Here is a 41,714-nt window from a genome sequence, read left to right on the forward strand (position 1 = left end):
AGATACGGCACGTAATTCCATAGAAAATAAAATTATTGGTGGTGTTCGTTTAAGTGGCAAATTGACTAAAGACCTGAGAGTAGGTGTTTTGAATATTCAGACGGCCAAAGATGAAGAAAATAAAATTCCCTCCAGCAACAATACCATGATAGCCCTTCAGCAAAGGGTTTTTTCGAGATCAAATATTGGGATGTTCTATATCAATAGGCAATCATTTGAAAAGAATGACTTTGTTGATCGGGAAGATGAATACAACAGGGTGGTTGGTCTTGATTATAATTTGGCATCTAAAGATAATAAGTGGACAGGTAAAATGTATACCCACAAGTCGTTTCAGCCCGATGATAATGTAGGTAATTTGTCTGCCGGAGCAATTCTTTCATATCAGTCTAGAAGATATAACTTCGACGTTAAAGGAATTTCGATAGATGAAGATTTTTCATCTGATTTGGGCTTTATCAGAAGAACAGGAATTTTCAAAGGCATTGTAGGTGCTGAGCGTGTCTTTTGGCCAAAAAAAGGTATTATTCAAAATCACGGATTTCGATTTTTTCCTATTCTTTTATGGGATCCTAGCCTGAATTTTAAAAATACAGATTATGACCTTATGAGTTCTTGGAAAGCAACTTTTAAAGATCAATCACAGTTCGAGATAGAACTAACGAATAGTTTTACCTTTCTATTTGACAGCTTTGACCCTACCAACACGGATGGTGCATTAGAACTACCTGGCGATCAAGGCTATCATTATAATAGTGTAAAATTTGGTTATCAATCAGATATGCGAAAACGTTTTGCTGTTAAAGGAGGCTCTGAGGTTGGTCAGTTTTACAACGGAAAACGTTTTTCTGTAGAAAATATGATGACCCTGCGCTTTCAGCCAAAAGTCTTTCTTTCACTAGTTTTAAATTATGATCAAATTACATTACCAGACCCTTACGCCAGTGCTGACATTTGGTTGATAAGTCCAAAAATTGATCTCACTTTTAGTAAGTCTATTTTTTGGTCCACATTAATTCAGTATAGTAATCGAAAAGACAATTTAGGGTTCAATTCAAGATTACAATGGCGTTTTGCTCCGCTCTCAGATTTGTACATTGTTTATAATGATAATTACTTTGTGAATAGTTTTCAGCCTAAAACCCGATCTATCAATTTGAAATTAACTTATTGGTTAAACCTTTAATAATAAGGCTTTAACAAGGCTGAGTTCAACCGATAAGTGTGTTGCACTTATTAATGAACTTAGATTTCACTTAAATTCTATTCTAAAAATATCTTTTCACACAAGGAAAATATCGTTTAAGTAAACTTACCATTTTACCCATCAATTGGGACTAGAGGATATTACAACCGAGTTAATCCTATAGCAACTGCCTTGGCCTTCGTCATTCATAACTTAAGTATTTAAATTAAGTTTTATTTTCTCGAGTTTAGCCTGAATATTCGCGATATTGCTGTTGATACCCCTGGGATGGAAGCGAGGCGTTGAAATAATATTGAAATAGAAGATGAAGAAATTACTTTTTATAACTGTATTGATCTATTCGGCGCTAATTGGTTTTTCCCAGCAAAAGCAGCCGGGACGGCCCAATGTTATCATTATATTCATGGATGATATGGGTTACGGTGACCTGGAAAACTACGGTGGGCTTGGTTATCACACACCTAACCTAAATAAACTGGCGTCTGAAGGGCTCCGGTTTACTAATTTCTACACCCCGCAAGCCGTATGTACAGCCTCGAGGGCTGCCTTGCTTACCGGAACGTACCCCAACCGGCTAAACATATTTGGCGCACTTCAACCCAACCGGGGTTTGGGACTGCATCCGGACGAAGAAACCATTGCCGAACTCCTGAAATCAGCAGGGTACAAAACCGGGATGGTCGGCAAATGGCATTTAGGCAACGAAAAGAAATTTTTACCCACCAGGCAGGGCTTTGACAGCTATTACGGTTTACCCTATTCAAATGATATGTGGCGTGTGGATTTTGATGGGAAACCAGTTGGCCCCGATCGTCCTAATTTTAAAAATCAGCCTCCATTACCCTTATTACAGGATAAAATCAATCAGCAAAATGCAGATACTGTGATGATCTTGAAAACCCTGGAAGATCAGGATAAGTTAAGCACCCTATATACAGAACAGGCGGTTAATTTTCTTCTTGAAAATAGCAAAGATCCATTTTTATTATACCTGGCACATTCAATGCCGCATATTCCGCTTGGTGTTTCATCCAAATTTAAAGGCAGAAGCGAACAGGGCTTATATGGGGATGTAATGATGGAAATTGACTGGTCGGTAGGCGAGGTAATGAAAACACTGAAAAAACTGAAGTTGGAAGAGAATACACTCGTTATTTTTACGAGCGATAACGGCCCGTGGTTAAATTTCGGAGATCACGCTGGATCAACCGGTGGCTTAAGAGAAGGAAAGGGTACCAGTTGGGAGGGAGGAACCCGTGTACCATGTATTATGCGCTGGCCAAAGTTGATTGCAGCCGGAACCATAACCAATAAATTATCCAGTACAATTGATCTGTTGCCAACATTGGTAAATATTACAAATGCTAAGCTGCCAAAAAATAAAATAGACGGGGTAAATATTATATCCATTTTAAAGGGCGAAGATAAAAATCCACGTAACGAGTTATACTATTACTATAACCGGAATGATCTTGAAGCGGTTAGAATTGGCTGGTGGAAATTGGTGTTTCCGCATAGCTATCCGTCATACGAAGTAGTGACGCCGGGTCGGGGAGGATTCCCGGGACCGCGTAAAGACATCAAGACAGATTCGCTTGCCCTTTATGATCTAAGAAGAGACCCTGGCGAGCGGTATAACGTGATTGCTACCAATCCGGAAAAAGTCAGGGAACTGGAACAACTGGCAGAAAAGGCCCGCAGAGATCTGGGGGATGATCTGACCGGCTTTAAAGGAGACAACCGGCGCCCCGTCGGAAAGATAGAAGAGTAGCGCTGGTATGCCACACTATACCAAATAATCACTTGAATGAACTATCAATTCACTACATTTCATTTCACCATCATTTGCCTCCTTGCAGCCCGGGAGGTTGGAAGGGGGAGACTATCAACTAGTCAAGTATTACCCCATAATCCGTAGCCTTCGCCATCCTAAAATAATACTCGTAAAGTGTTTTGGAAATATTAGCCATAACATCCTGCGACGCGGTGCCGGCTTTGTAGTTTTCCATTACAGCAATTGCGTAAGGTCGCTTTGCAAGATACACCACTGCCCACTCTGTTGAAACTCCGCCCATACCCCCTGGTTTAAAAGCTATCTTAACACTTGAAGGAATACCCTTTGCTATCTTGCTATTTTCTACGGGGTTTTTCTGAAGCGTTATGAGTATTTCATCTGAAATATCTTTGCTGATAAATTTGCCATCGTGTAAGAGTTTCATAATTTTCACAGCTTCGGCTGGAGTGGAAATATTCTCTTCATTTCTCAGAGATGCCGGCTGATCGATCATCTTACGCTGCACGCGAGTGTTCTTCAAACCGAGGTCTTGCATGGTTTTATTAATATTTTGCATGCCTACAAGGTCGATAAGTGTATTAGTTGCCGAATTATCACTCAAACCAATCATCAGCATACAGTAATTTCGAATGCTCAGGGAAACCGGGTCTGCCATAACATTTAATATACCGGATCCTGCAACCGTATTTGCTGAAAGCAGAGGTCTGACATCGGTGAGTGCGAACTTCTTCTCATGAGCCTGTTTATATACCTCCATCAGAATAGGAATCTTGATTGCACTTGCCTGTGCGAAAACGACATCCTGATTTATCGAAAAACTTTCGCCGGTAGTCAGGTCGATTGCCATAAGTCCTGTCAAATAAGAAGAGGTCTCTACTATATTCTGGAGCTGGCGTTCGGTTTTCTGTTTTAGAATTTCTTTTGCAGTCTGGGCGAGGAGGAGTTGAGTGGAAAGAAGGAGGCAGAGAATGAGGGGAAGTTTTTTCATTAGAAAGGTCCTTGAAATTTTAAGTTCTTAAATATATAAATAAAGGTGAAAGACCCCTCAGTCCCGCGAAAAGCGGGACAGCTCCCTTGAAGAAAGGGGAGCAGAAAGGTGCCGAAGCGTTTGGACCGCCCAGTCTAACAACCAACCTGCCTACCGGCAGGCAGGCAACGAACAACTAACAATCCTCTATCTGAAATCCAAATTTTCAGTAATCCTTTTTCCTTTGTGTTTAAACGTATCAATATATTTCCGAATCCGCTCTTTCGCCGTGGCGAGATCCAAATTATTCAGATTGATATTCAGAAGGTCGACAAACCAGGGTATCTTAAATTCATTAAATACATAGATGTCTGCTATTTCTTTTGAAATGGGTAAAGTTGTGGTTTTTGAAGCATCATACAAATCTTTATTGCCGGCCTTCAGCAATTTTTGATATTCTTCATCCATCAAACGTACAAGCAGTTCCTGTGTAAGTGCATCTCCGGCCCTCACTCCGGTCTCAACATCATCCTCCGTGAATTTCGCGCCCTTGCTGAGCCATTCCCAGACGATGCTAAGTCTTATCTCACCAGTGGCCATATCTTCCATCAGATAAAGGATATCATCATTTCCAAAGTAATCTGCTGCCTTAAGCGCTGCTGCCTGCATTCCCTGCCCAAATGCATTACCATATTGAAGCGCCACACTCAGCAGGTTTCGGGCACCTCTTATTGTTATCGGAGCAGGTTCGATCAAAATTAAGCCATCTGCGTCCTGCTGTGTATAGGTTAATGCCGGGAATTTCCTGCCTAACTGGTTCGACTGGCCGATTTTCTCCCAAACAGGCCTTACGATATTTACCATTTTCCAGTGTGCTACCCATTTACCACTGGCACCTTCGCGTTGTTCGCGCTCCGCCCCCGCTATAGCTTTTTGCATACTTGAAGAAACACCCTCGGCCGAACCCACCGGGATATTGGGCTCCATCCCACCCTGCCATAATGCGTAATTACCGTTTAGGTCAGGAGTATTTACAGCGCGTCTAACCCGGTCCTCGTAATTACGCATATAGCCATATGTCATAGTTATCGACTCGATATTGGGGTTAATGAAAGTTTTATTCCATGCCATCGCATCAGAAACACTGTTAATATAATCCCATCGTCCGGTATTGTATCCTAAGAAATGTTTTCCAAGTACTGCACGGATCTCCATTAACATATGGGTCGCTTCAAGCTGCTCAACTAAAAGGTAGACTTTTATAGCTCCCTCTCCTAAGCCAAGATGACTTTCGAGAGCGTTTAACATTTCATTCCATAAGGCTGCCTCTTCTGCCGTTTGGATTTTTGGAAGATACAAGACTATGGATGATCCAGCCTTTTGTAATTCGTCAAAATTATTAACCACGTACAGGGTAAGGTCGGCAATTGAAGCTGCCAGTGCCACTCCTTCAGAATCCCTGATGTGCCGGTCGTCGAGATGTAATCCGCGGCAGCGAAATATTTTTGTGGTAAAGTCAAGCTGTTTTTTCCAGTCTTTTACCATCGGGTATCCCAGGAATCCTTCTGACCAACGGTTCATCTCCAGAGCGACCTGCTCAGCTACTTTAAGAAAAACAGGATCCTTACGTGTAGCAAGCTTTAAGTTCCGCTGATTATCAAGTGACATGCTGTCGATCTGGCCGAGTGCATCTTCACCGTCAAACATCCACCCGTCAGCCCCTGATAAGAGTGCGTAGGCCACATTGCGGATACTGCTCTCCAGTTCTACGGTAGGTTTGGCTGCCGGCCCTGTTCCCTGAATCCATTGACGCTGCAAATCTGCAGGAATTACAGAGCCTATGAACTTGCCTTCGCGGGCGTCCTGGACTTTAATTTTTGTGCGTGGAATAAAACTCTCCGGGTCGTAAAAAGCAATCCGTGTTTTGCTTTTTTGACGTTCAGATCTTCTTTTGATCCTCTTGTCCATCAACTCCTTTACGTCTTTGTTAAAATGGGCCATCGCCGATAAGGCATCAAGTACTTCAGGGGTGTAAACATCACTGTACTCCTTCCGCAAATTATCGCGGATAATTATATCCTGGTCGTTCATCAATCATATTGGTTTACTGCGTAAGCTTATTATTCTTTTATAAGGAATACTGTCATGCTTAAAGGGCCATGTGCGCCTAAAACCAGGGCTTGCTCGATATCTGCTGTTTTAGACGGTCCGCCGATGAAGCCGCCGAAACCGTAGTCTTCTGAAGCAATTTTCGCATAGGCATCATGCATGGTCGAAACCAGACTGCTTTCAGTTACTACTACCGCCAAATGCTGGCAGATGTAAGGAATAATCCGCTGACCCATCACATCCTCTGTAAGCCATACTGCACCGTTTTCCGCCACTGCAAATCTTGCTTTAATAATTGCCAGTTCTACGTCATCGTAGCTGTGAGGTTCGGCATCCAAAGAAATTAGTTCCGCAATGTCACTCAATTCCTGCAATGTGGTCACCATGCGTTTACTTATATCGAAGTGTACGGGAATAATTTCCTTAATGGCATCCAAAAGGGTAAGCGTAAAGACTTGTCCTCCAATTCCGGTAAATGTATCGGTATATTTTAAAGCTATATCCACTTCGGATACTTTAAACATGGATATATCCGGAAGTGGTGATAAAGAGGGCTGGTTTTGCTTCACAGCCGCAAGAATACTCTCTCTGCTACTCATTATTCTTTGTTTTTTCTAAGACGTTTTTCTTATACCATTCTCCAAATGTCTGCTTTGGGCTCCCGGGCATGTCGCGTTGTTTATACCAGGGATTAAACTTGTTATTGATGGCAAATGGTGCATGATTTAAGATCCAGCGACCGGTTATGCCGGCTGTCCGGTACATATCTGGGGAGGCAAAAGTCAGCGACATCGCCTTCATGCTGAAAGTCTTGCGATTGGCTACATAACCTTCTTTAACGATAACCTGTCGCCATTTATAGAGCTGGTCATGAATGGGAATTTTTACAGGGCACACGTTAGAGCAGGAACCGCAAAGCGTCGAAGCAAAGGGCAGATCAGCATGCTGCTGCATATCAAGATTGGGTGCCAGGATTGCTCCTATGGGACCAGAAATTGTATTATGGTAGCTCAAACCTCCACTTTTTCGGTAGACAGGACAAGTGTTCATACAGCCTCCGCATTTAATGCATTTAAGTGAATCTCTGAAGTCCGGGCGGGCAAGTAATTTGCTCCGTCCTTTGTCTACCAAAATGAGATGCATTTCCTGTCCGGGGCGCGGTTTCTTAAAGTGGCTGGAATAAATTGTAATGGGCTGGCCAATAGCGCTTCGTGCCAGGAGCCTCAGAAATACGCCCAAATGCTTCCTTTCAGGGATTAGCTTTTCTAGCCCCATTGAAGCAATCTGAACCTCAGAAAGGTGCGCTCCCATATCTGCATTGCCTTCATTTGTACAAACCACGTATTCACCAGTTTCGGCGACTGCAAAATTAACGCCGGTCAGCGCTGCACGCCTGGTAAGAAAAACGTTTCTCAAATGCTTACGGGCGACTCTGGTTAATAAGGTGGGATCTGAAAGACCCTTTTCCGTTCCAAGATGCTCGTGGAACAGTTCCCCTATTTCTTCTTTCTTTTTATGAATGCAGGGCAGAACAATATGGCTGGGTGGCTCATTGTCAATCTGCTGTATATATTCGCCAAGATCCGAATTGATTACCTCTATTCCCCTTTCATGCAAGTATTCATTCAGCCCGCACTCTTCGGTCAGCATGGATTTGCTTTTAACCATTTGAGTTATCTGCTTTGCCTTCAAAATGGAGTACACAATTTGGTTATGTTCATCGGCATCTGAAGCCCAGTATACTCTAACACCATTTTTGATCAGATTTTCTTCAAACTCTAGCAAATAATTATGAAGATTGGAGATCACATTACCTTTTATCGCAGATGCAGCTTCCCGCAATTCTTCCCATTGAGGAGTTAAATTCGCAGAACGGTCGCGCTTCTGGCGGATCCACCACAGGGCGCCGTCATGCCAGTCAACACGTTCTTCATCTTTATTAAATTGTTCCGCCAGTGCCGCGTGATCTGTAGTGCTCTTCATATTTCAACTTTAGAACTATTTAATATTTCAGCAATATGGATGATCTTCACCTTGCTGTTATTTCTCTGTAGTATTCCCTCCATATGCATTAAGCAGGAAAGATCGGGCGAAGTAATATACTCAGCTCCATTCCTGGTATGGTCGGTGATTCTATCTTTTCCCATTTTGACCGAAACAGCTTCCTCAGCAATACAAAATAGCCCTCCGAAGCCGCAGCATTCATCCGTTCTATCTAGAGAGATCATTTCTATTCCTTGCACCATATTTAGTAAATGCTGTGGTTTGGAGAAGTGAGGCGCGACCAGCTCACTCATTTGCGCAAGATGAAGACCGCGCAAACCATGACAACTTTGATGCATTCCAACCTTGTGGGGGAAATGGGCATCTAATTTTTCAATCTTAAGAACGTCAGTTAAAAATTCTACTAACTCAAAGATCCTGACGCGGATCTCGCGTGCTGCATCCTCATTTTCATGCGAATGCAGGTGATCTTTAATATGCAACACGCAGCTTGCTGAAGGTGCAACGACATAGTCATATCCGGTAAAATTCTCAATAAACAGATCGTTACATGATTGTGTTAGATGTTCAAATCCGGAGTTTGCCATGGGTTGCCCGCAGCATGTTTGCTTTGCCGGGTAAAATACTTCAACTCCAAGCTTTTGCAACAATTCCAGCGTGGCTATGGCAGCAGAAGGGTATAATTGGTTAACATAACAAGGAATAAAAAGTGCAACTCTCATAATCGGTGTCTATAAAGCGGCTAATAACACGCATTTAAATTTAGCAAAATAGTCTATTTTTGATTAAAAAAAAATACCCCCTCAAAGGTTGTTACTTACTTAGCAGGGTAACTTCAACAAATTAGAATCTCTTATTCAGTCTTTTAATTAATTTAGCAACAGTGCTGTTACCCTCTGAAGGTGTCGCCCTGAATTCAAAAAAAATGGTGATAATTGTTAATTAATCTTTATGCGATGAAGAAGATAATCCAATTATTACTTTTTTTCCAAAAAATATACTCCATCCCGCTAACTCACAAGGGTCGAAGGCGCCTGGAACCCATGCAACAACGATAAAGAACGTGGCCATTGGGTGAAACGTAACAGACCAGTAATTCGTAATTTATAATTCATAATTGTCCTCATGAGAGACATCACAAGCAAACAAATCACACTCCGTACGGCAAGGGCAATTGGAATAATTTTTTGTTCGCCGGCATCGATACAGTTGATCAATTCTGGTTCCTTACCTAAGGGCAATTTGTTTGATGTAGCCCGTGCGGCAGGTTTCCTTGGTGCAAAGCTTACACCTCAGCTCCTTCCACATTGCCATCCGGTAACTATTGATGCAATGGATTTCAAATTTGAGTTTCTTAGCAAAGATCTTCATTCAGATTTATTTGATTCAGCCGTATTAGATCGTTCAGGAATTGTTATCCGCGGTGAAGCTAAATCTATCGGCCGTACCGGAATAGAAATGGAGACCCTTACCGCGGTGTCTGTAGCTGCTCTTGAGATTTATGATATGCTAAAGCCAGTCGACACTGAACTGGAAATAGGCCATATTACACTTTTGGAAAAGAAAGGCGGCAAAAGCGACCGTAACAGGTTTATAGAAACAACACCAACATGTGCTGTATTGGTTTGCTCGGATTCTACAGCAAATGGTATTCGTGAAGATAAAAGCGGGAAGCTAGTATCTGGCATGCTGGAAAACGTTAAAGCAAAAGTATTATACTATAAAGTTCTTCCGGATGATAAGGACGCCATACAAGCCCAAATTAAGGAATGGGTAAAAGACGATGTCCAGTTCATTTTCACAACAGGCGGAACCGGTCTTGGTCCGCGAGATAACACTAACAATGCAGTTCGTGAAATCTTAGAACGCGACGCCGATGGAATAGCAGAAGCCATGCGCAGCTTCGGACAAATGCGTACCCCGCTTGCCATGATGAGCCGTTCTATTGCAGGGACTATTTCAAATACACTCATTGTAACCCTCCCCGGAAGTACGAACGGTGCACGTGAATCGCTCGAAGCTATAATTCCAGGAGTTTTCCATGCAAGGAAAATGATGGAGGGAGAAGGGCATTCATAAGCGAAAATCACGTTTCTTATCGGTGAAAAAAACCTCTCCCATATTCACCTAGGATTTCCTGTCTTTCACCGAAAACTATCTGCCATCTGCCTAATAGCTGTTTGGGGGAGCCCTCCTGCGATATACTTTTGATCAACCAAACAAGCAGAAAACAAAACTATACGAACATTAAACTTAAAATTTAAGCATTATGAAAACTCTAAAAACAATCACCGCAGCGTTACTAATCGCTATCTCATTTTCAGCATTTGCCGCTGATGGTACTGCTAAAGAAAAGCTAGAAATGAACTACGCTTTAAAAGTTTACATTGAGGCAGTAACAGATGGAAAAATCGCTCCGCTGCCGGAAGTATTGGATAAAAATGTAAAATTTACTTATACGAGAGGCGAAAACATATTTAGCCACGGCCGTACAGAAGTCTTAAACGTATTGAGCTCAACTGAAAACGTAAAACAAAACTGTATTACAGAATTCCGTATTGTAGAGTCAACTCCCTCAGCGAGTATGGTCAAAGTAATTATGAAATATCACGGCTTTGTGAAAGTGAGCTATTTAAACCTTGCCAACACTACAAAGGGCTGGAAAATTACTAATGTGTCTACTTCCTTTATATAATTAAGACCTTTTTAAAGGATCAAAAACCGGTCTCCTTGGGACTGGCTTTTTTTGTGTTTGCTGCAATTCTCAGCAGACAATTTTAGGTTAATAGTTTGTTGAAAATCTAAGCCTTGGCCTTATACTGTCCCGCCCTTTGATACCTGCCTGCCGGCAGGTAGGTAGTTTTTGCCCAAAAAGGCAAAAAAGCTGCCACTTCGATCGGGTTTAGATCGGGAACTTTTGTGCTGCTATTAAAGATCCTAACCGGTATTTGTGGCGGTACCGTTATGACTTCAATTTAATCCAATCAGGATCTACATGTTAGGAAGTGAATGGAAACCTTATCCCGACGCTTGATTATATAAATGATATCCGTGATAAATACCATTCAGTATGTTTATATAGAAAACTTACTTTCGGAAATCAAATAAACTCTTATACGCTTGCTGCGATCCTGCTTGTGCTTCTGTATACAAAGTTATTATAGATGTGCCTTCTGGCAAAACGACCGGGAGTTTCTGCATTAATAAGTTTTACATAAACAGCTTTAGGAACATCGAAATATTCATAAACATTCCCGTCTGCAAAACTTACTTTGAGTACCTGTTGATGGTACTCATAATCAACAATCATTGAAGTTGCTGTGGTTATGGTATATTCTGCAAAGGACTGATTGCGAGTTTCGGGCGCAATACTAACCAGGAAATGGTAGGCTTCTATTATGGTTTTACTTTTCTCTTCGGCTTCCCGCCTTGCTTCGGGAGATTCGGTGAATTTATCAGGATGCCACGTTTTCATCAGCGTTCTGTAGACTGATTTCAAGGTTTGCAAATCTGCATTTTTATCTACCTCAAGTAGTTTCCGGTAGTCAACTATTTTTTTCATGATGATATGCTTTAATGAAAGCATTACACCTTCAAAATAATTTTGCAAAGTTAGAAATAATTTGAGAGAAATCCAATCATCTGGCTGATATGGTGACGTTTGTTGGTGCGAGACCACTGGGTAATAGATCCGTGTACCAGAATCCGAATTTTCCGTCTAAAGCTGTGTTGTCTGATGTGCAGCTCTCATCTGCGTTCTTTGGAGCCTTTAATTCCTTAAAGACCTTCTCCCCGATATCAAAAACTACAGGATGATTGAATATGGGACCTTCGAACACAAAAGTATGAAATTCTCCATTCTCACCGCACACGTCTATATCATCCGGAAATTCAGAAATTAGCTCTTTGGTGATCTCCTTTCCCGTTAATTCATTAAGGTGGTGTTGAGTACAAACTATTATAGTACGAAAACCCAAATCTAGAAATTCATAAATAAGCTCTGTCGTATCCCTTTTCCATAAGGGGAAAATGGCCTTTAATCCTACCTCTGCTAACCGATCTTCCCGATACCTTCTTAAATCCTCCAGAAAAATGTCTCCAAATATCGAATGCGTAATGCCTTCATTTTCAAATTTCTGGAGATGCTCCCGCATGGCATCATCATAATCTTTCATCTCCGGCATTTCCGGCAGCCTAATTTGATATAAGGGTATTCCTATTGATGCCGCCTGACGAATTAAAAGCTCTTCACGAACTCCGTGCATGGAAATCCTGTTCGCACTATTGTTTATAGTAGTAACCAGGTATCTTATATCCAATGCCGGATTTTTCAGGCAATGATATAGTGCGAGTGCACTGTCCTTGCCCCCACTCCAGTTGAAAATACAAGGTAATTTGGGCTCGGTTGTAGTCATATATCAAAAGCGTCATCAGCCTGCAATATTGGATCAGCAAGTCGTTTAGAAGCCACTTCGCAATAGGCTATTCTTAAAATATCAATTAGCATCTCTTTCGTAATATTGCCCAGATCAATCAGATTTCATAGGCCTGCGTGTATTTGTCTTAAAAAACAAATGTAAGAATTCACAAAATGAGTTTAGGTAAGTCAGAATACAGTTATTGATAAGTAAAATACTGAATTTCCTTTCAGGTCATAAAAAAGTTGCAGGTAGAATGGCATAATTAATTGGATTTCACCTTGCCGGAAACAATCTAAACCGCCTATTCGATCGTGATTTGTTAAAAGATAAGCCCGCGGGTAAATATAAATTTTATCACCGGCAGTTTACCATTAAGTAATAAGGCTAACAAGCAAAATCCCTAAAAGTCAAACATATCATCTAAAAACGACTTCTTCTTTTTATGGGGATGAGCACGGTTATGATCGTCGTCTTGCTTATTGTATTCATACTTTTTGACATCAGCTTCGTAATTCTCACGTTTAGAATAATGTTCAGCAGATCTCTCAGTTATCTTTTCTAATTCCCCCCGGTCAAGCCAGATACCCCGGCAGTCAGGGCAATAATCTATTTCTATTCCTTTTTTATCGGCAATCAGCAATGTTGTTTGGCAGTTTGGACACTTCATATATAGAACTTATTATTTGGCTTAAAGCTAAACATTATGTTAGAAATTTTTAAGATTTTCCGGTATTGGATGTACTAAGGCCATAGTAGAAATGGGTTGCCAGTTCGAATACGCCCTATGTTCATTAAAGAAACCAGCCTTTCACAAAGCCGGTTTCCTTTAATCGAAGTATTCGTAATTTGTTATTACGGTTAACTTATCGCTTTAAATACATCCTCATCTGTAAACGGCTGACTTCTTAATCGTTTACCTGTCGCCTTGAAGATAGCGTTTGCTACTGCTCCGCCGGTTGGAGGAAGGGCGGGCTCGCCCAGTCCCGTTGGATCTATTCCATTGTCAACGAAATAGGTTTCAATTTCCGGAATCTCTTTCATTCTAATCAGACGGTAGGTATTATAATTTTTTTGTTCTGCGGCACCGTCTTTAAAGCTGAGTTTGCTGTACATAGCGTGCCCAAGTCCGTCCACGACCCCACCCATTACCTGCTGGCGGGCGCCACCATAATTAACTACCTGACCACAGTCTGCAACTGCATATATCTTCTTAACTACCGGAATTCCACCTTGCATCACAACGTCGGCAACCTGCGCCACATAAGAAGCATGCGAGAAATAGACGCTGAAACCCTGTGAAACATTTTTGTTCTTACCCCAGGCCGACTTTTCAGCGGCAAGTTTGATTACGCCAATCATCCGATTAATATCGTAGCGCATTTCGCCAACAGGTTTCGCTTTCGCTTTTTCAAGAAGCTCAAGTCTAAAAGCCACAGGATCTTTACCTGCCGCTTGGGCCACTTCATCAAGGAAAGACTGTTCTGCGTAAGCAAGGAAGTTAGTGATAGGGGCACGCCATGCTCCGGTTGTAATTGGCGATTTATGCTCTACGGAATCTATTAATACGTTATCAACAGCACCAGAAGGGAAGTTATGCTCCCTGGTTGAGTTTCCTGCATTGATTCCGACACCTCTTAATTTATAACCGATCATATTACCGGCAGCATCTAATGCAGCTTCAAAACGATAACGAACAGCTGGGCGATAAACGCCTCCAGTCATATCGTCTTCTTTAGTCCATATCAATTTAATAGGTGCTTTCATTATGCTCGACAACTCCGCAGCTTCGACTACGTAATCGTTTTGCAGCCGTCTGCCGAAGCCGCCTCCAAGACGGGTAAGTTGAAGGGTAATTTTTTCTTCAGGAACTTTAAGAAGCTGCGAAACCTGGGTACGGGCCCTGGCAGGAGTCTGAGTCGGTCCAACCAATTCGATGCCATCTGGTTTAACATCAGCGAAGAAGTTCATAGGTTCCATCGGGCTGTGAGAAAGGAAAGGACATTGGTAATCTCCCTTTACAACTTTTGCAGCATTTTTGAAGGCAGTGTCGACATCTCCATCCTTACGGCGAACAGTGGCAGCACCAGAATCCATCAGGGATAAAAATAATTTATTATGATCATCTGTATTTTCAATCGCACCTTCCTTTTCGTATTCTATCTTGAGAAGTTTTCTGGCTTTTAAAACCTGCCATGTCGACTTACCAACTACAGCTACATAATTTTTAAAGCTCACAACATCAACAATTCCTGGCATTGCCCTGGCGGCCGCCGAGTCTACCGACTTTACTTTCATTCCGAAAGATTCAGGCCTTTGTATCATTGCGAAAAGCATACCATCACGATAGAAATCAAGACCAAAAAGAGGTTTCCCGGTAACAATATCTTTGTTCGCAACGTTTCTAACACGGGTTCCAATAAGCTTAAAATCTTTTCTGTCTTTTAATTTTACGTCCGTAGGTACAGCGATTTTAGACGCAGCCTCAGCAAGATCACCATATCCCAACTTTTTACCTGAACTACCATGACTTACAAAACCTACTGAAGCAGTACATTCTGCTGTAGGTACTCCCCATTTCTGCGCTGCAGCCTGAATAAGCATTGCTTTCGCTGTTGCTCCGGCCGTCCGTAATAGTTTCCAGGAGTGCGGAACTGCTCCACTACCGCCGGTAAGCTGACGATCAAATTTATTGTCCAGATTAGCTTGTAAAACTTTCACTTTGGTCCAGTCGGCTTCAAGTTCTTCAGCTACAATCATTGGAAAAGAGGTTAGAATATTTTGGCCAAGTTCCGGATTAGGGGACATAATTGTCACAATGCCATCAGAAGCTATAGACAAGTAGCTATTAAATCCAATATTTCCAGCTGCGATTGCTGAATCCGAAACGATAACGGGGGCAGCATCAACATTCAACCAGTTAAATCCCAGCACCAGTCCACCACTAGTGATAGCGGTCATTTTTAAAAAATCACGCCTGCTGTTTTTAGTTATATTTTCCATATGCTCAAGCTTTAGTACTTGCTAGTTTGACAGCCTCCCGGATGCGGTGGTAGGCTCCACAGCGACAAATATTGGTATGCATAGTATTAGCAATTTCTTCGTCCGTGGGCTTCGGATTTTTCTTAAGCAAAGCTGCAGCTGACATTATTTGACCCGCCTGACAATACCCACATTGAGCAACGTCAATTTCATCCCACGCTAATTGTAAAGGGTGATCTCCTTTTTCAGACAACCCTTCAATAGTAAGGACCGGGGAATTCCCTACTGCGGATACCGGAAACACGCATGAAGGGACAGCGGAGCCATTAATATGTACCATACATGCACCACATTGCGCGATGCCACAGCCGTATTTTGTACCAACCAATCTAAAATTATCGCGAAGTACCCATAAGAGTGGAGTATCTGGTTCAACATCAGCCTGGAGTGTTTTGCCATTGATTTTAAGTTTGTAAGTGGCCATAAGTTTGCTTTTGATCGAACTAAAATAATTAAATTTTTTAATATCTATTTGTAACATAAATAGTTCAAAATCGTTGAACTTCTCAAATAATTTCGTTTGCGATGCTCTATATTGCTTTCAATTACCTCTAAAACCAAAACGGTTCTATCAATTTATAAATATATTTACTATATATTTATAGAACAAAAAATATTCTGGACACCTATGAATCAACCGGAAGCTGCATTTCTTCTAAAAGTGGAATTGAGTAACAAATTAATATGCCTGTAAAAGCTTTCACCGGTACGTTTGGGAGACCCGAGCTTATTCATTTACTCAAGCGGACGCTATTTGGTGTTAAGAAATTAGACCTCACTATTTATTCCGGGAAAGCACTAAATGAAGTAGTCAATAGCTTGCTGGGAAATGAGATGGCAGTAACTCCTCCGGTTAATAACTACAACGATGCCACCATCACCGACCCAAATGTGCCGAACGGCCTACCATGGGTAAACGCTCCATATGGCGACGGAACTATAAATTCAAGACGTACAGGTTCATTTACATCCTGGTGGACAGGGATGATGCTTGAACAAGCGCCCACTCTGCGTGAAAAAATGGTTCTTTTCTGGCATAATCACTTTGCAACGGAGACAGCAACTGTTGGGGATGCCAGATATTCTTACAAAACCAACGCTTTGTTCAGGACTTATTGTTACGGCAACTTCAGACAATTAGTTAAATTAATCAGCCTGGACCCGGGGATGCTCAGATATCTGAATGGATATCTAAACACAAAAACGGCTCCCGATGAAAACTATGCGAGGGAACTACAGGAACTTTTTACCCTTGGAAAGGGACCAGGGTCCGGATATACAGAACCAGACGTGAAGGCTGCTGCGAAAGTATTGACCGGATATAGGGTTGACGCCAATGCTATTACATCAACTTTTGATGCCACAAGGCACGATACTACTGATAAGCAATTTTCGTCTTTCTACAACAACACCATTATCAAAGGCCAGACCGGGGTCAACGGCTCAAAAGAGCTGGACGACATGCTTAATATGATATTCCTTCAAAATGAAGTAAGCTTATATATCTGCCGCCGGTTATACAGGTTTTTTATTTATTACGACATAACCCCAGCCATCGAAGGTTCGTTTATCGCACCTCTTGCCGAACTTTTCAGGCAAAGCAACTATGAGATCAAACCGGTTCTGCAAGCGATGTTTAGCAGTGAACATTTCTTTTTGACACAGAATAGGGGATGCATGATCAAGAGTCCACTAGACTTCACGGTGGGTTTATGCCGGGAATTCGAAATCACCTTCCCAATTAAAGGAGATTATATCAATCAATATTATATGTGGGCTTATTTGAAAAATCAGATCGCGACTTTCCAACAGGATGTGGGAGATCCCCCTGATGTTTCTGGCTGGCCCGCTTATTATCAGGAACCTCAATTTTACGAACTATGGATTAATTCAGATACCATATTAAAAAGAAATGTTTTTTCAGATCGTTTCATTTCAACTGGTTACACACGAAATAATCAAAAAATAGTAATCGACCCGATAGCATACACATCAAAATTTGCCAACCCTGCAGATCCCAACGCGTTGATAAATGAGGCCCTGGAGCAATTGTACAGGATTGATGTATCGCCTGCTACTAAGACTTTTTTAAAGAGTATCCTTTTAAGTAATCAGGCAATGGATTATTATTGGACAATTGCCTGGACTGAGCATAAAAATGATCCGGGTAATGTATCTAAGAAAAATATAGTTAACACACGTTTGGTAGGCATGTTCAAGTACATGATGAACCTTGCAGAATATCAGCTATCATGAAGAGGAGAGATTTTCTGGCAAAGGCTATTCCGGCGGGGGTTGTATTACCCTCGCTAATTAACGGAATGACATTCAAAGCATTCGGAGCATCACCATTAATCTCAGCTCTAACTGCTGCCGGAGAAGAGTCAGACCATGTCCTTGTCCTTATTCAGATGAACGGAGGAAATGACGGGCTAAACACAGTTATCCCTCTTGATCAGTATTCTAATCTTTTTAAAGCCAGGTCGAATATTATTTTACCGGAAAAGAAAATCATAAAGCTTGGTAATTATAATACCGGACTTCATCCTTCAATGCAGGGGCTTGGCACTTTGTATAAAGAGGGCAAATTAAATGTTATCCAGTCGGTAGGATATCCTCAACCGAGTTTTAGCCATTTCAGGGCAACAGATATCTGGCTCACGGCTTCAGATTCAAACCAGATGATCAATTCAGGCTGGACAGGCCGGTACCTGGATCAGGAGTTTAAAGGTTACCCAATTGGTTACCCAACAACTGCAATGCCAGACCCACTTGCCATACAGATCGGATCATTCATTTCGCCTGCTTTTCAGGGGCCTTCTGTCGGAATGGGAATGGCAATCTCCGACCCCGTTAACTTTTACAACCTGATAAACGGCATTCAGGATCCTGCTCCTAATACCAATGCGGGGAAAGAGCTAACATACGTTCGGCAGGTTTCTCAGCAGACACAGCAGTATGCAACTGTTATTAAGGCGGCGGCGGCCAAAGTTAAGGTTCAGGGAACTTATCCCACAGGAAACTCACTTGCGGATCAGTTGAAAATTGTATCACGCCTGATTGCCGGAGGATTGAAAACCCGAATTTACATGGTTAACATAGGTGGCTTTGATACCCACGCGGGGCAGGTTAATACTGGCGCAACAGAAACCGGTGCACACGCCAATTTATTATTAAAAGTAAGCGATGCGATCAAAGCCTTTATGGACGACCTGAAGCTCCAAAATGCCTCTAAAAGAGTGATCGGGATGACTTTCTCTGAGTTTGGCAGAAGAATACAGTCAAATTCAAGCGGTGGAACTGATCATGGTGCAGCAGCGCCGCTGTTTTTATTTGGTGATTATGTAGAGAATGGTGTGCTCGGGAAGAATCCAATAATACCGGGCAGTGTGAATGCCAACGACAACCTTCCAATGCAATACGATTTCCGTTCCATTTACGGGTCGATTCTTGAAAAGTGGTTTTGCGTTCCTACAGCTACGCTCGATACTGTCATGTTGAAAAATTTTCAAAGCCTTCCTATCCTCAGCAGCAGAGTTGGATGTAGTGCCAGCTCAATAGCCAATCTCAATGCTGAGAACGAAAGAATGTTAATATCAAATTATCCTAATCCATTTCAGTCTTACACAAATATTATCTACAAGTCCAAAGGAGGCCATGTTTCAATTCAAATTTTTGATATTCAGGGCCGTCTGATGGGAACTGTATTGGACAAGGTCACTCAAACAGGTGAGTTCTCCGTCATGTTCGATAATCCGGGATATGTCCCGGGCTTGTACTACGCCAGATTGCAAAACCAGGATTTGCAGCAAGTTCGTACCATGATAGTTGCCGGATAGACTAGATAACCAATTCTACAATTCCGGTTCATACTAATTACACTAATTATATCAGATGACAATTTAGTCCTATGGAAATTAGCAGCTACAAAAAATTTAACAGAAAGATGTTTGTTATAGCCTATCTATTGCTGACATCTATTTTAAGCTCCCAGGCACAGGAAATTGATCTTCTTCTAAAGGGCGGTCACGTGATCGACCCGAAAAATAACATCAATTTAAAAATGGATGTAGCTCCCGTTGCCGGGAAAATCTTCAAGGTAGCATCGGATATCCCGACTAGTTCGGCTAAAAGAACGGTTAATGTCATGGGATTATACGTTACCCCAGGCTTAATCGACATTCATGGCCATGTTTTTCATGGGACAGAACCAGACAACTACCTGAGCAATGGACTGGAAGCACTGCCGTCGGATAGCTTTACGTTTCGTTCTGGTGTTACAACAATAGTTGATGCAGGAGGTGCAGGCCGGAAGAATTTCGATATTTTCAATAAAAATGTGATTGATGTATCACAAACCCGTGTTTTGTCATTTATTAATATATGAAGGCATGCACGACATCGTAGCTTATGAGCAGAATACGGCAGATATAGATGCTAAACTTACTGCAAGTGTTGCAAATAAGCACAAAAGCTTTATTGTAGGCGTGAAAATTGCGCATTATATAGGGCACGACTGGGTGCCGGCAGATAAAGCAGTCGAAGCGGGTAACCTGGCTGACATCCCGGTTATGGTTGATTTTGGAAAGGCTAATCCTCCCCTTCCGATACAAGAACTTTTCATGAAACATCTCAGGCCCGGTGATATTTTTACCCATGTTTATCGATATGACCGTGAAGTTGGACCCGACGGCAGAATGTTGGAACACAAACAGGCAATTGTCGATATTAAAACCAACTTTGCCTGACGTGATTAATGCATCTACCTGGAAACCAGCGAATGTGATCAAAAGAACGGAGCTAGGAAATCTGAGTGAAGGGACGGAAGCTGATATAGCAGTATTCAACCTGAGAACCGGAGATTTTGAGTTTTCGGACTCAAATGGAATCGCCATCAGAGGGAAGCAAAAGCTCGAAGTCGAACTTACCATCAGGAAAGGGAGAATTGTTTGGGACTTAAATGCGATAAGCTCAGCCCCTATGCCCGGACAATAAGCCTAATTTCATAATACATTCCATATCCAAAGAAAATAATAAGCCCTAAATTCACGGATGATTACCTGGATGAAATTTCATACCATGAAAAAGGTTATAGATAAATGAAGATGCCGAAAGTTAACAGAAGAAAATTCATCAAACTATCAGCGGGCGCTGCAGCCGCTTCAGCTATTTGGTCATCGTGGTTGCAGGACGCCCTAGCAGTTGAAGCACATAATGCATCGCAATCTATCCGCGATGTGGAACACATCGTTATTCTGATGCAGGAAAACCGATCTTTTGATCATTATTTCGGTACTATGCGTGGTGTAAGAGGCTTCGGAGACCGCTTTCCAATCCCATTAGAAGGTGGCAAGCGTGCATTCTTTCAATCAGACGGTGAAAGGATTATCCCACCCTACCACGCGAATAAAAATACTTCTAATGCAGCCTTGATAGCTGGAACACCTCATGACTTCCAGGATATGCAGGCGGCATGGAATCAGGGTAAATATGGATTCTGGCCGATGTTTAAAACGCCAAATTCGATGGCTTACTACACCCGGGAGGAAATTCCTTTTCAATATGCTCTTGCAGAATCCTTTACAATCAGCGATGCTTACCATTGTTCAGTTGCAACTGGTACAGACCCAAACCGCATAGTATTTTGGTCGGGGTCTAATTTCGATCCTGAAAAAAGGGCACGGGGAATTAATTGCACAGATCAGGACTCTGAGCCGGTAAATGTAAGATGCTGGATCCGTGGAAAAATGCCCGATCCCGGTTACTCATATCGCGGCAATGCATTCCAGTGGCCCACAATTCCTGATGTCCTCGAAAAGGCCGGAATAAGCTGGCGAATATACCAGGATCCTAATAATAACTGGACTGGCGCAATGCATGGATGTCTGGCTTTCGAGAGTTTCAGAAGTGCAAAGCCGGGGTCCCCCATTTATGAGAACGGCATGCGGCACTGGTCAATAAAAGATTTGGAGGATCAGGTCAGGAATAATACGCTTCCTCAAGTAAGCTGGGTACTTCCTTCCCAGTTGAATTCTGAACATCCGGGGGCACCTTCAAGTCCTTACAGGGGCGCAGATTTTACTCATGAAGTGTTATCGGCAATTACTGCCAATCCCGAAGTATGGAGTAAAACTGCTTTCTTTCTAACTTTCGATGAGAATGACGGGCTTTTTGATCATATTCCGGCGCCGGCTGTACCATCCTATAACTTAGATAATACTCTGGCAGGAAAATCGACAATCGATCTGGCTGGTATGTATTTCGATAACGATAAGGGGACTTCTGCATTTCCGAATCCCTTCACCGCTGACTCGCCAAACCCTACTGAACGGGCAAAGACTCGAATCTACCAGGATAAAAGAGACACAATTTCAGGTCATATAAGACCCTGGGGAATGGGCCCGCGTGTACCGATGTACATCATTTCTCCCTGGAGTAAAGGAGGCTGGGTAGATTCACAGGTAGCCGACCATACTTCCGTAGGCCAGTTTATAGAAAAACGTTTCGGGATAATTATACCAGCCATTAGTCCGTGGCACAGGGCTGTGAGCAGCGATTTAACATCTGCGTTTGATTTTATCCGGCCAAATGATCCGATTTTCCCCAAGATGCCTTCTACGGTAGACCATGCATCGCTTGATGCAGTTTCAAAATTATTGCCAAATGCAGAGGCGCCAAGTGTTGCTACGCCGCTTTACCAGGAGAAAGGTACACGTTTTTCAAGAGCACTTCCTTATAGGCTGCAAGCCAGCCTGACTAAATTAAAAGAGGAAAATAAGGTTCGTTTGTTATTTGAAAATAAAGGTTCTGTGGGTGCCGTTTACCATGTTTATGATCTTGCCCATCTCGAGCGGATTCCGAGGCGTTACACGGTAGAAGCGGATAAATCTGTTTCTGATGAATGGAACTTATCTGAAAATAATGGTACATATGATCTGGAAATATACGGACCTAACGGGTATTTCCAGAAGTTTACTGGTAGTATATTGGTATCTGAACCTGACATTTTTTTAAGTTACAATTACAGAAAAGGTACTATTTTAGCTAGAATAGATAACCGTGGTAATACTCCTATAGGGATTAGTCTTACTTCAAATGCGTATGGTCATACAGTGCCATCTGCATTTGAACTTGAACCAGGGAAAAACAAAAAAATGGAGTGGACGTTAAAAAGCAGCGGCAATTGGTACGATTTCTCTGTAAAATCAGGAAGTTCCTATATGAACCGATTTGCGGGAAGAATTGAAACTGGTCAGCATAGTATAAGTGATCCCGCTATGGCTAGTGAGATATAAGCCATAAATAATCCAGACTCTTCAATAAAAAGATTATGATCACAATTATTCGTACAAATTCAGCAAACCAGGATTTCCGGGAACTGATAACTTACCTCGACGAAGACTTGGCAATAAGAGACGGTTCAGAACATGCATTTTATGCGCAGTTCAATAAAGTTGACATGATAAATCATGTTGTTATTGCCTACGACGATAATAGGCCGGTGGGTTGTGGTTCGATCAAAAAACTTACATCAGATAGCATGGAAGTTAAACGTATGTACACTGCTCCTGCAAGCAGGGGAAAGGGAATTGCCAGCACAGTACTTCGTGAACTTGAACGATGGTCAGCAGAATTATCTTATAAGAAATGTATTTTAGAAACTGGCAATAAGCAGCCCGAGGCGATAGCATTGTACTTTAAAAGCGGGTACAAAGTCGTGCAGAATTATGGCCAGTATGCAGGTGTGGAAAACAGCATTTGTTTTGAAAAGGAACTGGGAGGAATTTGTGAATAGGAACCCACTAAATAATAAATTCATGTAGACTTGTAACATTAATTCTACTTACTTTAAGGTTTTTTGACTGCTTAAGTCCATAAATTAGTTAACTCGATCAGCCGGAAGAGAAAATCCCAACTAAACTAATCTCCATATAACTAAATAAACTAAAATTAAATGAAACGTAGAGACGTTATTAAAGGTCTAACGCTACTGCCTTTAGCAGGCGGAGTAGTTGGAAGCGCGAGGTCTGCAAATGCTGCTGAAGGTGCTGGCCTGCTTGGAATGCTGGGTGGGGAATCTTCTGTCGAGCTCAAAGCTGGTGCTCAGGTCTATCAATCAATCGGGGTAGAGCCAGTAATCAACTGCCGTGGTACATTTACTATTATCGGAGCTTCGACAATTATTCCTGAAGCAAAAGAGGCTATGCAGTTTGCAAGCAATTACTACGTTCAGCTAGATGAACTCGCAATGGGCGTAGGCCAAAGGCTTGCTGAGCTTAGTGGTGCAGAGTGGGGTGTTGTTTCATCTGGTTGCGCGGGTGGTATGAAGTTGGTGACCATCGCTGCAGTAACTGGCGGTAATCCTGAAAAACTTGTTCGTATTCCTGATCTTACCGGTATTGACAAAAACGAGGTGATTATTCCGAGAGGCTCACGAAACACATATGATCATGCCGTACGGAATGTAGGTGTCAAAATCATTACAGTAAATACCCAGAAAGAACTGGAAGACGCAATAAACCCCCGTACAGCCATGGTTTATATGATGTCGGGCGACAAGGATGAAACAGGTCCATTATCTGTAAAAGCTGTTTCAATGGCAGCAAAGGCCAAAGGCGTACCGGTGCTTGTAGATGCTGCGGCAGAGGCGTTAACTCTTAATCCCAACGTTCACCTTGCCAATGGTGCAACAGTTGTAGCATACAGCGGAGGTAAAGCAATCCGCGGGCCTCAAAGCGCGGGTTTACTACTAGGTGATAAAAAAATACTAATGGCTGCCTGGCAGGCAAGTGCACCACATCACGGTCCTGCCCGAGACAATAAAGTAGGTAAAGAAGAACAGATCGGTATGTTAGCGGCCGTAGAAGCCTGGACAAAACGTGACCATCCTAAAGAAGAACTTTTGTGGACAAGTTACCTTGAAAACATAGCAAAACGCGTTTCTGCAATTCCAGGAATTACGGCTGACATTCGACAACCGCTGGGCCTTGATAACAGAACACCTAACCTTACTATTTCATGGGATCCTAATAAGTTCAATGCTACAGGTCCGGATATTTCCACTTATTTATCTACCACCAAGCCACGCATTGCAATGAGTGCAGGCAATGGTGCTGGCGGCGGCGGTGCAACCACTGCCACTTCAACAGCAAGCCCGACAACCTATATATCATTAGCTGCCTGGATGATGCAACCAGGTGATGATAAAATTGTTGGAGACCGTATTTTTGCTGCTTTAAATATGAAACGCCCGCCACTTACAGATACAATGGCGGCACCATCAGCGGATCTGAAAGGGCGTTGGGATGTGACCGTTGATTACTTCAATGAAAAAAGTGCGCATAAATTTATTATTGAAGCTCAGGATGGTAATTTTATGAAGGGATCGCATCAGGGAACTTTCACTACCAATGAATTAGTGGGTACTATCGAAGGGAACGAGATTAAATTCCAAAGCGCTTCGAGGATGATGGCCGATAATGTTCCATTCACTTTCTCTGGAACGGTTAATGGCAATGACATGAGTGGTAAAATTCACCATGGTGAATACCTAACTTCAACATTTACTGCCAAGAAATTCATCTATCCAACAACAAAGCAAAAGATTACCGTACCGGTCGGTCCTCCGCTTTCAAGTTAAAAGACAATTTATAAGTTCATAAAAGCACGGAGTAGATTTAAACTTCGTGCTTTTATGTTATTATTTAGTTGTTAGTAGTTAGCTTTTCAAGCTTCGTATTTTTTGTTGTAGTAATCGCCTCCAAAATTTAAATCCGATAATAAGCGAGGGTAATATCATTCGTTCTGGTAGGTGCCTTCCGCCAATGGCTTTGGAGAGGTGACTTTTATATTTTTCAGCTTCCTGTACAAATCGTCTGAGTTAAATGGTTTACTGATGTAATCATTCATACCAGCCTCCCGGATTTTCGAAAAGAGGTCATTTGACACAGAAGCTGTTAATGCTATAATTGGAATTGCTGACTTCGAAATATCCGACAAATTTCTTATATGTTTTGTAGTCGCGTAACCATCTAACAAGGGCATGTGAATATCCATAAGAATTACATCGAAAACCCCCGCTTCCAGTTTTGCCAAGGCTTCATAACCATTAGAAGCAAATTCTGGCTGATTATCCCAGTTAAAGAATATCTTTTTGATAAGAAGGCTATTAATAGGATTGTCTTCAACTTACAGTAGGTAAGGGGTCTGAATTCTCCTTCAATATTGTATTCGACACCTCAGCTAAAATCAACGACATTCTCGACTAGTGAAGTCGAATATAACCTTAAGACACTAAGAGTTCTGGTATATTAGATCTCTAAATATAAGAAATTAAACCAGCGATTAATAATTTATCTCTAGTATCCCGGGTATAAGGATGGCGTATGGTGAGAAGAAATTAACTGGATATTGAGATCGGATTGCAAATGTAATTTTCGAACGTGACACATTGGCACAGTACCAATTTCTATCTTATTATAAACTTATATAAATAATATATAATGAGATTATTATGAATTTTATATAATTATTCTATTTAACTAATATTAGTTAGTGAAACTACTTTTTTGTTCACTAACTGCAACAAATTCTCAACCTTTCCATTGTGTTTCAACGCCCTGAGATCGGATGAACTCCTGAAATTTCGCTAGCAATTCCTTTCCCTCCCTTATTTGATATGGAACCAGACCGTTTTTAAGCCCGTAGGCGACTAGTAATCCCACAGTCTCACCAATGCTCCACTCAACCGGATGAAGTCTGTAACAGCCGTTTGTAATGTGCGTTGTCCCTATATTCTTGCAGGCTGGCAAAAGGTTCTCCATGCGATTTGGTAATAATGCGCCCAAAGGGATTTGAAAAGGCAATGAAGCAAAGTCAATATAATTTTGATTGCGGCTGCTGGGATGCAAATCAATATGATAGTATCCAACTCCTACGCTGTCATAAAAAGTCGCGGCTTTCTTTCCAGCTTCAGCGCCTGCAACCTGAACACGGTTGGCCTGGCCCACATGTTCTTCCAATACAGTGAACAGAGCTTTTATACGTCTCGACTCGCGTATATAGGGGTATTTCGCAAGGCCATCTTCCGTTCCCATGATGTCGTTTCTGAGTCTTAAGCCCGGCCAGCCCTGCTTTCCATCTGGCCTCGGCGCTTCTGTTTGAAGCCAGTAAAAAAGCGAAAGGCTTAATTGTTTTGCGCGATTAACATGTTGGTCAAATTCCTTTTGCGTAACCCCGACAAGGTTGCCGAGGGTATAATCGTTTTGCGGCCAGTTAACGGTTGAAATATCGCCAACATATGCTCCGGGTGCGAAATTATTTTTTGCCAGAATGCGTCTGTAGTTCCAAAGGTTGAGGTATGGGTTGGTTGAGCTGCCATCGGGATTAAACCCGAGCGGTTTTTTCTCAAGAGTTTTAGGATTCGAATAGCTAAGATCGAGCAATTTTCCCGGCCAGGCAGGGGTCATTTCAGGAACAAGATTTTTCCAGAAATCATATTCATAAGGCTTGTCGCGAACATTATTTGTTCCCGGAAAGTAATCCATGGCAAAACACATGGTGAAGGCCTGATGATTATCGGGATCTGCTTTTTCTGGCGCATGCAGCTCGCGGGTTTCCTTACGTGACTCAGTTCCGGTAACAAATTCTGTCCCTGTTAGGGGAAGCAAGTCACCCATTTCAGTTGCATCAACGAAGTAAGGAGCTGTAAGCACTGTCTCTTTACCCGATTGTAAGCTGAAAACTTTCAGAGCACTCACCTTGTTACCGGAATAGTCGGCCGTCCTAACCTTGTGCTCTGTCATCAGGATCAGTCTGCCCGAACTGATAAAAGGAGCTAGCATTTCATTCAAAACTGCAAGCGAAACTCTGGGCTCATGACAAAGTTCAGAAACAGCCGCGTTGCCGGGGTTAAGGTTTGCCTTGGATTTTGCTTGAGGTGTGACTGGGTAATATGCTTTATAATAGTTTCTTACAGCACTTCTATACTTACGGTATGACGCCGGGGCACCGTGCGTCTCAATCCAAATATGTTCGTCTGGAGGAACACCCTGCGAAGTAAGTTGCCCCCCTATCCAATCTGTTTCCTCGGTCATAATAACTGAGAGCCCGTTACGGAGAGCAGAAAGGGCTGCGGCACATCCTCCTACTCCGCCGCCGGCAATTACAACGTCTGCCTTCAACTCAGAACTCAAGCTAAACTGACTGGCGGATGAAATCTGGCCTGTAGCTGGAATCCCAAAAGCTGCCATGCCGGTAGCTCCTATTGTTGTTAAGGCAATGAAATTTCTTCTTCTCATGTCAATTTCAATTTAGGTTTGTAGCCGTTAATCCCGAAGAACATAATATAAACGTAACAAACTAATGGTAGCATAAAAGCAATGGCCCAGGAGTAATGATCTTTCAGATAGCCTTGAGAGAAAGAAACAATTGCACCCCCTGCTATTGCTGTTGACAATATACCTGAAGCTTTTGTAGTGTATTTACCTAAGCCCTCTACCGAAAGAGAAAAAATGATTGCAAACATTACAGAATTGAAGAGTCCAACACCTATCATCGACCATACCGCTGTTGTACCGGCTGTACTAATAGAAATTGCCACGAGCAGAACTGCTCCTGCCGCGCACACTGTCAACACCAGTGATGGTTTTATCCGCTGCAGAATGTAAGATCCAAAAAGCCTGCCTACCAACATACTGCCCCAATAATATGTGACATATGTGTTGGCCGTGTCGATTGGCAAGGTTAAAGTATCTGAAATATAATTCGTAAGAAAGGTACCTATCGAGACTTCCGCTCCGACATAGGCGAAAATGGCCCATGCGCCGAAGTTCAGATTGCGGAACGAAAACATGCTATGTCTTTCAGCTTCTGTTGACTGGAAGGTATTAGCCGTAGTACTAACTTTCGGCAATTTGAGATTGAAAACCACTAATGCAATTACAATCAACATTGCAGCGATGCCCAGATAAGGATATTTAACTGCATCGCTTGAAGTACCAGACTCTTCAAGTTTCGAAAGAATAAAATATGCACCAAAATAAGGGGCCGATGTAGTGCCGATCGAGCCAACTGCTTGAATCAGAGTAAGGCGTGATGATGCCGTGCGAGCGGGCCCCAATGCTGTAATGTAAGGGTTTGAAGCTACCTGCAATACCACAATGCCAATGGCCAGCACAAAAAGCGCACAAAGGAATAAATAGTACAGATGCATATCAGCTGCAGGATAAAATAACAGCGCCCCAATAGCTGCGATAGCAAAACCTAGCACCATACCATTCTTATAACCAATCTTCTCGACAATTATTCCGGCAGGAAAACTCATCAGTCCATAGGTTAGAAAAAAATAAAACTGAACTAATGAAGAGTCCGCATAGCTTAAAGTAAAACCCTCTTTAAAAAAGGGCACCAAGGTGTCATTCAGGCAGGTAATGAAGCCGTTCATGAAATATAATACGCCCAATGAAATAAGTGCTGGCAGGTAATTCGGGGTACCGTGTTCGTGGTTCTTCGTGACAGTGGTACTTGAAATTGGGATGACGGCCATTTATTCTTGGTTCTTGGTTCTTGGTTCTTGATTCTTTTCTGCAATTCGTTCTAACGTCTTCCAGCACTGGTAAAGTCCCCGCGGCACATGAAAACATCCTTTCCATTTCCCACCTTTTAGTGGCAATAGTACCTCCCCGCGGCGGTTTAAATAGCCAAACCATTCCCCATGCTCCGGATCAGGAAAATGCTCCCAGGTGTACTTATGCACTTTTTCAAACCAATCCCAGCAGCGTTGATCATGAGTGTGGTAATATCCTTTCAATAGACTAATCAGTGTTTCCATATGAACCCACCATAGTTTTTGGTCCCATTCCAATTGCTGGGGGGGCTTACCTTTCACGTCCATGAAATACAATATCCCTCCAAATTCCTTGTCCCAGCCATACTCAAGTATATTAATTGTGATATCTACAGCTCTGCGGATCAAGCCTGGATCACTTCTGCGTTCGGCGATATCCATAACAAACCACATAGACTCCAATCCGTGGCCGGGATTCACGAGTCGTCCATCGAAGGTATCTGAGAACGAACCATCCAGTCTTACATTTTCAAGTATTATACCGAGATCTTTCTGATAGAATACCTCCATCACCTGATTTAATCCATGATCAATCGTTGATTCTGTAAGATCGTTATCCAATAAATCTCCGAGTTCCAGTACCAGGTTGCATAAGATCATAGGCAGCGAAAAGCCCTGAAGTTCCCTGGTGCCCGGATAAGATTTGAGCCATTTACCTTTAGGGTTGTCCCGCTTGCTTAAAATGTTATTAAAAGTCCTTACTGCAAGATCGCCATATTCCTGATTGCCGGTCGCCTTAAAAAGCTGTGCAAAGGCCATTGCTGCAAAGCAATCCGAGAAAATATTATAAGGTTGAATAAGAGGCTCACCTTGCCGGGTCATTGAAAAATAGAAGTTCCCTTCAGCATCACTTCCATGCTTTTTCATGAATTCTGCACCTTGAACCGCAAAATCAAGCCATTCCTGTTTTTGCTCAACCTTGTTATAAAGCATGCTGAAGCACCATATCTCCCGAAACTGCAGCCAGACGAACTTATCCGTATCGAATACCTTCCCTTCCCTGTCGAGACAAGTCAGGAAGCCCCCGTTTTCCGGGTCAGCTGAGTTTTTTAGCCAAAAAGGTATTACATCGTTAAGGAGGTTATCGCGGTATTGATTGGCTAGTAGAGTATAATTCATATCAATCTAAAAGTGAAAAGGCATCAGGTAGTTCGCAATTTATTAATTTTACTGATTCAATTTACACACCCTTTCCATCATTACTTCAGGTCGGGACAAGGATGTAAACCCGAACTTTTTATAAAATTCATGGGCGTCTTTGGTTCCCAATCCCCATTTATTGATTTCCTCGAATTCATGGTGGGAAAGTACACCGGTAATAAGCTGTTTTCCTAAGCCCTTTCCCTGATGTTCGTCGAAAATAAAAACATCCATAAGCCAGGCGAATACAGCTAAATCTGTAACAACTCTGGCGAAACCGACTTGCTCGCCTGATTCACTATACATCCCAAAACAAAATGAATTCGCAATGGACTTTCTAATTGTTTGTTCTGAACGGTCCTTTGCCCAGTATGAACGATTCAATAAATAATCAACTACCCGCCTAATATCTAGTTTCCCTTTATCGGATGAAATATAAAATTTGACCATTTCGCGGTTTCAAATTTAACTAACTGATTACAGGCTAACTAAGTAATTCGATATGTGGTTACACGGACAGTAAAAAAGCCCATGGAAATGTGCGTTTCCGCAAGTGCAGGTTGAATTATGGTCTGCGACATAGTGCTTTTTTAAAAGTGTACACTAAAGATGATTAATGCTCATCAAAAAAACAAATGACTCAGAAAAAAGAATGTTCAACATCACTGCTGGAATTGATTCAGTAGAGGATCCCAACTGTCCGTCGGCTCCTTATTATGGACAAGGCATTCACTGGATCGCAGGCTGAAGCAGAAAAGCTAAAACGGATACCCGATGGCGAGGTTGAAAATCAAATTATCCTTTCTCCACTGTTTGTCAGCGACGTTGATATCATTTAACACGAGGCGATTGCCTTCAGGAAGCCAGGGCTTGCGAATTGGGAAGGCAAGATCCGTGCGTAAGACGAGGAAAGTTAGATCAAATCTCAACCCTAAACCGGCGTCTACGGCCAGTTCTTTAAGAAAATCTTTACTGAATTTAGTTCCCGGCCGCGCGAGCCGGCCAGTTTCCTCGCGCTGTAGCCAAATATTGCCAGCATCCATAAATATAGCACCTTTAACGATACCAGCAATTTTAGGCCTGTATTCAGTGTTAAACTCAAGTTTAATATCACCCGACTGATCAGCAGAAATCTCGCCCCGGTCTATATTTGGATCACGATATGTACCAGGACCAAGTGTGCGGGCTCTGAAGCCTCTTAAGCTGTTTGTTCCTCCAATAAAAAACTGCTTAATATATGGCAATGATGTAGAATTACCGTAGGAATGACCGAACCCAGCAATTACACGAGTTGCCAGTTGTGATCCAGGCCCTATTTTAAGATAATGGCGAAAATCATTATCTAAACGAAAATATTGCGACAATGGCGTATTAACAAGTTTGCTCAATCCAGGGATACTTCCTGATATATCTATATTGCCGTTATAGTAAAAAGTATGTGTTTTATTTGTCTCAGCACTATTCGTAAAGTTGAAATTATAGTTAGGACCAATTATAAATTGCTTTTCGATAGCGTGTCTCAATGTTTGATTTAAGTTAGCAACAGAATCATAAGATCGGGAAACATTTGTCGGCTGTACATAATTTACCGCAAGCACATTTAACTGATGTTCTTTACTGACACTTTCTTTCCAGGCATAACCAAACGAACTTCGGAAAGAACTGAGGGTGTAATTCTGCGGTCGGTTTAGAAATTCATAACCTAATTGAAGTCTTGTGCGCGGTAAAAATGCGCTGTTTGATTTCAGCTTAAAGGGACTTATAAATCTAGGTATAGAGAGATTTGCTTCGGCACCATACCTGAATATATTGTTGAAGCTTTTGCTAGCTGCTGAAACTTGCACGTCAGTTGATACATATGCTGAAACTGTGAATAACTCCGCCCCCCTGAAGGCATTCCTATTCTTCCAGCTTAAAGTAAATTCTGAGCCATTAAAGTTGGCAGAATTAGAGCGTGCTGTAACTTCACTACGGATTGATTTCTTCTGATAGGGTGTTAACTGATAATAGACATCCAGGCTGGGATACATCAGACTGTCGATCTCTACAAACCTGTTTTTAACAAATCGGAATGTTCCAAGATTCACGAGGCGATTTAACGAAAGATTATGATCTCTACGATTGTAAACGTCGCCTTTTCTAAAAAACATCGCTCTTTCAAATACAGAAGGCTTGAACATCTTTTCAGGATCGATAACATGGAAATCGCCATAAACCACTGCACTATCCTTGCTCAAACTGGTACTATCATTTATCTTATAGTTAGGATAAATAAAAATCTCGTTTATGGAATATATTTTTCGGGCCTTAGCAGACGTAGTCTTTTTGACATTTACGTACATATCCACCTTTTGTATATTATTGGTACTATCCACCTGAACGAGAATATCGTCGGGACCGAAATAGTAAAAGCCCTGTTCTTTTAGTGTCGCGTCAATTCTGACACGTTCAGCTTTTATTGCATCGAGACTGTATGCGTCCCCTGCCTTCAGGAAAGTTTTAGCTTCGGTACCTGAAACTGCTTTTCCCAGTTCAGAACTATCGGTTGTGAATTTCACGCTGTTAATCATGTATTGCGGGCCGGCATTAGCATGATAAATAAGTCTTACTTTCTTATCGCCCTTAAAAGCCGTGTCAGCTGTATCAGTTGCCCGAAAGTAGCCCCTGTTTTCAAGCCGGTTAGCTATAAGATCACGGTTAAAATCAACGTTCACGGTACTGAACAAAACCGGTGCTTCACCAAACTTCCTGCTTAACCAGCTACCAAGTCCCTTGTTTCTTTCATTTCGCAGATTATACATCATCAACTTAAAGGGAATTCCCAAAAAGGAACTATTGGGCTGGGGTCTGGTTAGAGCTTTCAAATCTGCTTCAAGGTCTTTTTTAGATTTATTTTTAATATCATTATCGTTTATCTCAACATCGGCACCCAGGTAAAGCTTATCGTTCGCTGGAACATATTTCGTCGTACTGCATGCCGATACAATCAATGTGCTAACAATTAATAAACTATATACTAAGACTCTAGTCATTTTTTTTCTCTCTTTTCAGCACGCTCTTCACGGCGGCGTCTTTTGCTATCATCTGTACGTCCCTGAAAGATTTCTTTGAACTTATTATAGTCCATGGTGAGCACAAAACCGACCCCGGTCTCAATTATCTGACCCTGGATAGCAACCTGATATTCATTTTTTTGATATGCCCTTATAAGGTATCGGCCATCCCTGGATAACTGATATTCAACTGAAACATCGCCTGCAAGGTTGCTTGTGCGTGCTCCCGGCTGCTGAGGCCCCTCTAGTTCGAAATTGCTTCCAATGTTTACACGGAGTCGGTCATTTAAAAGCCTTTTCGAAAGGCCGACATTCAGATCGGTACGGTTAGCACGCTGTCCGGTAGTGTAATCGTCCGTGGCTTCCAGATCAAAATTCAATTCTACACCAGCAATCAAATCTCCCGCCAGGTTATTCAACTGCTGCGACAATAGCTTGCTTACACTTTGCCTGGCCAGAGATTCTGCACCTCCACCACCACCGGCGCTTGAAAAAGGATTTTCTCCTACAAAGCGGTTAAGTAAAAGTAAAGCGAAGACTTGCTTATTAAGTTCTGATGGCTCTGTTCGAAGCTGTGCCAACCGTGTATTAACGGTTCCTGTTACCTCCGTCGAAACGTTATAATTTCTTTCCGGCAAAACGATATCGAAGGTGATAACCGGCTTTAGAAGCTCCCCTGTCATCGTGAGATTTACTTCAAATGGCAGCTTTTGCTTATAGGTGTTTTTTTGAGCCTGCGGGGCATCACCCAAAACATTTTCGACCAGATCGAGTGGGGATGTATCAGCAATATAGGTCGCCGTAACGCTAATATCGGCTGCCATTATATCCCCAGTCCATGTTATGGTGCTTCCTCTTTCGATTTCAAATCTGCGCTTTAGAAAATTGAAAGACAACTCATATTCCCCTTCATCCAGATTATAAACTCCGGTTAGAGTAATCTTCCCGCTCGGATCAATACCGGCATTTAAATCAGCGTCTCCTCTTAGACGAAGAAAGTCGCCATTTGCCTCATCGATTACAATATTAAATTCAGCAGCCTTATCGACTTCAAGATTTACGGAAACATCCATTCCCAATAGCGAAGATTGATTGAGAGAGTCAAGCTTTGAACTTAAAATCGTTGCAAGCTCTGGATTGTCCATATCTATGAATTCTACTATCCCCTGTCGCTCTTCAATGGCTGGATCTGATTGAGGAAGAACAAGTGTGAAATTCGTTTTATCATTCACTCTAAGCGTCCCATCGACTGAGGGGGCAGTCATTGACCCTCCAATAGTCAAATCACTATCAATGAACATTTTGCCGTAATAAAGTTCATTGTCATCTTTAGTGGAGTTGATAACCTGAAAATTATCCGCATCTACGTTTAGGTCGAAGCGGTAATCTGTAAAAGTGGTCGTATAAATTTTTCCGGTAACAGTAGCTGTATTTTGAGCAGAATCAATTAACGTAAAGTTGTTGAATAGTATTCCTTCATTATTAAAAGTTACTTCATTGTCTTTAACCTGATAATAAGAATTTAGCATGGTGATATTGAAGGCTGCCTTGTTAAAGTTTACCCCTCCGGCGATTTTGGGATTTGCAGCTGTTCCAGTGACATCAAGACGTCCATTAATACTTCCGCTGGCACTGTCTATCGCCCCAAATGTGAATCCCTGTATACTCTTCAGATTAAGGTTTACAATATTGAGATCCATATCGAAACTACTATTGGCAATGTTATAATCACCAAGAAGATTAAGTTCATTTCCCTCGCCGTTTATACTAATGTTTGCATTGAAAATATCACCCCGCTCATTATTCACCTTCATTGCAATCATGCCAAGTGTATCGCCCCGGAAGTTAAAATCAGCGATTTTCATATCAGCTGTAAACACGGGTGTGGTTTGAAAGTTACGCACAACTGCGTTTCCATTAATGGTCCCTCCTACCAGCAAGGAATCTTTTTTGACCATAGCTGTAAGAGTTTCTATTTTGAAATTGCTGAATTCAATATTTAGCGGGTTATTCAATCCAGGTGGAGAACTGTTAATGCTAAGTCGCTGATTGTTATTTGAGAGAGCAAAATTAGTTGCTTGTACACCATTGGTGCCGAAACGAATTTCATTACCCCCAGAAACAGTCCAGGGCTCGTAGTTTAACATCAAACCATCCTGTTTTAAATTAAAAACAAAATCAGGATTGGCAGACCGAAAGTCGCCTGCAATTCGATAATGGGTTCGCTGCTGGCCGTCTTTAACCTGCAGGTCGGTACTCAGAACATTATTCTGGGCTTTACCTGTAAGGCTGGTATTGAGCAAGCGAAGCTGAGGTGTACTAATATTTCCAATATTGATGGAATAATTCAGGGCCTCGTCACCAGTATTAATTCTTAACGCCAGGTTACTAATGTCGTTCGTACTATAAAATATTCTCGGTGCCAGGGCATTAATCACAAGTTCCCCTGATGCGCTGTTAAAGCGGCCATCAATAGTGACGGTCGATAATTCTTTTAATTCCGGGACAAAACTAGCTATCATTGGTCCATTCATCAGCCTGGCGCTAAATACCATTGATTGCGGGGTATACGCTGGTGATTTACCGATATTTCCAATTGAAAAATACTTACTTATCACATCTTGAATCGCATATCCTACCTGCGTTAGTTTATATTTCCCCGAAATTTTTGCACTTAAAACTTCCGAACTCAGCTTTAGAGTGCTGCTGTCGGCATTTGCCGTTGAGACCACACTCACCGAGTCAATCTGATATCTTTTCCCGCCATTTGAAACGATGCCATTGGCAAGGGTAATCCTTCCATTTAAATAGTCCGGGTCAGCTGTAGACAGATCTGCGTCCAGAGAACCGTGAAAACGCACATCATCTTTAAGGAAATTAAGTGGCTTTAGATTAGCACTGTCAAGTTCCAATGAGAGTTTTACTGAAGGATATTTTCCTGAGAGATTAGCCGTGACATCAGCGTCGAACACCAGATTCGGATCGTTCATCTGCGCAGAGGTGGTTATATTACCATTACGGGCGTTACCTTTCAAATTTAGATTACTATAACCGTAGCCATTATAATGCGCTCTTATCACCCTTGCCGCGAAAAAAGCATTCATAGTTTTTGGATCAACGCCCGTACCAGCAACATTACCGGCCATGGTTACCCGCCCAATAACTGAATCCTGCATTATGAGCTTCCCAATGTGAAAATTATTTAGTCGGAAATCTGCTTTATATTTTTCACTTCCTTTTATGCGTGAATTATAAGTAGCTACGGTATTGGCACTCCCATAGCTGGAATTAAGGCTAAGATCCGTACTGAAAACGGCTGCACTTCCTCTAAAACTTCCCTTTAGATTGATAGATTCGGGCAGGCTTATATTAGCTGGGATGGTTCCCCGCGGTACCATAGCATACAAATCGCTCCTTCGTGTAGTCAGATCTGCGATCCTTACATCGAAAAAAGCCCTATTCATATCTGGAAGTCCTTTGATCTTTGCAGACCCCCTTAGAGAAGTGTTTCTAAAACCGGTGATCTGCATATTGGTAATGGTAAGATCTTTTACTTTTCCGGTTACTTTCCCATCAATTTTTAAGATTGCATCAGGAGTGCTTTTATAAGCATCCAAACTTGCCATCTCAGGCACGAATGCGATTAGATCGCGCAAGGACAAGCGGCTGGTTTCTAAATTTGCATTAATACCCATTTCTCCGGGTTCTATGACAAGGCTTTCAATAGATGGATAAGTCAGGCGAATGTTATCTTTGATTTCTGAACGGGCAGATCTAACATATAGATCATCCAAAAACATACTTTTATTTCCGTAATGAAAGTTTGTCCGTATCTCTTTCAGATCAAAGCCGCTTTTATCCTTAAAGTTCCCTGAAAGTACCTTAGCAGAAATGGAATCGATTGAAAAGCCGAGGTCTTCTACAGCGAAGTTCAAGCCTTTAATATCCATGTGCCCAAAGTCTATTCCGCGCGCCATAACGGGCATATTGAAATTATCGAATCGGATATCGTTATTTACCAGATTGATTGCATTAGCATTAAGCTTCCAGTTTTCCGAAACTGCCTCTACTTCCTGCATGACTTCCTTAGCAGCTATTTTCGCCAATTCTTTTTTGCCGAGTGTAAATGCAATTTTCGAGTTTTTTAAATTAAGGGTATTTAATGCCACCGTCTGCTTTTTCATATCCAAACCGGTAACTTCCGTAAGCAATTCGGAGAGGTTTATATCTGCTACTATCGCAGATACATCATTCCGGTATCTAATTGCAATCTTTTGAAGGTCAATAGTTCCCAATTTGAGATCCATATCGAAGGGTTGTGTGGCCTCAATCGAGTCGGTAATTGCGGATTCTGAGTTTGCAGCCGGTTTCGACTGAATGATGTTTGCATTTAATCCGGATAATTTAATCTTCGGAATGCTAAATTCCATTTTATCAAGGTCGAACTCCCGGACACGTGTGTCAAAATGAACTAAGTAAATGTCCATATCACTTGCCATAACCGAATCGTTATAACGCAGACGTATTCGATCGAGGTTAATCTTTTCAATTGAGAATTTCATTGCTGAAGTACTATCCGTTATTGCCGGATCTTTCTTCTGCTCGGTCATGAAGGCTCTTAGAATATAGTCAAAATTGAAAACACTATCCGCGTTACGCTTCACATTCACAGTTACCCCCCGAAGATCTATTTCGTTGATTTCAACATTATTGCTGAGTATTTTAAGAAGGCTAATATCAACTCTTAAGCTATCACCTGCCAGCAAAGTGTCTTTTTGCTGATCTTCAAAGTAAACTCCTTCCAGCACCAACAGTTTGGGAAGATCAAGGCTAATCTTATCGATTTCGACCTTAGTTTTGATCTTTCCCTCAACATAGGAAACAACTTTATTCTTAGCGAAATTTTGTACTCCCGGAATACGAATCAGTACGAAAACAAGAATTAACAGGAACAGTAAAATTCCTATTGTCCAAAGTAAAATTTTGAGGGAAATGAGGCCGAATTTTCTCAACTGTGGTCAGTATGACGGGATAACAGATAAAACGCCAAAATGTTTGTTCTAAGGCCTAATTACTTACCATTCCTCAATTCATCGCCGTCATCCTGATCCTCGCCAGACCGATTTTCACCGTCCCTGTAATCCTGATCTGTATGCTCCAGATCATTCTCCCCAAGGTGTGCATTAGTGCGCAGTTTTTTAGATTGTTCTTCTTCCAGCTCATCATCTTCTGTAGAACTGTACTTATTCGCAGGCTGGCTTTGGTCCTCATATCCTTCAGATCCCTGTTGCCCGGCCATCGGTTTGGAATCACTATTATGTTCTTGCTCCCATTGATTATTTTGGGAGGCTGATGGCTGCTGATTGGTAGGGCTACTAGTACTCGTGCCGCCTATCAATTCCTGATCATCTAAAGGATTCCCTGCCGGATCTCTTTCGGCATTGGCATTTTCATCCCCGTTTGAGTCTTTTTTTTGATTCTGATCTTTAACTCGTTTAGCATTTTGATCTTCATTCCCTGTTCCCACTTCCGATTTCTTTTGGTTTATACCATTATAACCAAAGGAGAAGCATAAAGTTTGGATTAAACAATGCCAGTTTGTATGATTTGCATCGCCATGATAGAATTGTCACTTTGGAGGATGCCCTGACAGCAACCGGTAATTTTAAAACAGATAATAAAGCGGTCTCCCCGCTTTCCACTATCCAGTTCAAAGCTTAGAATGCCGGAATGATTTAAAGGAACAATGGGACTGGCTGAAGAATCTGACGTACTTTCCATATTCACAAAATCGAAATATATGACAGCGATTTCAATTTGATAGCCGTCGATTGTCTGCCGACGGAACTGTGGGTTTAATTTTCCGATCTCGACCTTTATCGTAGATTCCTCTGAAGTGAACTGCTTTGGAAATCCATGCTTAAGCAGCCTTGATACCGAATAATCCTTACTAATGTCTTTCCACAACAAATCGTCAACGTTCAGAGGAAGCTTTAATTTTATCTGTTTTTTGAACATTCCGACAAGGAATTGCCATAATTGGCCAGAAGGAAAGCCAGCCCGATAGTAGTCAATCTCATTTTTGACCAGCCTTGCCGGATTATTCGCACTGGTCAGGAATAAATTATGGAGTTTAAGTGTATCGTTAACCTCAACTCTCTTTTTCGAGCCGCGGCGCGCTCTGATGTGTTCCCCATATGTCTTACTGTGAACAACAGTACGGTCTGGATGAGGCAAATCATTGTAAGGATCATATTTAGTCATGATCTGATTTTTTTGATTCTTAATTTGCCTGAATATACTGATTTTAAGATATCAGGACAAGCTTATAGGGGTCTTATACCGACCTTACAGAGTCCTTATAGCGACCTTATAGCGATATAGAAAAGGTATAACAACGGTGTACCAGCAGTCATAAAACGCTATAATATCACTGCAAGTAGTAAATACGATCAAAAATGCATCAATTATTATCACGTCTCATATAATAGGGCCCCTACTGTAATTGGTCGCACTAAACATATGTAAGCTCTAATTCCTAAGCTCTTTTGCCACTATCGATCCATGGCTTTCTGTCGTGTTTATTTGTACCTGGACCATTTTACCCGCATTAACCCAAATATTATCTCTGGTATTTGTAAAGTTTGCTTTAATAAACCTTATTTCCTCTTCCAGAGCATGCAGAGGTGCTGTGTTTTTTATATAGCTGCAAATTTTCCCGCCCCGGTAAAATGTAAAATAAAACGAAAGTACACGTCCCCCATCTTCGAAAACCAATACATTAAACTCCTCATGTTCTATACCGCGTTCCTCTACCGATGCATAACCCTTAACGTTTTCAAGGATAAATTCTTCAGAGGCCCCAATCAATTGTGTAGTTTGAGCATGGGACAAAAATGGGATAAGGCAAAAGAGGATAATCCCGGTGGTGCGTAAAAAATTCATACGATCTAATTAGCTTTAAATATAAATATAGAGGGACTCATTTCTCTAAAGTTAATACCAATTATCCCAAAATACTACACTGGATTGGAAAGTTCGATCTATTGAACAGGTTTTGCCGGAGTATCATAGTATTTCCGAAGCTCCGTCGATAAACGCCTGACCATTTCCTGTCTGGCTAGTATTAGCAGAAAATCATTTTCTACTGGTTCAACATCAATTCCGCGGGTCATTAAACTTGGGTCAAGTGCTCTTGAATCGCCCTGAACATTATCGACATATGAATTAACATAATTGTAACTTGGAGCAAAAGTACGTTGAAATTTCAGACCCGGAGTACCTTTCACAATAAGATTTGTCGCAAATCTTGCATTTGAACGCCGCTGGATCTGAACGATATCCACAGATGCGGTCACCGCTTGATATATGGGTTTTTTTGCTGCATCAGTACCTACGACTATATTTCTGCTTACACGTCTGCGACTCATTCGCTCATCGCGAGGCCAAAGGATGAAACTAGTGATATCCATATCCAATACTACTTCGGGATTTTCGTCCGCATCAACAAGTGAAAAGTTTACTTCTTGAAACTGATCAAGATCCCTTATAAGTTGTAGTCGGAAATAATTGAGATCTATAAAATTAATTGTGGCATTATTTTGAGCTTTGATGTTGATGGCAACAGGCACTTCTCTTTTTGGAGCTCTGGGCGTTCTTCCGGATTGAGTAGAGTTGCATGCCAGTACTAATATGAGAAACAAAGGCAGGATATATTTTAAATATTTCATAACATTCCGGACAATAGTTTGATTTAATTTAAATCAGCTTATATTTCTAACAACGCAGTAAGGCAATAGTTTCATCAGGTATGGCGCTCTGGCAAATAACGTCATAGGGTCATCCATGTACATTCTTAGGTGATCCTTCGATCAAATAGCTATTTGATCGAAGGATCACCTAACTTGAACCCTTCTTGAACCTTTCAAGACTTTAATGCTTCAGGTAAACATTATTAGACTCTGAGAATATGAAAATCACTGGGTCAATGGCCCTATGCATTAGTGGGAAAGGGCGTTAAACTCTTTATCATATGGCTCATTAGGTCTGCCCATAAGTTCGTTTTAAAAAAGTTAATCAGTTTCGAATTAAAGAAACAGGCTATCCGAAAGAAATTATGGCCTACAAAAAAAGAGTCCTCTTTCAAAGACTCTCCTTTTCCAAAAACAAAAGCTTTAATACTATTGCTGCGTTACAGTATAAACTACCGGGATAACATTCAATCCGGTGGCTTTGCCAGCATATGTACCACCCGCACCGATTAAGTAAGAAATGTTGAATTTATTAGTTGAGTTTCCACCCGTCCATGACGTATTGGTGGCTGTGATAACTGTTACAGCTGTACCGCCTGAA

The 41,714-nt window shown here is 41.8% G+C and carries 32 protein-coding genes and 1 pseudogene; 12 read left to right on the forward strand and 21 right to left on the reverse strand.

The features are described 5' to 3' along the window. Together ACLL8Z_RS02900 and ACLL8Z_RS02905 are read left to right on the forward strand one after the other, a co-directional pair. On the forward strand, positions 1 to 1,186 hold a 1,186-nt coding region (locus ACLL8Z_RS02900), incomplete at its 5' end, for a hypothetical protein (RefSeq protein ID WP_411273252.1). A 325-nt stretch (positions 1,187 to 1,511) separates the two neighbouring features. Further along, positions 1,512 to 2,978 carry a sulfatase gene (locus ACLL8Z_RS02905; RefSeq protein ID WP_411273253.1) on the forward strand — a complete coding sequence of 489 codons (1,467 nt, stop codon included), beginning with the start codon at positions 1,512 to 1,514 and terminating at the stop codon, positions 2,976 to 2,978. Between the two features lie 118 nt (positions 2,979 to 3,096). Here the strand turns inward: ACLL8Z_RS02905 and ACLL8Z_RS02910 are convergent, their stop codons facing one another. The 5 genes from ACLL8Z_RS02910 to ACLL8Z_RS02930 form a co-directional block, all read right to left on the reverse strand. Then, the gene (locus ACLL8Z_RS02910) at positions 3,097 to 3,990 is read right to left on the reverse strand and encodes a serine hydrolase (RefSeq protein WP_411273254.1); all 894 of its coding nucleotides are present in this window, start codon (positions 3,988 to 3,990) and stop codon (positions 3,097 to 3,099) included. 186 nt (positions 3,991 to 4,176) lie between these two features. Next, a complete protein-coding gene (locus tag ACLL8Z_RS02915) occupies positions 4,177 to 6,060 on the reverse strand; it encodes a hypothetical protein (RefSeq protein WP_411273255.1) in 1,884 nt (627 codons plus the stop codon). A 29-nt stretch (positions 6,061 to 6,089) separates the two neighbouring features. Then, on the reverse strand, positions 6,090 to 6,677 hold the full coding sequence (locus tag ACLL8Z_RS02920; RefSeq protein WP_411273256.1) for a LutC/YkgG family protein: 588 nt from the start codon (positions 6,675 to 6,677) through the stop codon (positions 6,090 to 6,092). Beyond that, on the reverse strand, positions 6,670 to 8,061 hold the full coding sequence (locus ACLL8Z_RS02925; protein WP_411273257.1) for a lactate utilization protein B: 1,392 nt from the start codon (positions 8,059 to 8,061) through the stop codon (positions 6,670 to 6,672). Before ACLL8Z_RS02925 ends, ACLL8Z_RS02920 begins: the two co-directional genes overlap by 8 nt. Continuing rightward, a complete protein-coding gene (locus ACLL8Z_RS02930; protein ID WP_411273258.1) occupies positions 8,058 to 8,804 on the reverse strand; it encodes a (Fe-S)-binding protein in 747 nt (248 codons plus the stop codon). The genes ACLL8Z_RS02925 and ACLL8Z_RS02930 overlap by 4 nt, the downstream gene beginning before the upstream one ends. A gap of 403 nt (positions 8,805 to 9,207) precedes the next feature. Between ACLL8Z_RS02930 and moaCB the strand changes: the two genes are divergently transcribed. Together moaCB and ACLL8Z_RS02940 are read left to right on the forward strand one after the other, a co-directional pair. Further along, entirely contained in the window at positions 9,208 to 10,161 is a 954-nt protein-coding gene (gene moaCB / locus ACLL8Z_RS02935; protein WP_411273259.1) for a bifunctional molybdenum cofactor biosynthesis protein MoaC/MoaB, read from the forward strand. A gap of 190 nt (positions 10,162 to 10,351) precedes the next feature. Beyond that, the gene (locus tag ACLL8Z_RS02940; RefSeq protein ID WP_411273260.1) at positions 10,352 to 10,777 is read left to right on the forward strand and encodes a nuclear transport factor 2 family protein; all 426 of its coding nucleotides are present in this window, start codon (positions 10,352 to 10,354) and stop codon (positions 10,775 to 10,777) included. Between the two features lie 417 nt (positions 10,778 to 11,194). On the opposite strand, the gene ACLL8Z_RS02945 is transcribed toward ACLL8Z_RS02940, so the two are convergent. From ACLL8Z_RS02945 to ACLL8Z_RS02965, 5 genes are all read right to left on the reverse strand, one after another. Then, positions 11,195 to 11,644: a KTSC domain-containing protein gene (locus ACLL8Z_RS02945; RefSeq protein ID WP_411273261.1), complete on the reverse strand. Its 450-nt coding sequence runs from the start codon at positions 11,642 to 11,644 to the stop codon at positions 11,195 to 11,197. A gap of 76 nt (positions 11,645 to 11,720) precedes the next feature. Further along, positions 11,721 to 12,497, reverse strand: a complete 777-nt coding sequence (locus ACLL8Z_RS02950) for a diphthine--ammonia ligase (RefSeq protein ID WP_411273262.1) — start codon at positions 12,495 to 12,497, stop codon at positions 11,721 to 11,723. Between the two features lie 406 nt (positions 12,498 to 12,903). Further along, complete coding sequence (locus ACLL8Z_RS02955; protein ID WP_411273263.1) at positions 12,904 to 13,170, reverse strand: zf-TFIIB domain-containing protein; 267 nt, start codon at positions 13,168 to 13,170, stop codon at positions 12,904 to 12,906. Between the two features lie 191 nt (positions 13,171 to 13,361). After that, positions 13,362 to 15,503, reverse strand: coding sequence for a molybdopterin cofactor-binding domain-containing protein (locus tag ACLL8Z_RS02960; RefSeq protein WP_411273264.1), 2,142 nt, complete (start codon positions 15,501 to 15,503; stop codon positions 13,362 to 13,364). Between the two features lie 4 nt (positions 15,504 to 15,507). Continuing rightward, positions 15,508 to 15,966, reverse strand: a complete 459-nt coding sequence (locus ACLL8Z_RS02965; protein ID WP_411273265.1) for a (2Fe-2S)-binding protein — start codon at positions 15,964 to 15,966, stop codon at positions 15,508 to 15,510. A gap of 260 nt (positions 15,967 to 16,226) precedes the next feature. Between ACLL8Z_RS02965 and ACLL8Z_RS02970 the strand changes: the two genes are divergently transcribed. The 8 genes from ACLL8Z_RS02970 to ACLL8Z_RS03005 all read left to right on the forward strand — a co-directional run bounded on the left by ACLL8Z_RS02970 (position 16,227) and on the right by ACLL8Z_RS03005 (position 25,182). Further along, positions 16,227 to 17,798: a DUF1800 family protein gene (locus tag ACLL8Z_RS02970; protein ID WP_411273266.1), complete on the forward strand. Its 1,572-nt coding sequence runs from the start codon at positions 16,227 to 16,229 to the stop codon at positions 17,796 to 17,798. Further along, positions 17,795 to 19,381, forward strand: a complete 1,587-nt coding sequence (locus ACLL8Z_RS02975; RefSeq protein WP_411273267.1) for a DUF1501 domain-containing protein — start codon at positions 17,795 to 17,797, stop codon at positions 19,379 to 19,381. The genes ACLL8Z_RS02970 and ACLL8Z_RS02975 overlap by 4 nt, the downstream gene beginning before the upstream one ends. A 107-nt stretch (positions 19,382 to 19,488) precedes the next feature. Then, entirely contained in the window at positions 19,489 to 19,929 is a 441-nt protein-coding gene (locus tag ACLL8Z_RS02980; RefSeq protein WP_411273268.1) for a hypothetical protein, read from the forward strand. 4 nt (positions 19,930 to 19,933) lie between these two features. Then, positions 19,934 to 20,290 carry a hypothetical protein gene (locus ACLL8Z_RS02985; RefSeq protein ID WP_411273269.1) on the forward strand — a complete coding sequence of 119 codons (357 nt, stop codon included), beginning with the start codon at positions 19,934 to 19,936 and terminating at the stop codon, positions 20,288 to 20,290. A gap of 1 nt (position 20,291) precedes the next feature. Then, positions 20,292 to 20,537, forward strand: a complete 246-nt coding sequence (locus ACLL8Z_RS02990) for a hypothetical protein (protein WP_411273270.1) — start codon at positions 20,292 to 20,294, stop codon at positions 20,535 to 20,537. 104 nt (positions 20,538 to 20,641) lie between these two features. Then, positions 20,642 to 22,837 carry a phosphocholine-specific phospholipase C gene (locus tag ACLL8Z_RS02995; RefSeq protein WP_411273271.1) on the forward strand — a complete coding sequence of 732 codons (2,196 nt, stop codon included), beginning with the start codon at positions 20,642 to 20,644 and terminating at the stop codon, positions 22,835 to 22,837. Between the two features lie 35 nt (positions 22,838 to 22,872). Further along, positions 22,873 to 23,337 (forward strand): GNAT family N-acetyltransferase, encoded by a 465-nt coding sequence (locus tag ACLL8Z_RS03000; RefSeq protein ID WP_411273272.1) that lies wholly within the window; start codon positions 22,873 to 22,875, stop codon positions 23,335 to 23,337. 159 nt (positions 23,338 to 23,496) lie between these two features. Next, positions 23,497 to 25,182, forward strand: coding sequence for a PLP-dependent transferase (locus tag ACLL8Z_RS03005; RefSeq protein WP_411273273.1), 1,686 nt, complete (start codon positions 23,497 to 23,499; stop codon positions 25,180 to 25,182). Positions 25,183 to 25,337: 155 nt separating this feature from the next. On the opposite strand, the pseudogene ACLL8Z_RS03010 reads toward ACLL8Z_RS03005, so the two are convergent. The 11 genes and pseudogenes from ACLL8Z_RS03010 to ACLL8Z_RS03060 form a co-directional block, all read right to left on the reverse strand. Next, positions 25,338 to 25,718, reverse strand: a pseudogene (locus ACLL8Z_RS03010) (response regulator); the annotation flags it as partial. 416 nt (positions 25,719 to 26,134) lie between these two features. After that, entirely contained in the window at positions 26,135 to 27,841 is a 1,707-nt protein-coding gene (locus ACLL8Z_RS03015) for an FAD-dependent oxidoreductase (RefSeq protein WP_411273274.1), read from the reverse strand. Continuing rightward, on the reverse strand, positions 27,838 to 29,088 hold the full coding sequence (locus tag ACLL8Z_RS03020; protein ID WP_411273275.1) for a sugar MFS transporter: 1,251 nt from the start codon (positions 29,086 to 29,088) through the stop codon (positions 27,838 to 27,840). Before ACLL8Z_RS03020 ends, ACLL8Z_RS03015 begins: the two co-directional genes overlap by 4 nt. Then, positions 29,089 to 30,288, reverse strand: a complete 1,200-nt coding sequence (locus ACLL8Z_RS03025; protein WP_411273276.1) for an AGE family epimerase/isomerase — start codon at positions 30,286 to 30,288, stop codon at positions 29,089 to 29,091. Positions 30,289 to 30,336: 48 nt separating this feature from the next. Continuing rightward, positions 30,337 to 30,759, reverse strand: a complete 423-nt coding sequence (locus tag ACLL8Z_RS03030) for a GNAT family N-acetyltransferase (protein WP_411273277.1) — start codon at positions 30,757 to 30,759, stop codon at positions 30,337 to 30,339. Between the two features lie 308 nt (positions 30,760 to 31,067). Next, on the reverse strand, positions 31,068 to 33,341 hold the full coding sequence (locus ACLL8Z_RS03035) for a BamA/TamA family outer membrane protein (RefSeq protein ID WP_411273278.1): 2,274 nt from the start codon (positions 33,339 to 33,341) through the stop codon (positions 31,068 to 31,070). Continuing rightward, positions 33,338 to 38,374, reverse strand: coding sequence for a translocation/assembly module TamB domain-containing protein (locus ACLL8Z_RS03040; protein WP_411273279.1), 5,037 nt, complete (start codon positions 38,372 to 38,374; stop codon positions 33,338 to 33,340). The genes ACLL8Z_RS03035 and ACLL8Z_RS03040 overlap by 4 nt, the downstream gene beginning before the upstream one ends. A 59-nt stretch (positions 38,375 to 38,433) precedes the next feature. Then, positions 38,434 to 38,889: a hypothetical protein gene (locus ACLL8Z_RS03045; protein WP_411273280.1), complete on the reverse strand. Its 456-nt coding sequence runs from the start codon at positions 38,887 to 38,889 to the stop codon at positions 38,434 to 38,436. A 56-nt stretch (positions 38,890 to 38,945) separates the two neighbouring features. Next, positions 38,946 to 39,626 carry a hypothetical protein gene (locus ACLL8Z_RS03050; protein WP_411273281.1) on the reverse strand — a complete coding sequence of 227 codons (681 nt, stop codon included), beginning with the start codon at positions 39,624 to 39,626 and terminating at the stop codon, positions 38,946 to 38,948. Between the two features lie 267 nt (positions 39,627 to 39,893). After that, on the reverse strand, positions 39,894 to 40,307 hold the full coding sequence (locus ACLL8Z_RS03055; protein ID WP_411273282.1) for a hypothetical protein: 414 nt from the start codon (positions 40,305 to 40,307) through the stop codon (positions 39,894 to 39,896). Between the two features lie 98 nt (positions 40,308 to 40,405). Then, a complete protein-coding gene (locus ACLL8Z_RS03060) occupies positions 40,406 to 41,092 on the reverse strand; it encodes a hypothetical protein (protein ID WP_411273283.1) in 687 nt (228 codons plus the stop codon). Positions 41,093 to 41,714 lie beyond the last annotated feature (622 nt).

This window comes from Daejeonella sp. (assembly GCF_046590655.1).
In the GTDB taxonomy this organism is placed as follows: domain Bacteria; phylum Bacteroidota; class Bacteroidia; order Sphingobacteriales; family Sphingobacteriaceae; genus Daejeonella.

Bases quoted from the DNA above. Each gene is read 5' to 3' on its own strand.
- ACLL8Z_RS02905 (WP_411273253.1), top strand. From the start codon at position 1,512: ATGAAGAAATTACTTTTTATAACTGTATTGATCTATTCGGCGCTAATT.
- ACLL8Z_RS02910 (WP_411273254.1), bottom strand. From the start codon at position 3,990: ATGAAAAAACTTCCCCTCATTCTCTGCCTCCTTCTTTCCACTCAACTC.
- ACLL8Z_RS02915 (WP_411273255.1), bottom strand. From the start codon at position 6,060: ATGAACGACCAGGATATAATTATCCGCGATAATTTGCGGAAGGAGTAC.
- ACLL8Z_RS02920 (WP_411273256.1), bottom strand. From the start codon at position 6,677: ATGAGTAGCAGAGAGAGTATTCTTGCGGCTGTGAAGCAAAACCAGCCC.
- ACLL8Z_RS02925 (WP_411273257.1), bottom strand. From the start codon at position 8,061: ATGAAGAGCACTACAGATCACGCGGCACTGGCGGAACAATTTAATAAA.
- ACLL8Z_RS02930 (WP_411273258.1), bottom strand. From the start codon at position 8,804: ATGAGAGTTGCACTTTTTATTCCTTGTTATGTTAACCAATTATACCCT.
- moaCB (WP_411273259.1), top strand. From the start codon at position 9,208: ATGAGAGACATCACAAGCAAACAAATCACACTCCGTACGGCAAGGGCA.
- ACLL8Z_RS02940 (WP_411273260.1), top strand. From the start codon at position 10,352: ATGAAAACTCTAAAAACAATCACCGCAGCGTTACTAATCGCTATCTCA.
- ACLL8Z_RS02945 (WP_411273261.1), bottom strand. From the start codon at position 11,644: ATGAAAAAAATAGTTGACTACCGGAAACTACTTGAGGTAGATAAAAAT.
- ACLL8Z_RS02950 (WP_411273262.1), bottom strand. From the start codon at position 12,497: ATGACTACAACCGAGCCCAAATTACCTTGTATTTTCAACTGGAGTGGG.
- ACLL8Z_RS02955 (WP_411273263.1), bottom strand. From the start codon at position 13,170: ATGAAGTGTCCAAACTGCCAAACAACATTGCTGATTGCCGATAAAAAA.
- ACLL8Z_RS02960 (WP_411273264.1), bottom strand. From the start codon at position 15,503: ATGGAAAATATAACTAAAAACAGCAGGCGTGATTTTTTAAAAATGACC.
- ACLL8Z_RS02965 (WP_411273265.1), bottom strand. From the start codon at position 15,966: ATGGCCACTTACAAACTTAAAATCAATGGCAAAACACTCCAGGCTGAT.
- ACLL8Z_RS02970 (WP_411273266.1), top strand. From the start codon at position 16,227: ATGCCTGTAAAAGCTTTCACCGGTACGTTTGGGAGACCCGAGCTTATT.
- ACLL8Z_RS02975 (WP_411273267.1), top strand. From the start codon at position 17,795: ATGAAGAGGAGAGATTTTCTGGCAAAGGCTATTCCGGCGGGGGTTGTA.
- ACLL8Z_RS02980 (WP_411273268.1), top strand. From the start codon at position 19,489: ATGTTTGTTATAGCCTATCTATTGCTGACATCTATTTTAAGCTCCCAG.
- ACLL8Z_RS02985 (WP_411273269.1), top strand. From the start codon at position 19,934: ATGCACGACATCGTAGCTTATGAGCAGAATACGGCAGATATAGATGCT.
- ACLL8Z_RS02995 (WP_411273271.1), top strand. From the start codon at position 20,642: ATGAAGATGCCGAAAGTTAACAGAAGAAAATTCATCAAACTATCAGCG.
- ACLL8Z_RS03000 (WP_411273272.1), top strand. From the start codon at position 22,873: ATGATCACAATTATTCGTACAAATTCAGCAAACCAGGATTTCCGGGAA.
- ACLL8Z_RS03005 (WP_411273273.1), top strand. From the start codon at position 23,497: ATGAAACGTAGAGACGTTATTAAAGGTCTAACGCTACTGCCTTTAGCA.
- ACLL8Z_RS03015 (WP_411273274.1), bottom strand. From the start codon at position 27,841: ATGAGAAGAAGAAATTTCATTGCCTTAACAACAATAGGAGCTACCGGC.
- ACLL8Z_RS03020 (WP_411273275.1), bottom strand. From the start codon at position 29,088: ATGGCCGTCATCCCAATTTCAAGTACCACTGTCACGAAGAACCACGAA.
- ACLL8Z_RS03025 (WP_411273276.1), bottom strand. From the start codon at position 30,288: ATGAATTATACTCTACTAGCCAATCAATACCGCGATAACCTCCTTAAC.
- ACLL8Z_RS03030 (WP_411273277.1), bottom strand. From the start codon at position 30,759: ATGGTCAAATTTTATATTTCATCCGATAAAGGGAAACTAGATATTAGG.
- ACLL8Z_RS03035 (WP_411273278.1), bottom strand. From the start codon at position 33,341: ATGACTAGAGTCTTAGTATATAGTTTATTAATTGTTAGCACATTGATT.
- ACLL8Z_RS03050 (WP_411273281.1), bottom strand. From the start codon at position 39,626: ATGACTAAATATGATCCTTACAATGATTTGCCTCATCCAGACCGTACT.
- ACLL8Z_RS03055 (WP_411273282.1), bottom strand. From the start codon at position 40,307: ATGAATTTTTTACGCACCACCGGGATTATCCTCTTTTGCCTTATCCCA.
- ACLL8Z_RS03060 (WP_411273283.1), bottom strand. From the start codon at position 41,092: ATGAAATATTTAAAATATATCCTGCCTTTGTTTCTCATATTAGTACTG.